General features: G+C 63.5%; 53 protein-coding genes (1 of these 53 running past the window's edge). 25 read left to right on the top strand and 28 right to left on the bottom strand.

Translation table 11 applies throughout. The annotated features are described in order from the left end of the window. Nucleotides 1-49: 49 nt before the first annotated feature. The gene (locus GQY20_RS17805) at nucleotides 50-805 is read left to right on the top strand and encodes an SDR family NAD(P)-dependent oxidoreductase (protein WP_232476129.1); all 756 of its coding nucleotides are present in this window, start codon (nucleotides 50-52) and stop codon (nucleotides 803-805) included. A gap of 4 nt (nucleotides 806-809) precedes the next feature. Here the strand turns inward: GQY20_RS17805 and GQY20_RS17800 are convergent, their stop codons facing one another. After that, nucleotides 810-1,619 carry an SDR family NAD(P)-dependent oxidoreductase gene (locus GQY20_RS17800; RefSeq protein ID WP_157218474.1) on the bottom strand — a complete coding sequence of 270 codons (810 nt, stop codon included), beginning with the start codon at nucleotides 1,617-1,619 and terminating at the stop codon, nucleotides 810-812. A 288-nt stretch (nucleotides 1,620-1,907) separates the two neighbouring features. Between GQY20_RS17800 and GQY20_RS17795 the strand changes: the two genes are divergently transcribed. Further along, the gene (locus tag GQY20_RS17795) at nucleotides 1,908-4,223 is read left to right on the top strand and encodes a TonB-dependent receptor (RefSeq protein WP_232476128.1); all 2,316 of its coding nucleotides are present in this window, start codon (nucleotides 1,908-1,910) and stop codon (nucleotides 4,221-4,223) included. A 56-nt stretch (nucleotides 4,224-4,279) separates the two neighbouring features. Beyond that, entirely contained in the window at nucleotides 4,280-5,029 is a 750-nt protein-coding gene (locus tag GQY20_RS17790; protein WP_157218472.1) for an SDR family NAD(P)-dependent oxidoreductase, read from the top strand. Between the two features lie 75 nt (nucleotides 5,030-5,104). Here GQY20_RS17790 and GQY20_RS17785 read toward each other — a convergent pair whose 3' ends face one another. The 6 genes from GQY20_RS17785 to GQY20_RS17760 all read right to left on the bottom strand — a co-directional run bounded on the left by GQY20_RS17785 (nucleotide 5,105) and on the right by GQY20_RS17760 (nucleotide 11,978). Then, entirely contained in the window at nucleotides 5,105-6,385 is a 1,281-nt protein-coding gene (locus GQY20_RS17785) for a 3-hydroxyacyl-CoA dehydrogenase (RefSeq protein ID WP_157218471.1), read from the bottom strand. A gap of 174 nt (nucleotides 6,386-6,559) precedes the next feature. Then, on the bottom strand, nucleotides 6,560-7,768 hold the full coding sequence (locus tag GQY20_RS17780; RefSeq protein ID WP_157218470.1) for a CaiB/BaiF CoA transferase family protein: 1,209 nt from the start codon (nucleotides 7,766-7,768) through the stop codon (nucleotides 6,560-6,562). Next, a complete protein-coding gene (locus GQY20_RS17775; protein ID WP_157218634.1) occupies nucleotides 7,768-9,111 on the bottom strand; it encodes a CaiB/BaiF CoA transferase family protein in 1,344 nt (447 codons plus the stop codon). The genes GQY20_RS17780 and GQY20_RS17775 overlap by 1 nt, the downstream gene beginning before the upstream one ends. Before the next feature lie 115 nt (nucleotides 9,112-9,226). Then, nucleotides 9,227-10,402 (bottom strand): acyl-CoA dehydrogenase family protein, encoded by a 1,176-nt coding sequence (locus GQY20_RS17770; protein WP_157218469.1) that lies wholly within the window; start codon nucleotides 10,400-10,402, stop codon nucleotides 9,227-9,229. 2 nt (nucleotides 10,403-10,404) lie between these two features. Further along, nucleotides 10,405-11,550 carry a thiolase family protein gene (locus tag GQY20_RS17765; RefSeq protein ID WP_157218468.1) on the bottom strand — a complete coding sequence of 382 codons (1,146 nt, stop codon included), beginning with the start codon at nucleotides 11,548-11,550 and terminating at the stop codon, nucleotides 10,405-10,407. Then, nucleotides 11,547-11,978, bottom strand: coding sequence for a Zn-ribbon domain-containing OB-fold protein (locus GQY20_RS17760; protein ID WP_157218467.1), 432 nt, complete (start codon nucleotides 11,976-11,978; stop codon nucleotides 11,547-11,549). Before GQY20_RS17760 ends, GQY20_RS17765 begins: the two co-directional genes overlap by 4 nt. A gap of 132 nt (nucleotides 11,979-12,110) precedes the next feature. On the opposite strand from GQY20_RS17760, the gene GQY20_RS17755 reads away from it, so the two are divergent. Beyond that, nucleotides 12,111-13,190: an acyl-CoA dehydrogenase family protein gene (locus GQY20_RS17755; protein ID WP_198351037.1), complete on the top strand. Its 1,080-nt coding sequence runs from the start codon at nucleotides 12,111-12,113 to the stop codon at nucleotides 13,188-13,190. Between the two features lie 142 nt (nucleotides 13,191-13,332). On the opposite strand, the gene GQY20_RS17750 is transcribed toward GQY20_RS17755, so the two are convergent. Together GQY20_RS17750 and GQY20_RS17745 are read right to left on the bottom strand one after the other, a co-directional pair. Then, nucleotides 13,333-14,091, bottom strand: a complete 759-nt coding sequence (locus GQY20_RS17750; protein ID WP_157218465.1) for an SDR family NAD(P)-dependent oxidoreductase — start codon at nucleotides 14,089-14,091, stop codon at nucleotides 13,333-13,335. A gap of 437 nt (nucleotides 14,092-14,528) precedes the next feature. Continuing rightward, the gene (locus GQY20_RS17745) at nucleotides 14,529-14,951 is read right to left on the bottom strand and encodes a Fur family transcriptional regulator (RefSeq protein WP_157218464.1); all 423 of its coding nucleotides are present in this window, start codon (nucleotides 14,949-14,951) and stop codon (nucleotides 14,529-14,531) included. 235 nt (nucleotides 14,952-15,186) lie between these two features. Between GQY20_RS17745 and GQY20_RS17740 the strand changes: the two genes are divergently transcribed. From GQY20_RS17740 to GQY20_RS17710, 7 genes are all read left to right on the top strand, one after another. Continuing rightward, a complete protein-coding gene (locus tag GQY20_RS17740; protein WP_157218463.1) occupies nucleotides 15,187-17,880 on the top strand; it encodes a LuxR C-terminal-related transcriptional regulator in 2,694 nt (897 codons plus the stop codon). 134 nt (nucleotides 17,881-18,014) lie between these two features. Continuing rightward, nucleotides 18,015-20,261 carry a TonB-dependent receptor gene (locus tag GQY20_RS17735; protein ID WP_157218462.1) on the top strand — a complete coding sequence of 749 codons (2,247 nt, stop codon included), beginning with the start codon at nucleotides 18,015-18,017 and terminating at the stop codon, nucleotides 20,259-20,261. Nucleotides 20,262-20,275: 14 nt separating this feature from the next. Next, entirely contained in the window at nucleotides 20,276-21,112 is an 837-nt protein-coding gene (locus tag GQY20_RS17730) for an aspartate/glutamate racemase family protein (RefSeq protein ID WP_157218461.1), read from the top strand. Between the two features lie 100 nt (nucleotides 21,113-21,212). Then, nucleotides 21,213-23,270 (top strand): hydantoinase/oxoprolinase family protein, encoded by a 2,058-nt coding sequence (locus GQY20_RS17725; protein WP_157218460.1) that lies wholly within the window; start codon nucleotides 21,213-21,215, stop codon nucleotides 23,268-23,270. 11 nt (nucleotides 23,271-23,281) lie between these two features. Further along, nucleotides 23,282-24,961 carry a hydantoinase B/oxoprolinase family protein gene (locus GQY20_RS17720; protein ID WP_157218459.1) on the top strand — a complete coding sequence of 560 codons (1,680 nt, stop codon included), beginning with the start codon at nucleotides 23,282-23,284 and terminating at the stop codon, nucleotides 24,959-24,961. After that, nucleotides 24,958-26,166: a M24 family metallopeptidase gene (locus tag GQY20_RS17715; RefSeq protein ID WP_157218458.1), complete on the top strand. Its 1,209-nt coding sequence runs from the start codon at nucleotides 24,958-24,960 to the stop codon at nucleotides 26,164-26,166. The genes GQY20_RS17720 and GQY20_RS17715 overlap by 4 nt, the downstream gene beginning before the upstream one ends. A 16-nt stretch (nucleotides 26,167-26,182) precedes the next feature. Next, nucleotides 26,183-26,953 carry an avidin/streptavidin family protein gene (locus GQY20_RS17710; RefSeq protein ID WP_198351036.1) on the top strand — a complete coding sequence of 257 codons (771 nt, stop codon included), beginning with the start codon at nucleotides 26,183-26,185 and terminating at the stop codon, nucleotides 26,951-26,953. 64 nt (nucleotides 26,954-27,017) lie between these two features. Here GQY20_RS17710 and GQY20_RS17705 read toward each other — a convergent pair whose 3' ends face one another. Further along, on the bottom strand, nucleotides 27,018-27,179 hold the full coding sequence (locus GQY20_RS17705; protein ID WP_157218456.1) for a hypothetical protein: 162 nt from the start codon (nucleotides 27,177-27,179) through the stop codon (nucleotides 27,018-27,020). Between the two features lie 258 nt (nucleotides 27,180-27,437). On the opposite strand from GQY20_RS17705, the gene GQY20_RS17700 reads away from it, so the two are divergent. Both GQY20_RS17700 and GQY20_RS17695 read left to right on the top strand, forming a co-directional pair. Then, nucleotides 27,438-28,274, top strand: coding sequence for a transglutaminase-like domain-containing protein (locus tag GQY20_RS17700; protein ID WP_157218455.1), 837 nt, complete (start codon nucleotides 27,438-27,440; stop codon nucleotides 28,272-28,274). A 406-nt stretch (nucleotides 28,275-28,680) separates the two neighbouring features. Beyond that, nucleotides 28,681-29,475: a hypothetical protein gene (locus GQY20_RS17695; RefSeq protein WP_157218454.1), complete on the top strand. Its 795-nt coding sequence runs from the start codon at nucleotides 28,681-28,683 to the stop codon at nucleotides 29,473-29,475. 159 nt (nucleotides 29,476-29,634) lie between these two features. Here GQY20_RS17695 and GQY20_RS17690 read toward each other — a convergent pair whose 3' ends face one another. From GQY20_RS17690 to GQY20_RS17680, 3 genes are all read right to left on the bottom strand, one after another. Further along, on the bottom strand, nucleotides 29,635-30,084 hold the full coding sequence (locus GQY20_RS17690) for a DUF4142 domain-containing protein (RefSeq protein WP_157218453.1): 450 nt from the start codon (nucleotides 30,082-30,084) through the stop codon (nucleotides 29,635-29,637). A gap of 746 nt (nucleotides 30,085-30,830) precedes the next feature. After that, nucleotides 30,831-31,034 carry a hypothetical protein gene (locus GQY20_RS17685; protein ID WP_157218452.1) on the bottom strand — a complete coding sequence of 68 codons (204 nt, stop codon included), beginning with the start codon at nucleotides 31,032-31,034 and terminating at the stop codon, nucleotides 30,831-30,833. 193 nt (nucleotides 31,035-31,227) lie between these two features. Then, nucleotides 31,228-32,139: an iron-containing redox enzyme family protein gene (locus GQY20_RS17680; RefSeq protein WP_157218451.1), complete on the bottom strand. Its 912-nt coding sequence runs from the start codon at nucleotides 32,137-32,139 to the stop codon at nucleotides 31,228-31,230. 205 nt (nucleotides 32,140-32,344) lie between these two features. Here GQY20_RS17680 and GQY20_RS17675 point away from each other — a divergent pair, with 205 nt between their 5' ends. Beyond that, nucleotides 32,345-32,983 (top strand): SDR family oxidoreductase, encoded by a 639-nt coding sequence (locus GQY20_RS17675; protein WP_157218450.1) that lies wholly within the window; start codon nucleotides 32,345-32,347, stop codon nucleotides 32,981-32,983. Between the two features lie 265 nt (nucleotides 32,984-33,248). Here GQY20_RS17675 and GQY20_RS17670 read toward each other — a convergent pair whose 3' ends face one another. After that, the gene (locus tag GQY20_RS17670) at nucleotides 33,249-33,860 is read right to left on the bottom strand and encodes a cysteine hydrolase family protein (protein WP_157218449.1); all 612 of its coding nucleotides are present in this window, start codon (nucleotides 33,858-33,860) and stop codon (nucleotides 33,249-33,251) included. A gap of 153 nt (nucleotides 33,861-34,013) precedes the next feature. Between GQY20_RS17670 and GQY20_RS17665 the strand changes: the two genes are divergently transcribed. Next, nucleotides 34,014-34,175, top strand: coding sequence for a hypothetical protein (locus GQY20_RS17665; protein ID WP_198351035.1), 162 nt, complete (start codon nucleotides 34,014-34,016; stop codon nucleotides 34,173-34,175). A gap of 434 nt (nucleotides 34,176-34,609) precedes the next feature. Then, nucleotides 34,610-35,389 (top strand): sensor histidine kinase, encoded by a 780-nt coding sequence (locus tag GQY20_RS17660; protein WP_157218447.1) that lies wholly within the window; start codon nucleotides 34,610-34,612, stop codon nucleotides 35,387-35,389. Between the two features lie 152 nt (nucleotides 35,390-35,541). Here GQY20_RS17660 and GQY20_RS17655 read toward each other — a convergent pair whose 3' ends face one another. Further along, nucleotides 35,542-36,228, bottom strand: coding sequence for a Crp/Fnr family transcriptional regulator (locus GQY20_RS17655; protein ID WP_157218446.1), 687 nt, complete (start codon nucleotides 36,226-36,228; stop codon nucleotides 35,542-35,544). A 443-nt stretch (nucleotides 36,229-36,671) separates the two neighbouring features. Next, nucleotides 36,672-37,586 (bottom strand): NAD(P)/FAD-dependent oxidoreductase, encoded by a 915-nt coding sequence (locus GQY20_RS17650; RefSeq protein ID WP_157218633.1) that lies wholly within the window; start codon nucleotides 37,584-37,586, stop codon nucleotides 36,672-36,674. A 110-nt stretch (nucleotides 37,587-37,696) separates the two neighbouring features. Here GQY20_RS17650 and GQY20_RS17645 point away from each other — a divergent pair, with 110 nt between their 5' ends. The 3 genes from GQY20_RS17645 to GQY20_RS17635 all read left to right on the top strand — a co-directional run bounded on the left by GQY20_RS17645 (nucleotide 37,697) and on the right by GQY20_RS17635 (nucleotide 42,009). Continuing rightward, nucleotides 37,697-38,302, top strand: a complete 606-nt coding sequence (locus GQY20_RS17645; RefSeq protein WP_232476127.1) for a PRC-barrel domain-containing protein — start codon at nucleotides 37,697-37,699, stop codon at nucleotides 38,300-38,302. A 158-nt stretch (nucleotides 38,303-38,460) separates the two neighbouring features. Further along, nucleotides 38,461-38,688, top strand: a complete 228-nt coding sequence (locus tag GQY20_RS17640; protein WP_157218445.1) for a DUF3072 domain-containing protein — start codon at nucleotides 38,461-38,463, stop codon at nucleotides 38,686-38,688. A gap of 198 nt (nucleotides 38,689-38,886) precedes the next feature. Then, nucleotides 38,887-42,009 carry a TRCF domain-containing protein gene (locus tag GQY20_RS17635; RefSeq protein WP_157218444.1) on the top strand — a complete coding sequence of 1,041 codons (3,123 nt, stop codon included), beginning with the start codon at nucleotides 38,887-38,889 and terminating at the stop codon, nucleotides 42,007-42,009. A gap of 258 nt (nucleotides 42,010-42,267) precedes the next feature. Here the strand turns inward: GQY20_RS17635 and GQY20_RS17630 are convergent, their stop codons facing one another. Further along, nucleotides 42,268-43,023, bottom strand: coding sequence for a Crp/Fnr family transcriptional regulator (locus GQY20_RS17630; protein ID WP_157218443.1), 756 nt, complete (start codon nucleotides 43,021-43,023; stop codon nucleotides 42,268-42,270). Between the two features lie 20 nt (nucleotides 43,024-43,043). Between GQY20_RS17630 and GQY20_RS17625 the strand changes: the two genes are divergently transcribed. The 3 genes from GQY20_RS17625 to GQY20_RS17615 all read left to right on the top strand — a co-directional run bounded on the left by GQY20_RS17625 (nucleotide 43,044) and on the right by GQY20_RS17615 (nucleotide 45,173). Further along, nucleotides 43,044-43,331: a hypothetical protein gene (locus GQY20_RS17625; RefSeq protein ID WP_198351034.1), complete on the top strand. Its 288-nt coding sequence runs from the start codon at nucleotides 43,044-43,046 to the stop codon at nucleotides 43,329-43,331. A gap of 107 nt (nucleotides 43,332-43,438) precedes the next feature. Then, on the top strand, nucleotides 43,439-43,804 hold the full coding sequence (locus GQY20_RS17620) for a hypothetical protein (RefSeq protein ID WP_157218441.1): 366 nt from the start codon (nucleotides 43,439-43,441) through the stop codon (nucleotides 43,802-43,804). Nucleotides 43,805-44,309: 505 nt separating this feature from the next. Next, nucleotides 44,310-45,173 (top strand): formate/nitrite transporter family protein, encoded by an 864-nt coding sequence (locus tag GQY20_RS17615; RefSeq protein ID WP_157218440.1) that lies wholly within the window; start codon nucleotides 44,310-44,312, stop codon nucleotides 45,171-45,173. A 623-nt stretch (nucleotides 45,174-45,796) separates the two neighbouring features. Here GQY20_RS17615 and GQY20_RS17610 read toward each other — a convergent pair. From GQY20_RS17610 to GQY20_RS17560, 11 genes are all read right to left on the bottom strand, one after another. Beyond that, nucleotides 45,797-46,024, bottom strand: coding sequence for a hypothetical protein (locus GQY20_RS17610; protein ID WP_157218439.1), 228 nt, complete (start codon nucleotides 46,022-46,024; stop codon nucleotides 45,797-45,799). Between the two features lie 53 nt (nucleotides 46,025-46,077). After that, a complete protein-coding gene (locus GQY20_RS17605) occupies nucleotides 46,078-46,752 on the bottom strand; it encodes a Crp/Fnr family transcriptional regulator (protein ID WP_157218438.1) in 675 nt (224 codons plus the stop codon). Nucleotides 46,753-47,023: 271 nt separating this feature from the next. Then, nucleotides 47,024-47,224, bottom strand: a complete 201-nt coding sequence (locus GQY20_RS17600; protein ID WP_157218437.1) for a hypothetical protein — start codon at nucleotides 47,222-47,224, stop codon at nucleotides 47,024-47,026. Between the two features lie 185 nt (nucleotides 47,225-47,409). Continuing rightward, the gene (locus GQY20_RS17595) at nucleotides 47,410-47,673 is read right to left on the bottom strand and encodes a hypothetical protein (RefSeq protein ID WP_157218631.1); all 264 of its coding nucleotides are present in this window, start codon (nucleotides 47,671-47,673) and stop codon (nucleotides 47,410-47,412) included. Nucleotides 47,674-48,015: 342 nt separating this feature from the next. Next, nucleotides 48,016-49,005, bottom strand: a complete 990-nt coding sequence (locus GQY20_RS17590; RefSeq protein WP_157218436.1) for a Gfo/Idh/MocA family protein — start codon at nucleotides 49,003-49,005, stop codon at nucleotides 48,016-48,018. Nucleotides 49,006-49,087: 82 nt separating this feature from the next. After that, a complete protein-coding gene (locus GQY20_RS17585; protein WP_157218435.1) occupies nucleotides 49,088-49,351 on the bottom strand; it encodes a DUF6894 family protein in 264 nt (87 codons plus the stop codon). 49 nt (nucleotides 49,352-49,400) lie between these two features. Continuing rightward, nucleotides 49,401-50,372 carry an MDR/zinc-dependent alcohol dehydrogenase-like family protein gene (locus GQY20_RS17580; protein WP_198351033.1) on the bottom strand — a complete coding sequence of 324 codons (972 nt, stop codon included), beginning with the start codon at nucleotides 50,370-50,372 and terminating at the stop codon, nucleotides 49,401-49,403. Further along, a complete protein-coding gene (locus GQY20_RS17575; RefSeq protein ID WP_157218434.1) occupies nucleotides 50,369-51,514 on the bottom strand; it encodes an inositol-3-phosphate synthase in 1,146 nt (381 codons plus the stop codon). The genes GQY20_RS17580 and GQY20_RS17575 overlap by 4 nt, the downstream gene beginning before the upstream one ends. A gap of 17 nt (nucleotides 51,515-51,531) precedes the next feature. Continuing rightward, nucleotides 51,532-52,455, bottom strand: a complete 924-nt coding sequence (locus tag GQY20_RS17570) for a glycoside hydrolase 5 family protein (protein WP_157218433.1) — start codon at nucleotides 52,453-52,455, stop codon at nucleotides 51,532-51,534. After that, nucleotides 52,452-53,222: a TIGR04290 family methyltransferase gene (locus GQY20_RS17565; protein WP_232476126.1), complete on the bottom strand. Its 771-nt coding sequence runs from the start codon at nucleotides 53,220-53,222 to the stop codon at nucleotides 52,452-52,454. Before GQY20_RS17565 ends, GQY20_RS17570 begins: the two co-directional genes overlap by 4 nt. A gap of 50 nt (nucleotides 53,223-53,272) precedes the next feature. Further along, nucleotides 53,273-54,052 carry a histidine phosphatase family protein gene (locus tag GQY20_RS17560; RefSeq protein ID WP_232476125.1) on the bottom strand — a complete coding sequence of 260 codons (780 nt, stop codon included), beginning with the start codon at nucleotides 54,050-54,052 and terminating at the stop codon, nucleotides 53,273-53,275. Nucleotides 54,053-54,072: 20 nt separating this feature from the next. Between GQY20_RS17560 and GQY20_RS17555 the strand changes: the two genes are divergently transcribed. The 3 genes in view from GQY20_RS17555 to GQY20_RS17545 are tightly spaced (each overlapping or abutting the next) and all read left to right on the top strand, a layout consistent with a single transcriptional unit that may run on beyond the window. Beyond that, nucleotides 54,073-55,185 (top strand): NAD-dependent epimerase/dehydratase family protein, encoded by a 1,113-nt coding sequence (locus tag GQY20_RS17555; protein ID WP_157218431.1) that lies wholly within the window; start codon nucleotides 54,073-54,075, stop codon nucleotides 55,183-55,185. Beyond that, nucleotides 55,182-56,267, top strand: a complete 1,086-nt coding sequence (locus tag GQY20_RS17550) for an SDR family NAD(P)-dependent oxidoreductase (RefSeq protein ID WP_157218430.1) — start codon at nucleotides 55,182-55,184, stop codon at nucleotides 56,265-56,267. The genes GQY20_RS17555 and GQY20_RS17550 overlap by 4 nt, the downstream gene beginning before the upstream one ends. Further along, a protein-coding gene (locus GQY20_RS17545; RefSeq protein ID WP_157218429.1) for a glycosyltransferase family 4 protein crosses the window boundary here: on the top strand, nucleotides 56,264-56,361 show its 5' portion. 1,012 nt of this gene lie beyond the right edge of the window; the window shows 98 of its 1,110 coding nt (coding positions 1-98); its start codon is at nucleotides 56,264-56,266; its stop codon lies beyond the right edge, outside the window. Before GQY20_RS17550 ends, GQY20_RS17545 begins: the two co-directional genes overlap by 4 nt.

The following is a 56,361-nucleotide window of genomic DNA, read 5'->3' as shown; positions in this document are numbered from 1 at the left end:
CCTCCGCAGAGGCGACGAAGACGTGTGACAAGGACGTGAAAGGACGGGTGTGGCAGATTATTTCGACATGACCGGCAAGGTCGTCCTGATCACGGGCGGCAGCCGAGGGCTGGGCCTTGAAATGGCCAAGGCGTTCGCGGCACAGGGCGCGCGCATCATCATCAGCAGCCGCAAGGCGGAAAGTTGCGCGGCCGCCGTCGCCGAGATCGCGGCGCTGGGCGGCGAGGCGATCGCGCTGCCCGGCCATGTCGGCGAATGGGCGGGGCTCGACGATTTCGCCGCGCGCGCCTGGGCAGCGTTCGGCCGGATCGACGTACTCGTCAACAATGCCGGCATCTCCCCCGTCGCCCCCGACTCGGCCTCCGTCTCCGAGGCGCTGTTCGACAAGATCGTCGGCGTGAACTTCAAGGGCCCGTTCCGGCTCACCGCGCTGCTCGCGCCGCGCATGATCGCGGCGGGCGGCGGATGCGTGATCAACGTCAGCAGCCTCGCCTCGCTGAAGCCGAGTCGCGATTATCCGGTCTATGCCGGCGCGAAGGGCGCGCTCAACATCATCACCCAGTCGCATGCGCTGGAATATGGGCCATCGGTGCGGGTCAACTGCATCGTCTGCGGGCCGTTCCGCACCGATATCGCAGCGAGCTGGGCCGACGCGGTAGACAGCAGCATCCTGTCCGGCGCCGGTCGGATCGGCCATCCCGAGGAGATCGCGACAACGGCGCTCTATCTGGCCAGCCCGAAATCGAGCTACACCACCGGCGCGCTGATCCGGCTCGACGGCTATGTCGACGAATATCGCGCCTGAGCTCTCACCAGGCCGCCCAGCCCCCGTCGATCAGCAGATCCGCCCCCGTCATATAGGTAGACGCCGGCGCAGCGAGGAAAACCGCCGCGCCGGCCAGTTCGTCGGCCCGCCCGGTCCGCCCGAGCGGCGATTGGGCGGACGCGCGTTCGACGAAGCCAGGATGCTGCGCAGCCACGTCATCCCACGGGAAGATGCCGGGACTCAGTGAGTTCACCCTTACGCCCTTGGGCCCGAGCTCGCAGGCGAGATAGCGGGTGAGTTGCAAGAGGCCCCCCTTGGTCGCGCCATAATGCGGCCCGCTGGTGAAGCCGCTGTCGCCATAGACGCTGAATCGGGGGCTGACCCGGCCGTAGAGCGAGGCGACGTTGATCACCGAGGCGTCACCCGCGTCTGCCACCGCGGCCTCCAACGCCGGCATCGCCGCGCGGATATTGCCATGGGCAGCTGTGACGCCGCTCGCGAAAGTCACCTCGAACAGCCGATCGGGCGAGGCGTCATCCTTGCGGGGCAAACCGCTGATCGCATTGTTGATGAGCACGTCAAGCCGATCGAGCCCGGCGAAGAAAGCATTGGCCGCAGGCCGATCCATCACGTCGAAGGCCACCACCGACGCAGAGAGGCCGGCGGCGATGAGCTCGTCGGCCAGCGCCTGCAACGTCGCTTCGGTGCGGCCGTTCAGGATCACATGGCCGCCCGCCTGGGCGAGACCGATCGCCATTGCCCGGCCGAGATGCCCCGCCGCCCCCGACAGGAAGATCGTGCGCCCATCGAGACGGAAACGGCGGTCATGATCGGGGAATGTCGCGAGCGTCATCGGCCTCTCCTTGTCCTGATCGGACCGGGAACTATCGCCCGCCGCGGCATACCGTCCACCTATTGCATCTGCCAGTCGGACGAGGAACGTAGCCGGCGTGCGACGCACCTATCAGAATAACGAGAAGACGCGTTGCGGGAACCGCCCTACCACAGCGCCAGTCCAGTGGAGCGGCCGCCAAGGCAATCGGCCTCCCCCTTGGTCAGGATCAAACCGGCGCGAGACCGGTATCGCCGGCGCGCTGCGCCGGGGCTGTCGCGTTGCGCCGAATTTGGGGAGGAGAAGATGATGAAGGGACGGATTTTCATGGTTCGAAGCACTCCGTTGCTGCTCGCGGGAACGGCACTGGCCGTTGTTGCCGGACCGGCTTTCGCCCAGGATGCGTCGCCACCCGCCGCTGCTGCCGCCGAGGCTGCGCCGGCACCGGCCAATGCCGGTGACATCGTCGTCACCGCGACCCGCCGCGCCGAGCGGCTGCAGGACGTGCCGATCGCGGTCAGCGCGCTCGGTTCCAAGCAGATCGAATCCCGCAAGATCGACAATTTCGCCGCAATCACGCGGATCGCACCGGGGCCGACCTTCGTGCCGGTGAAGGGTACGTCGGTGATCACCGTACAGATCCGCGGCCAGGCGTCGACCAACGACGCGACCGGCCTCGAGAACCCGGTCGCCGTCTACATCGACGACCTTTATTACGGCTCGCTCGCCTCGTTCGACGCCAACCTGTTCGACGTCGGGCAGATCGCGGTGCTGCGCGGCCCGCAAGGCACCACCTTCGGGCGCAATGCGGTGGGCGGCGCGCTGCAGATCACCAGCAACCCCGCGGTGATCGGTGAGACGTCCGGCAAGATCACGGTCACCGGCCTGCGCTTCGACGGCGGCCAGACCGGCATCGAGAGCGACGGCTATGTCAACCTGCCGATCAGCGACAATGCCGCCTTCCGCCTCGCCTACAGCGTCAAGAATGACGACGGCTATCAGAAGAATTTGATGACCGGCCACGATCTGGCCGACAACCGCGTTGCCAGCGTGCGCGGCTCGCTCACATGGGAGCCGACCGACCGGCTGCGCGTGCAGGCCAGCGCCAGCTATACCAACCGCTGGGGACGAGGTGACGGCCCGGTCGCCTACGGCCCGGGCGCGATTGCGGCGGCGGTGCGCGCTGCGACGGGCGGCGATCTTCACAAGACGCTGCTCGACGATGACGGCCGCACGCGGCGCAAGATATTCGCCGGGCTGGTGCGTCTGGAATATCGCACGGACATCGGCACGATCAGCTCGATCACCGGCTATCGGTCGCTGAAGGCCTCGCTGAACGAGGATGCGGATGGCGGTCCGCTGCCGTCCAACTTTCCTTCGCTCAACACCAATGACGAGAAGCAGGTCAGCCAGGAATTCCGCTTCACCTCCAACTGGGGCGGCCGCTTCAGCCTGCTCGCCGGCGTCTATGCCAGCTATGAGGATCTTGCCCACGCGATCGGCTTTGGTTTCAACGGCACGCTTTCGCAGACCTATCTCTCGGTCCTGACCAAGGGGCTTTACCTGCAGCAGACCGTCGACAGCGGCATCAAGAATCGCAGCATCGGTCCTTATATCGAGGGCAAGTACAAGATTACCGACACCCTCTCCTTCACCGCAGGCCTGCGTTACAGCTATGAGCGCAAGAGCGGCTATGTCAGTCATGTCGGCAGCTCGCCCTTCTACGGGGCACCTTATTATCAGAAGCTTCCCGGGCCCAACAGCGGAACGGACCATTGGGACGCCTTCACCCCCCGCTTCATCCTGAACTATACGCCCGAGCGCGACATGATGTTCTATGCCTCGGTCTCGAAGGGTTTCCAGGGTGGCGGCTGGGTTATGACCAAGACCAATGCCGCGGCTGCGCAGATCCCGCTCGCCGCCATGACGACCTGGAGCTATGAGATCGGTACAAAATCGAGCTTCTTCGATCATCTTCTGACAACCAACATTGCTGCTTTCCTGGCCGATACGTCCAACCTCCAGGTTCGTTCTCTGGTACAAGGCGTGCTCAACGACACCAATGCGGGTAAGCAACGGGTGAAGGGCGTGGAGGTCGAGGCCGTGCTGCGGCCCGTCCGCGGGCTCTCGCTGGGCGTGAACTACGCCTATACCGACTCCTATTACAGCAAGTTCGAAGGCTGCGCGGTTGGCGTGAGCTGCACCGGCAACAAGACGCCGTTCGTTTCGAAGAACGATTTCACCTTCCTGATCGACTATGATCATGAATTGGCGAACGGCGGAACGCTGGCCTTCCATTTCGACGACCAGTTTGCGAGCCCATATCAGCTCGCACCGAACAATCTCCAGAAGATCGCGGTGCCTCTCACCCGCCGGCGCAACGTCGCCAATGCCTCGCTCACCTATACGCCGCCGGGCGGTCGCTTCGATATCCGGCTTTGGGCGCGTAATTTGTTCGATAAGCAATATATCTCCAACGGGCTCAACTATAACTTCTATCTCGCCTCGCCAAGCGAGGTCTCCGCGGCGGGCGGCCTTTCCGGCATCGACGTGGAGCGGCTGACGGTGGCGCCACCGCGCACCATCGGCATCACCGCGACCATGCGCTTCGGCAAATCGTCCTAAAAAGCCCTCAGGGAGGGCGGCCGGTTGGTCGCCCTTCCGCTACATCCGGAGCGATCATGAACATTGCAGGCAGCAGCGCCTTCGTCACGGGCGCAGGCAGCGGTATCGGCCGGGCTCTATCCCTGCTCCTCGCCGACCGCGGCGCGCGCCACGTCGTCGTGGCGGACATCGACGAAACCGCGGCTGAAGAAACCGCCCGACTGATTGCAGACAATGGCGACCGGGCCCATGCGCTCGGCCTAGACGTGACCGACAACGAGGCGCTGGAAGCCGCGATACGAGACACGGCCGCCACCCACGGCCTCGACATCATGGCCAACAATGCCGGCATCATCGGCGGTCCGCCCGCCTTCCCGGCGATGACGATGCCGCGGATCGAGCAGATGATCGCCGTCAACCTGACCGCGATGATCGCCGGCAGCAAGTTCGCGATCGAGCAGATGCAGGCACGCGGCCATGGCGGCGCCATCCTGATCACCGCATCGCGCGCCTCTCTCGTCCCCAGCTGGGCGGATCCGGTCTATACCGCGACCAAGGCAGGGATATTGATGTTCGTCCGCTCCTGTCGCGAACTCGCGGCCGAATGCGGCATCCGGATCAACGCGATCTGCCCCGGCGTCACCGCCACCGGCATGCTCGCGCTCACCGGCGGCGATCAGGCGGCCGACTGGCTGAAGGAGAAGATGTCTCGCGAGGGAATCATGACCGCCGAGCATGTCGCCGGCATCGGCATTGGGCTGATCGAAGATGATGGCAAGGCCGGGGACTATGCGCTGATCGAGAATTCAGCGCCGATCGCAGCTTGACGCGAGCATCCCGATTAAAATCTTCCTCATCCCAGCGAGAGCTGGGATGATCCTTTAAGCAGATATCATCGCGCCCTAATAAGCGAAAGCTCGCGTGCCGACGGCCTGAACCAGCGCCTCGCAAGGCGCGAACTGAGCGCCAAGTCGCTCTTCGAGCCCGCGCAACTTCTCGACAACGGTCGCGAGCCCCATGCCATCGGCCCAAAATAGCGGCCCGCCGCGATCGAGCGGCCAGCCATAGCCCAGTATCGCCGCGAGATCGACGTCGGACGCCCGCAGGGCGACGCCTTCGGCAATGATCCTCGCGCCCTCATTGACGACCGGGAGCAGGAGGCGGTCGAGGATCGCATCGTCCCCGGCGGTCGGCCGTCGGTCGACGCCGAGATCGCGCGCGACCGCTGCGATGGTGGCATCCACGGCCTGCGACGGCACGGCACGACGCCCGTCATAGTCATAATAGCCCGCTCCGCTCTTCTGACCGAGCCGGCCCGCTGCAACGAGATCGCCCATCACCGTGCGATCGGTACGCCCGCGGGTGACGATGTCGAGTCCGGCCAGGTCCATCATCTGGAAATGGCCCATCGGGAAGCCATAATCGGTCAATACCCGATCGGTCTCGGCGATCGGCGTGCCTTCCAGCGCCATCGCATCGGCCTGCAGCGCACGCGGCCGCATCAATCGATTGGCGATGAAACCGTCACACACGCCGCTGACCACGCCCACCTTGCCGATGCGGCGCGCGAAGGCGAGCGCGGCCGCGAGCACCTCCGGCGCCGTGCGCCGTCCCCGCACGATCTCGAGCAGGCGCATGACATTCGCTGGCGAGAAGAAGTGCAGGCCCAGCACCGCCTCGGGCCGGTTGGTCGCCGCGGCGATCTCGTCTATGTCGAGGAACGATGTGTTGGATGCCAGGATCGCACCGGTCCTGGCGATGCCGTCCAGCCTGGCGAAGATCGCCTGCTTGAGCTCCATGCTCTCATAGACTGCCTCGATGACAAGATCGGCATCGCCTGCCGCAGCCATGTCCAGACTCGTATCCAGCCGGCCGAAAGCCCCTTCGGCGGCGGCCCTGGACAGACGCCCGCGTGCCACCATGCGCTCAAGCGCCGCGCGGATCGTGCCCGTGCCGCGTTCCAGCGCCGGCTGCGCAGTTTCGATCAGAGTCACCGGCAGGCCGGACTGGAGCAATGCTATTGCGATGCCGCTGCCCATCGTCCCGGCACCAACGACCGCGACCGAAGCGATCTCCCGCTCCGGACCGGCAGTAAGACCCGGAATATGCGCCGCCGCGCGTTCGGCGCGAGCAAAGGCCTCCTGGGCGGATGACGGGCTGACGGATGAAAGAATGTCTGACATGGGGCTCCGGGCCTTTAGAATGCGCGCCACCTTGCGACGCAGGACTTCGGGCTGTCACCGCGACCAAAGACTAGGTGTCACGGGATAGTTTCTCCTCTCCCGGCGCCTTCTTCCCCGGCTTTTCCGATTCCTTTGCCAAACGCCCGGAGAAGAGCGGCAACTCCTCACCAGGAATTACGCGGCGACATCCTCCAGAAATTCGGAGGTGTGCTCGCCGAGCCGTGGCGCGCGCCGCCGCGGCACGCTGCCGAAGGCGGAGAAGCGATAGCTGTCGCCGGGAAAGAGGATCTCGCCTTGCTCCGGCCCCATATCCACCTTCACGAAGAACTCGCGGGCCTGGAGATGCTCGTCGTCCAGCAGGTCCTCGGGCGTGTTCATGATCCCGATCGGAAGGCCGCGACGCTGCCCTTCGAGATAGGCGTCATGCCCGTCCTGGACGAGGAAGAAACATTCCACCAGTTCCTGGATCTGATGGAAATTATCCTGCCGAAACTTGATGTCCTGATATTCGGGATCGGTCAGCATCGCCGCCAGGCCCATCTCATCCATCCATTCGACCAGGACGTTCCAGGCGCGCGTATCGCCCAGGATCAGCGTATAATAGACATAATGGCCGTCCGCGCAGGCGAACATCGCCGACTGGGTCATCACCGGCTGGGCATGGCGGCAGGTCTGCCGCTGCACATTGACGCCGTTGTAGAACCAGAAGGGATTGCCGAGCTCCTGATTGACCGCATTGGCGCCGTGCATCGACACGTCGAGCAACTGCCCCTCGCCGGTCTGCTGGCGGTGGAGCAGCGCGACGAGCACGCCGATATGAGCAAAGGCTGTGGCGGCATGATAGGCCTGATCGCCGCCGGGATTGATCGGCGGGATCGAATGATCGTCATAGCCGCACATGTTGAGCGGCCCGCCTCCGGCCAACGCGACGAGATTGGAGCTGCGATAGTCCGCCCAGGGCCCGGTCAGCCCATAAGGCGTCATGGACGCGATGATCAGCCGCGGATAGCGCGCCGACAGCCGATCGAGATCGAGATCCAACGCCTTGAGCCGCGCGGGCTGGAGCGTGACGATGAAGATGTCCGCACCGGCAAGCAGCGGCGCGAGCGCGGCCTCCGCGCCTTTTTCCAGATCGACGACGACGCTGCGCTTGTTGCTGTTGTAAAGCCAGAAGGTCAGGCTGGTATCCGGGCTCTCGACATGCTTGGCGAAGGGCCCGAGCGCGCGCGTCGGCGATCCGGCGGGCGGCTCGGCCTTGATCACGTCGGCGCCCATCTCGGCGAGCATCCGACCGAGAAATTCGCCGCCGACATCCTCGGCCAGCTCGACGACCTTGAGACCGGCATAGGGCGCTGCGCTGCCCGCGGCATGAAAAGCTGCCATCAGATCACCCCCTCGGCCGCGTAAGTTTGATACTCATCCTCGGACAAGCCGAGCAATTCGGTGAAGACATAATGATTATCCTCGCCGAGGAGAGGCGCCGAGCGCCAATAATCCTGCGTCGTCTTGGAGAAGCGAATCGGCGTTCCCTCGAAACGCGCCCGTCCGATCACGGGATGATCCAGATCGAAGAAGACGCCGCTCTGAGCAAGCTGCGGATCATGCTCGTTGACGTCTTCCGGCGTCTGCACCACCGCCGCCGCGACGCCGCGAGCCTGCAGCCGGTGCATGAGATCGTAACGCTCGCGCGTCGCGGTCGCCTCGCCCACCAGCGCATCGAGCGCATCCTGATGCTCGAACCGCCTCGCCTGTGTCGCGAAGCGCGCCTCGCCTGCCCAGTCCGGATTGCCCAGTTCCGCGACGAGCGCCGCCCAGCCGGCTTCGTCGAACACCGATATCGCGATCCAACGATCCTCGCCGCGCACCGGATAGACGCCGTGCGGTGCGGCATTGGGATATTCGACGCGATTGCCGAGCGGATAATTGGGATCGTCCTTGGTCCGGCGGCCATTCACCGTCACGTCGAGCAGGATCGGGCCGAGCAGATTGATCCCTGCCTCGATCGCGGACACGTCGATCTCGGTGCCCTCACCGGTCTGGTTGCGATGGTAGATCGCCATCAGCAGTGCAGCGCCGTTATAGAAGGCGGCCATATTGTCCATGTAGCTGAGGCCCCAGCCCGAGGGCTCGCGCCCCGGCAGACCGCTGATGAAGGACAGGCCGCTCACCGCCTGCACCACCGGGCCATAGCTCTTGAAATCGGCATGAGGGCCCGAATGGCCGAAGCCGCTCATCCGCGCCATGATCGGATTGGGCGTCAGCGTGCGGATATAATCGTAGGTGAGGCCCCACCTCTCCATCACGCCAGGCGCAAAATTTTCCGTGACGACGCTCGACGAAGCGATCAGCCGCTCGCACAGCGCCCGCCCGCGCGGATCGCGCATGTTGATGGTGACGCCCAGCTTGTTGCGGTTGTAGTTGTTGAACAGGCCGCCGGCATTGGGGTCGGGATCCGGATCGCCCTCGCCATAGTTGCGCGCGCCGGCTCCCTTGTAGATGGGCAGGACGCGGGGCATGTCGAGCCGGTTGCGATCCTCGATGCGGATCACCTCCGCGCCGAAATCGCCAAGGATGCGGGTCGCGCAGGCGCCGACGCCCATCCAGCAGAAATCGGCGACGCGCACCCCGGCCAGCGGGCCGAAGGAGCTGCGCGGCCGGCGTGCGGGATCGGCCGCCGCCGCCGCGACGGCGACCGCACGCTCGGCGGCTTTCGGGCTCTGCCCCATCATCGACTCCTTGCTACTTATGATGCGAAATTATTGGGAGGCGCGGCGGACTGCCAACCGCAAAGTCCCGCCCTAGCCCTTTGGATAGCTCGATGCGCGTCATCACCTCCGTCCTTCACAGCCCCAGCGCTGCGCGCGCGATGATGCCGAGCTGGATCTCGCTGGTGCCGCCGAAGATCGACCAGGCTCGGCTGTTGAGATAGCGCGCGCCCGCCACCTGCGCCTCCTCGCAGCCGATCGGCTGCGGGATCGCGTCGCCGTAGAAGGGCCGTTCGGCGGGAAGCTGCAGGCCGCGATAGCCGAATGCCTCGCTCACGAACTGTTCCAGATCCTGACGGATCTCGGAAGCGAGCAGCTTGGTGGTGGCGGCGAGCGCACCGGGATCCTCGCCCTGCTGCATCGCCGCCAGGATGCGCAACTCCGTCACTTCCAGCGCCTCCGCCGCGATGCGGATGCGGGCCAGCCGATCCGGGTCATGGCGGTCCAGCTCCGCCGGCCCGGTCAGCCGGTCGATGTCGGCGATAAGGCCCGGCGCGTAGCAGCTGCCGCCGCGCTCATTCTCGAGCAGGAACTTGGCGATCGTCCAACCCTGCCCTTCCTCGCCAACAAGGTTTTCCGCAGGCACGCGGACATCGTCGAGGAAGACCTCGTTGACCTCGTGATCTCCCGACGCGCTGAGGATCGGGCGGACGGTGATGCCGGGCGTGACCATGTCGATCAGCAGGAAGCTGATGCCCTGCTGCGCCTTCACCCGCGCATCGGTCCGCACGAGGCAGAACAGCCGATTCGCATGCTGCGCTTGGGTCGTCCAGATCTTGGAGCCGGTGACGACATAATGATCGCCATCGCGCACCGCGCGTGTGCGCAAGCTCGCAAGATCGGAGCCGGAGCCGGGCTCGGAAAAGCCCTGCGCCCAGAAATCCCGCCCCTCGCGCAGCACAGGCAGATAAAGCTGCTTCTGCGCCTCGGTGCCGAAGCTATAGAGCACAGGCCCCACCAGCTTCAGACCCATGCCGGGCAGCACCGGAGCACCGGCCTCGGCGCATTCTTTCTCGAAGATGTAGCGCTGGATCGGCGACCAGCCCGGCCCGCCGGCGGATTCCGGCCAGTGATAGACCAGCCAGCCCTTTTCCTCGAGGATGCGCTGCCATTCGGCGGCGATATCCGGTTCGGCGAAGACCCCGGAGGTCAGCCGCGCGCCGCGGCGCAGCCGCTCGGACAGATGCTCGTCGAGGAAGGCGCGCACCTCCTCGCGGAACCGCTCCTCCTCCGGCGCAAAGGACAGCGCCATGCTCAGCGCTCGAGGATCGCGACGCCGGACACGCCCGGCGCGCCATAGACATGGCTATAGCCCAGCCGCGGCCCGCCCGGCACCTGGCGCGCGCCGGCGCGGCCGGCGAGCTGCAGCGCATTCTCATAGACCTGGCGCAGCCCCGACGCGCCGATCGGCTCACCGCAGGCCAGGCAGCCGCCATCGGTGTTGACCGGCAGCGCCCCGCCGATCTCCGTGCGGCCCTCGGCCAGCCACTGCTCCTGCTCGCCGTCGGCGCAGAAGCCGTTCTCGGCCATGTGCATGATCTCCGCACCGGATTCGGTATCCTGGAGCTGCGCGACGTCGATATCGCCCGGCCCCACGCCCGCCATCTCGAATGCCGCGCCCGAGGCGAGGCGGGTGGCCGATCCGCCATTGTCGATATCGACCATCGGCGCGAACACTTCGAAAGAGCCCGCCGGACGGCTGCGCACCGCGACCGAGCGGAGCCGCACCTTCATTCCGCCCAGCGCCTGTGCCCGCTTCTCGCTGGCCAGCACCAGCGCGACGCCGCCCTCGGCGGGGGAGCAGAACATATATTTGGTCAGCGGATCGCTCACCATCTGGGAATTGGCGATCGTCTCGGCATCCACCGGGCTGCGACGCCAAGCGTGATCGGCGAGCGTCCCGTTGCGGAACGCCTTTTCCGCAACGCGCACGAGGCTCCGCTCGGTGATGCCGAAGCGATCCATGTAGCGCCGGATCTTCATCGCGAAGAATTGCGTGGTCACCATCAGGCCGACATCGCCATACCAGTCCGGCAGGCTCCAATCCGCCGGCAGCGGGTTGAAGGCGCCGCGCGGATGCTTGTCGAAGCCGACCGCGATGCCGAGATCGAACTCGCCCGAGCGGATCGCATTATGGGCGCCAAACAGGGCCGATCCGCCGGTCGCACAGCCATTGGAGACGTTGACGAACGGCAAGCCGGTGAGGCCGAGATCGCCGACCATCGTGTCGGCATTGCCGGCCGCATCTGATCCGCCATAGGCGAACTGCATGTCCCCCCACGTTACCCCTGCGTCGGCCAGCGCCTGGCGCACCGCATAGGCGCCCTGCTGCAGGCCGGTGCGCGCGTCGGTCCGCCCGAAGGGATGGATGCCGACCCCGACGATGAACACGTCCCTCATTGCTCCGCTCCCTGGTCGATGGTGATGGCGTCGGCGGTGAAGGCATAGATGAGGCGCGGTTCCCCGCCATCGTCCGCGCCGAACGGCACCGCGGTCGCCACCATCGGCATGCCGATCCGTAGCGCCTCGAACGGCACGTCCACGATCCGCGTCTCGACGATCACCTCGCCCGGCAGCTCGACATAACCGAGCGCGAACGGCTCGAACGCCTCCGGCCCGCGATAGGGCGGCGTCTTCGGGCGGAAGCGCTGGACGGTGTAGGACCAGAGCGTGCCGCGTGGCGACAGCGGAACCGGCTCGAACGAGTCGTCCGGCGGGCAGGGAAAGACGATCCGGCCGCTTTCCCGGTGCTGCCCACCGATCAGGCGGACGACGGGCTCGGCGAGGAACAGCGTCTCGGCGATCGGGGCGATGGCAGTCTGTGTCATGCCGGACGCTTAGCGCGCGGTGCCCTCGCGGTGGACTAGCAACGAGGCTAGGCGGCGCGGCGCTATCCCATAGGCTAGAAGCCAGAAACTGCCGCGGCTGCCAATGTCCCTGCATAATCAGGGACCATGGTGATGGTGGATTTCAGCCTTTCCGAGGAACAGTCGATGCTGCGGGATGCGCTGCAGCGCTTCGTAGCGGATCGCTACGATGTGGAGCGGCGGCGGTCCTATCGCCAGGGCATGGCGGGCTTCGGCGCCGAGAACTGGGATATGCTTGCCGAGCTCGGCCTGTTCGCACTGCCGCTGCCGGAAGCGGACGGGGGCCTCGGCGGCGGCCCGCGCGACGTGATGACCTTGATGACCGAGATCGGGCGCGGCCTCGTCGTCGAACCGGTGCTGAGCGCAATCCTGTTCTGCGCGCCGGCGCTGGCACGCCACGGGAATGCGATGCAGCGGGCGGAATGGCTGCCAACACTGACGGCCGGCACGGCGCGCTGGTCCCTCCTCCTGCCCGACGAGGGCATCGGCATGGCCTGTACGCCACGGGCACAGCTATCGAACGGACGGCTGACGATTGAGCCCGGCTTCGCGCTCGACGGAGCGGGCTGCGACGCCTTTCTGCTCGTGGCGATGCGGGAGGGGGAACCGGTGCTCGTCGCGCTGGCTGCCGATACGCCCGGCCTCGTCCGGCGCGACGTTCGGCTGCTCGACGGTTCGATCGCCGCGTGGGTCGAGGCCGACGGCCTTGCGGTCGCGGCGGATCGGATCATGCCGCTCGGCACCACCGGCCTTTCCGAGCTGGCCGCCGATGCGCGCTTTGCCGCAGCCTGCGAGATGCTCGGCATCATGGAACGCCTGCTCGGCGACACGCTCGACCATGTCCGCACCCGTCGTCAGTTCGGCACCGAGATCGGCCGCTTCCAAACCATCCAGCATCGCATGGCGCGGCTCTACCTCGCGGTGGAGCAATCCCGCTCGCTGCTGCTGAAGGCAACGGAAGAGGGCGCCGGCCGGCACAAGGCCATCGCGGCGGCCAAGGCGTTCGTCGGCGAGGCGGCGATCATGCTGGCGCATGAATGCGTGCAGTTCCATGGCGGCATGGGCATCACCGATGAGCTGGCGATCGGCCATGGCCACAAGCGGATCACGCTGCTCTCCCGCCTGTTCGGCGACGCCCGCGCCGCGCGCAGGGACTATCTTGCGGCGGCTTGATCTCTTCCTGTCATCCTGCTGAAAGTCAGCATCCCTTTGCGCCGTTGGTGATCGACCCGCCGCCGGCCTTGCGCATCGCGGGGATGATCGCCACGCGGCCGGCCAGCGGCGGGTGCGCCTCACGCATCTCCTGCTCCCATCGTCACAGCGTGGATACGAGGTGGCCGCCGTCGACGGTGATGACGGAGCCGGTCATGTAGGCGGACAGCTCCGAAGCCAGCAGCAGCAGCGCGCCATCGAGATCCTCGAGCCGGCCGAGGCGGCGCTGGGGGATGCGCTTGACCAGCGCCTTGCCGGCATCGGACTCCCAGAAATCGGCGTTGAGTTCGGTATCGACATAGCCCGGCGCGATTGCGTTGACGCGAATGCCGTGCCGCGCCCATTCGAGCGCCTGCACCTTGGTCATCTGAATCACGCCGGCCTTGGAGATGGCATAGGAGGCGACCTGACCGGCCTGGCGCAGACCGAGGATCGAAGCGATGTTGACGATCGATCCGCCGCCCGATCCCTGCATGGCGCGCGCGACGCGCTGCGCGACGAGAAAGGCACCGCGCAAGTTGACATCGACGATCTCGTCGAAATCTTCCTCATCATAATCCAGCGCGGGCTTGGTGCGGGTGACGCCGGCATTGTTGACGAGGATGTCGATCCGCCCGAGCGCATCTTCGGCGCGCTCGATGGCGGCCGCGATCGACGCGCGATCGGCGACGTCCATCTCGATCACGGTCACCGTCCGCCCGGCATCGGCCAGACGCGCCGCCAGTGCCTCCAGCCGGTCGGTCCGGCGTGCGGCAATGGCGACATGGGCGCCGGCCTTGGCCAGCACCTCGGCGAAATGCGCGCCGAGGCCACTCGATGCGCCGGTGACGAGGGCGGCGCGGCCCGTGAGATCGATCAGCATGCCCCCCTATACCATCCGCCGCCGCCATGGGGAGAGCCGATAGCACGCCACACCCCCTATCAGAATTTATAGCCCACCGTCATGTCCACCGCGCGCGCGGGGCGGCATGGCCGTCAGTGTCGCTTCCGCGGAAACGGAGGTTCTGAAAGACCGCGAAGGCAATGTTTGCCGAGCAACAGGTCGCCGTATGCGGTCGCTGGTGATACTTGTTCCACGATCATCAAATATTGATCGATCCGGAACAATCGTGATCACGATATAGCGATGATGGTGACGACCACGAACAGCGATGAGCGCATGCCGAAATGGAATTGAATTTCACCATCATTTTTCCGGAGCGGCGATGACGATTGACTCGTCACATCCCGCTCTCAAATCATCCAAAGCCATGTCAGTCGCAGCGCGCCTGCCGACGGCGCCGGAGAAGACAGTGCCGCTCAGGACTTGCGATCGAGCCGGACTCCGTAAAGCTCCATACGGTGATCGACCAGCCGGTAGCCCAGCCGCTCTGCAATGCGCTTCTGAAGCTGTTCCAGCTCGAGATCCACGAACTCGGTCACTTCGCCGGTTTCGACATTGATCAGATGATCGTGATGAACCTCGGGCGCGGGCTCGTAGCGCGAGCGGCCGTCGCCGAACTCGTGTCGCTCCAATATGCCAGCCTCTTCGAACAGCCGCACCGTGCGATAGACGGTGGCGATCGAAATTCCCGGATCGATGGCCGAAGCGCGCGCATGCAGAGCCTCGACGTCAGGATGGTCGCCCGAATCCGACAGCACCTGTGCGATCACCCGCCTCTGCTCGGTGATACGCAGTCCCTTGGTGGCGCAGAGAGCCTCGATGTCGATCCTGGAGCTCATCACCCAGTGACATAGGCAGGATTGGCGGCGAAGGGAAGGTCAAGCCGATCCGAGGGCGCTGCGACGAACGATCATCCTGTCGGGTCGGAGGCGAGATGGTCGCGCATCGGGCATGGCAGCGCGCAAGACACGCCGCGCGCCTCGTAAGGCGGCCCTCGCGCAACGCTGTTGCATTGGCCTTCGCCCGTGGCCACGTTAGGGATCCGCAATCCCCCCTTTCAGTGGTCCGTCAGCCGTGATCGATCCCGATGCCATGCTGCAGCTCAAGCTGGAGGTGCCGCGGCAGCCCGCAACAGTCGTCGAGCGCCCGCGATTGATCAGCGCGCTCGATGCCGTGATGCATGTCCGCCTCGTCCTCGCAACGGCGCCTGCGGGCTTCGGCAAGTCCACGATGCTTGCGCAATGGCGGGCCGCCCTGATGCGCACCGGCCACTGCGTCGCCTGGCTCACTCTCGACGATACCGACACGAATCCCCGCAATCTGCTGGTCGGGCTGATCCACTCCGTCGCGGCCGCCGGCGTCGACATGTCGCGCCTTCTTGCCCAGGCCGATCAGACGCTGGGCGAGCTCACGATCGAATCGGCGATGCGCGGGCTGATCGCCGGCATCGCCGACGGTGGCGCGCCGCTTGTCATCATCCTCGACGACTATCATCGCGCCGCCACGCCCGAGATCGACGCCTTGATGACCCGGGTCATCGCGCTTCTCCCACAGGATACGCGCCTCGTTCTCGGCAGTCGGACGCGTCCCCGGATCAACGTGCCGACCTTGCTTGCCTCCGGTCTCGCCGCCGAAGTGTCGAGCGACATGATGCGCTTCACCGAGGGCGAGGCGCGTCTTTTGCTCGAGGGCGTCCCGGCGCCGCCCGAATTTGCCGAGCTGCTCGCCCAGGCGGAAGGGTGGCCGGTCGCCCTGCAGCTCGCACGGCTCCTGCTTCTCCAGCAAGGTAGCGAACCCCTGCCCCTCGCGCGGCTCACCGCGCGCGGCGGCCATCTCTCCAGCTTCCTGGCCGATCAGGTCCTGCGCACCTTGCCCGACGATGTCGTGGATTTCCTGATCGAGACGTCGATACTCGAAAAATTCAATGCGGAAATCACCGATTCCGTTCGCCAGCGATCCGATAGCTGGCGCATGATCGAGCGGCTCGATCCGCTCCAGTCGTTGCTCACGCCACTCGACGCCGACAATATCTGGTTCCGCTATCATCATTTGTTCGCAGAATATCTGCAGGGCCTGCTGCGTCAGCGGCGCCCCGGCATGGTCGCCGAACTGCACCTGCGCGCCTCGCAAGCGTTCGAACAGTCCGGCCTGCTGACCGAGGCGGTTCGCCATGCCCGCGCCGCAGGCGATTTCGAACGCTGCAGCGCCTTGGTGGAGGCAGCGGGGGGCTGGCGCCTCATCCTGTTCGGCGGCATGGCGCAGCTCAATCAGCTGCTCGAGTTCATTCCCCATGCCGAGCGTCTGGGCCGGCCGAGGCTTCTGCTGGCCGAAGCCTATCTGCATCTCAAGCTCGGCCATCTCGAACAGGCCCGTGCGACGTTCGATCTGGTCGGCGACGAACTGGCGGACGGCGCCACCGGTTGGCGCGAGCTCGATGAGTCCGGGCGGGACGCGGTCAATGTCGGAATGCTCATCCGGGTCTATGAGGATAATTCCATCGACCTGCCCTTTCTCGAATCCTTCCACCAGCTGCGCGCGACCTTCCCCGACGCAGACGGCCTGACGCGCGGCGTGCTCGACTGCGCAGGCGCGGTGGGCGCGCTCTGCGTGGGCAGGTTCGAGGAGGCGGAAAGCTTGGCGAGGCAGGCGATGGCGGCGATGCGTTCCGCCAACTCGGTGCTCGGGCTCAACTATTGCTATCTCCATGCCGGCCTCGCCAGCCTCTATCGCGGCCAAGTGCGTACCGCCTCGGCCTATCTCGCCCAGGCCCAGGCGATGGCGAGCGAAAATTTCGGGGCAGACAGCGGACTCAAGGCGATTTCCGACCTGCTGATGAGCGCCGTCCACTTCTGGTCGACCGGCACCGTATCCCTTCCCGCAGAGGAGCTGGAGCAGGCGTTCCGGCATGTTTGCGACTATGATGGCTGGTTCGACGTCTATTCCACCGGCCTCGACACCCGCTTCCAGCTGGCCCGGGCGGTCGGCGATGGCCCGGCGATGGAAGCCATCATCGCCGACGGCGAACGGCTGATCGCCATGCGCGGCTTCAGGCGGCTGGCAGCGATCGTGGACGCCCAGCGCCTTCTCTTCACCCTGTGGACCGGTGAAGGGGATGCGGGAATCGCCGCGCGCCTGGAGCAGCGATATCCACCCGGCTGCTGGCGGCACGCGCCCGAGAATTGGCGCCCCTATCAGGACGTCGGACATGCGCTGGCGCATTGGCACCTCGGCAGCGCGCCTGAGCAGGCACGCGTGATCGCGAGCGATCTGGTCGCCATTGCCGCGCAATTGGGCACGAGACCCTATGAGATACGGGCGTTGCTGCTCAGGGCCTCGATCGCCATGCGGCTCGGCGATGAGCAGGGCGCGGAAGAGGATATCCGCCGCGGACTGGGCCTTGCGGTCGACGACCGGATTGCCCAGCCTTTCCGGGCCGTGCCGGATCTCATCCCCGTCCTTGGCCGGCTGCGCCGACGCTTGTGGCAGGAAGGCCAATTCCCGCTGGAGGCCGCCTTCCTGTCGGAAATCACCGAAGCCAGCGCAACGCCCGCGCGCAGCACCGCCCAGGATGCCATGCATCTCAGCGCGCGCGAGATCGAGGTGATGGAGCAGCTGGCGCAGGGGCTGACCAACAAGGAGATCGCCCGTGCCCTCGACATGACCGAGCACACGGTGAAATTCCATCTCAAGAATATCTTCGTCAAGCTCGGCGTGGACCGGCGCGCCCGCGCAATCAGCCTGTTCAATGAGGACCGCCGCGCGCGGTAACGGGCGACCTACCCGGTCGGGTAGGGTGGCCTGCGGCGGTCACGGCCCGCGCGCCTACTCTCCAGCGGAGTTGCCGACGACGCTGCGATGACGGACTCTGTCCCCACATTCCGGCAAACGGGAAAGGGGCGTAAATGAAGCAGAAAATTCTCCGTCGGGTCCTGTCGGGCACATCCGGGCTCATCTTTGCGCTCTATGCTCCGTCCGCCCTCGCGCAGGCCGCCGACGGTGCGCAGCCGGGCGATGCCCCGGCGGCAGGCGAGATCATCGTCACCGCGCGCGGCCGCACCGAAGCCCTGCTCACGTCTCCGGTCGCGATCACCGCCTTCTCATCCAAGGCGCTCGACGACGCCCGGATCAAGAATGTCAGCGACTTCATCGGCCTCACCCCGAACATCTCGATCGTGCAGTCGCAGAGCGCCGGCAATTCCTTCGTGACGATCCGCGGCATATCGCAGGTCCGCAACGGCGAGGCACCGATCGCGGTCGTCACCGACGGTGTCCAGCAGGTCACCTCGCGTCAATTCACCAGCGATCTGTTCGACGTCCAGCAGATTGAGGTGCTGCGCGGTCCGCAGGGCGCGCTCTACGGACGCAACGCCATCGGCGGCGCGATCCTGATCACTACCAAGCAGCCAACCAACGATTTCCATGTCGACGCGCAGGTTTCGGCCGGCAATGGCCAGGATTATCGCGGCGAGGTCTCGATCAGCGGGCCGATCGTCCGCGACAAGCTCCTGTTCCGCCTGTCCGGCAGCGCGCGCAATTTCGGCGGCCTGTTACACAATATCTATCTCGGCCAGACCGTCGACAAGGTCCATGACCGCAATGTTCGCGGTCAGCTCAAGGCCTTCCTAAGCGACACGCTGACGGCCGATCTGCGGGCCAGCTACACGCACACCAGCGCGATCGGCGATCAGTTCCTCTATCAGCCGGCGAACCTCACGCCAGGCACCTGCTTCCTCGATCCCGCCAATCCGTTTGGCGGCCCGGCCCCCGATGCGAACCGCGTATCGCGCGATTTCTGCGCCAATAATCGCGGCCGCAACACCCGCTCGATCGCGGAGGCCTCGCTGAAGCTCGAGAACAAGGCGGACTGGGGCACCATCACCAACGTCTTCTCGGTGGTGCAGGTAAAGGAGTATCTGGGCGGCGACCAGTTCCCCTACACCGCCAGCCGCAACGTCTTCGGCACCGACGGCACCCAGACACAATATGAGAATCTCAAGGCGTGGCAGAATGACTTCCGTATCGCTTCGCCCGCCGGAAACCGTTTCCGCTGGATGATCGGTGCTTATTATCTGAAGACGACCCGTTTCATCTCGACAACGACGGGCCTCGACAACGGGCTCGGTATCGTCGAAATCCATCGGGAACCGGATCATGACAATCCGATCAACCCGACATTGTCGTTCCTTGCGGACAACAACCATAACCAGGCCTATGCCTTCTACGGCAACGTCGCCTACGACATCACGCCGAAGCTGGAAGCGTCCTTCGCCTATCGCTACGATCATGATCGCCGCCATCAGATGATCAGTCCGCTGAGCAGCGCCGGCCTTCCCACCGGCTGCACCCTTGCCAGCACCAGCGCCTGCGGCCGCATCGCCAACTTCCACAAGGGGCAGCCCAAAGTCACGTTGAACTACAAGGCTTCGCCCGACCTGACCCTGTTTGCGGACTATGGCATCGGCTTCCGCTCCGGCCAGTACAATCAAAGCGGCGCCGCCGCCGCGGCCAATCTGCCGGGCGTGTTCGATCTGGTCCGGCAGGAGAGCGCTTCCACGGCCGAGGGCGGCTTCAAGGCGCGCCTGCTCGGCGGCCGCCTGCGGATCAACGGCACGGGTTTCTATACGCGCGACAAGAATCCCTTCTACTTCGTATTCGTCGGTGCCGTCGGCGCGCAGATATTGGTCAATATCGACAAGGTCGATCTCTATGGTGGAGAGATCGAGGCGACCTTCACCCCGATCAAGGGTCTCGATATCTACGCAAACTATGGCTACACCCATAGCGAGATCAAGAAATTCGCGTTCAATCCCGCCGATGTCGGCAATTGGGCACCCTATATCCCGCGCGACGGCGGCGCGCTGGGCGCTCAATATCGCTTCCCGGTCACCGACAGGCTGAACCTGTTCGCCCGCGGCGAGGTGGAGCATCATGGCAAGCAATATTGGGATCCGGAGAATTCCACCGCCCGATCGAGCTTCCAGCTCGTCAACCTGCGCGGCGGCGTGGAATCGGCGAACGGCCGCTGGACGCTCACCGGCTATGTGCGCAACCTGACCGACAAGAAATATAATGCTGAGTTCGTCAGCGGCGGCTTCGTCCAGCCCGCCGAGCCGCGGACTTATGGCGTCGAACTGCGCACGAGCTTCTGAACGGAGAGGATGCCATGGGCAGCATAGAATCATCCGAGCTTCCATCGACGGCGCCGTTGAAGCTCCTCTGGGTCAATCCGATCAACCTTCCCGATTTCGATCGCCCGATCGCGGATCTGATTGCCAGGGTGAAGCTTCCGAACAGCGAGGTGCATGTCGTCTCGCTCGATCTGCCGGAACCGACGCAGCTGACCAACCTCGAATGGCGGGGTTTCGAAAGCCGGATCTGGTTCCCGGTCACGGCGATCGCGCATTATGCCGCCACCGAAGGCTTCGATGGCTATGCGATCGGCTGCTTCTACGACACCGCGCTCGACGAGGCACGTGAGCTTTCGGGCGATGCGGTGGTCTGCGGTCCCTGCCAGTCGGCGCTGCAGATCGTCTCCAACCTGTGCAACCGCTTCTCGGTCGTCATCGGCGTCGAGAAATGGAAGGTGCAGATGGAGGACCGCATCCGCCATTACGGCTATCATGATCGGCTGGCCTCGTTCCGCACCGTCGGCCTGCACGTCGACGATTTCCAGCGCGATCCGCCGCGAACCGAAGCAGCTATCCGCGAGGCGGTGCGGCTAGCTATCGAGATCGACAAGGCCGAGGCGATCATCCTCGGCTGCACGATGGAATTCGGCTTCTATGCGCAACTCCAGAAGGAGTTCGGCGTGCCGATCATCGACGCCGTCTATGCCTGCTTCAAAAGCACCGAATTCGGCGCGCTCAACAAGGTGCAGTTCGGCTGGCGGCCGAGCCGCATCCACAGCATGGCGCCCCCCGATGCGCAGCGGCTGGCGGCAAGCGGTCTCTTTGCCGGCCCACCGCCGATCGCCAACCGGGTGATCGTGCCGAGGAATTGATCATCGGACCGGGCGCGCACGCGGCGCCGTGAACGACCATGCGATTGTCCGATCACGACAAGCGCCGGCCCGCGTGACGGCCGGCAGCGGAGGATTTCCAGTGCGAGCAGCAAGCGATGTCGGTGGCACCTTCACCGACTTGGTCTATTATCCGATCGATCCCGCCACGGGACGACCGGGCGCGATCCAGGTCGCCAAGGCGGGCACCACCCCGCCCGAATTCGAACAGGGCGTGATGACCGCCATGGCCAAGGCCGAATTGTCACCGGCTTCACTGGATTTCTTCGCGCACGGATCGACCGTGGTAATCAATGCGCTCACCGAGCGCAAAGGCGTCAAGACGGCGTTGATCACCACTTCGGGCTTCCGCGACGTGCTCGAGATCGCACGGGGCAATCGGCCGGACCTGTTCAACTTCAACTTCCGCAAGCCCAGGCCCTTCGTCGATCGCTACCTGCGAGCAGAGCTCGATGAACGCACCAATTTCCGCGGCGAGCTCAACCGGATGGTCGATCTCGCGCCGCTGCCCGGCCTCATTGATTTCTTCCGGGCCGAAGGCGTCCAGGCGATCGCGATCGCCTTCCTTCACGCCTATGTGAATCCGGAGAATGAGCGGCGCACGGTGGCCGCGATTCGCGCCTTGTGGCCAGAGGTAGCGGTGCTCGCCTCGCACGAGGTGAGCCGAGAATGGCGTGAATATGAACGCACCAACACCGTCGTGCTCTCCGCCTATGTCTCGCCGATCGCGCGGACCTATATCGAATCGCTCGAAGGCCGGCTGGCCGGCGCCGGGTTCCGGGGCAGCCCCTATATGATGCAGTCAAACGGCGGCATCACCACCGTAGCGGCAGCGAAAGCCAATCCGATCGCGATGGTGGAATCCGGCCCGGCCAGCGGCATCTATGCGGCCGCCTATCTCGGACGGCAGATCGGCGAGACCAACCTGATCGTGCTGGACATCGGCGGCACCACCGCAAAGTGCACCCTCATCGAGGATGGGCAGATCCGCGTCTCGACCGATTATTATATCGAGCGCGACGCCCGCAATCCCGGTTACCCCGTGCAGACGCCGGTCTCCGAGATCGTCGAGATCGGCAATGGCGGCGGATCGATCGCCTGGATCGATGCCGGCGACAAGTTGCACGTCGGGCCGCAATCGGCGGGTGCGCGCCCCGGCCCTGCCGCCTATGGCCGCGGCGGCGCCCGGCCGACGACCACCGACGCCAATCTGGTGCTGGGCCGGATCGATCCGGCGAGCTTCGTCGGTGGCGAGGTCGAGCCGGACTGGCAGGCGGTGGACGCGGCCTTTGCGCCGCTGTGCGATCGGCTCGGCCTGTCGCAGGCCGAGCTGGCGCGGGGCGTGATCCGCATCGCCAATGCAAACATGACGACGGCACTACGTCTCGTCTCCACCAACAAAGGCCACGATCCGCGCGAATTCGCGCTCATGGCGTTCGGCGGCGGCGGCGCGATGCATGCTGTCGCGCTTGCCGAGGAGCTCAAGGTTCCGAAGGTGATCATCCCGGTCAATTCGTCGGTCTTCTCCGCCTGGGGCATGTTGCTGACCGATCTGCGCCGCGACTATATCCGAACTCGCCTCACCGCCCTGCAGCCCGACGGGTTGGGCGAGGTGAAGGCCGTGTTCGACGAGATGGCGGCGCAGGCGCGGACGGATTTCGCCGACGAGGCCGGCGATCGGGTGCCGGATTTCGAATATCGCGCCGATCTTCGCTATGTCGGGCAGGAGCATACCGTCGGAGTCCGCATCGCGATCGACGCCACGGATCCGGTGGCCGATGCGATCGCAGCCTTCCATGACGCGCATGAGAAGCGCTTCACCTATCGCCTCGACGCCCCGGTCCAGCTCGTCAATTTCCACCTCGTCGCGACCCTGCCGGTCGATAAGCCCGATCTCGCCGAACGTGCGGCCAGTGGCGCCCGCGTCGAGGACACCCGGATCGGCGTGCGCCGCGTCGATTTCGACACGCATGGCATCCATGACGCGGCGATCCACGATGGGCTGCGCATGGAGCCCGGCATGCAGCTGGATGGTCCGGCGGTGATCCAGGAGCCGTCCGTCACCCTGCCGATCCCGCCGGGCGTGCGCGTCGAAATCGATCGCTTCGGCAATTATCACGTCCATCTCGGCGCGGCTTGAAAGGAATGACCATGTCCCACGATCCGTTCACGCAGGAGATCATCAAAGACGCGCTCGTCGCGCTGGGCGACGAGATGTTCAACGCGATGATCCGCACGTCGATGAGCCCGATCATCTACGAGACGACGGATTTCGCGGTGGGCGCCACCGACGCGCATGGCAACCTGCTGGCGCAGGGCAATGGCGTCACCGGCTTCCTCGCCACGCTGGACACCGCCGTGCAGAGCACGCTGGAGCATTGGCCGCTCGATCGAATCCGGCCGGGCGACGTGTTCCTCACCAATTCGCCCTATGAGGGCGGGGGCACCCATTTGTCCGACGTGGTGATCCTGTTCCCGGTGTTCGCCGGGGACCGCCTGATCGCATGGACGGTCAACAAGGCGCACTGGACCGAGGTGGGCGGCACCTTCCCCGGCAGCGCGACGACCGCGTCAACCGACATCTTCCAGGAGGGTCTGCACTTTCGCTTCCTGAAACTGTTCGACGAGGGGCGGATCAACGAGGCGCTGGTCGGCATGATCCGTGCCAATGTCCGCCTGCCCGACAGCACGATCGGCGACATGCATGCCGGCGTCGCGGCCTGCCGCGTCGGCGGCAAACGGATCGCCGAGCTGGCCGAGAAATATGGCGTGGAGGCGCTGATCGGTGCGATGGACGGCCTGCTCGACTATGGCGAGCGGATGACCCAGGAGGAGCTGAGAAAACTTCCCAAGGGCGTGTTCGTCGCCGAGGACGTCGTCGAGGAGGATGGCCACGGCAATGGGCCATTCGCGGTCAAGGTGAAGATCACGATCACCGACGAAAAGATGATCGCCGATTTCACCGGCACCAGCCCGCAGGCCGTCGGCCCGATCAACCTCAGCTATGCCGGCCTGATCACCGGCGCGCGCTGCACCTTCAAAGCGGTGACCAACACCGAGATTCCAGCCAATGGCGGCTGTTTCCGCGCGCTGGAGATCATCTGCCCGCCCGGCACGATCCTGTCGGCGAAGAGCCCCGCGCCGGTTTCCATCTATTATGAATCGCTGCTCGCCGCGATCGAGGTGATGTGGAAGGCGCTGGCGCCGCTGATGCCGCACAAGCTGCCGGTCGGCCATCAGCGCACGGTCGGCGCCACCTTCATCTCCGGCCTGCTGCCGGATAGCGGCGAGCTGTTCGTGATGGGCGAGCCGCTGGTCGGCGGCTGGGGCGCGGGGCTCGACCGGGACGGCGACAGCGGGCAATTCTGCGCCGCCAATGGCGAGACGTTCAACATCCCTGTCGAGCTCGCCGAAAGCCGCTACGGTTTCGAGATCGATCGTTATGCCTTTCACGACGAGGATGGCGGCGCCGGGGAATATCGCGGCGGCAAGGGGGTGGTGATCGATTATCGCGTGACGATAGACGAGGCGTTCCTTACTTATTCGGCGACACGCACCGTATCGCGCCCCTGGGGCATGAACGGCGGCAGGGAAGGCTCACGCAACCGCGCCGAGATATTGCGCGGCGACGGTAGCGTTGAAACCTATTCCATGGTCACCGGCGCGCGCGCCGTGAAAGGCGAGGTCTTCCGGCTGGTGAGCGCCACCGGCGGCGGCTACGGCGATCCGATGCGGCGGGACCGGGAGAAACTGCTGGCCGATCTGCGCGACGGCTACGTTACCCCGGCGCAGGCGCGCGACCATTATGGCTATGGGGCAGCCGGGCTATGATCGGCGGATCGACCGCGGAACGCGAGCTCTCCGAAATTCGGCCCTTCGCCGGCGCGAGGCCGATCGCCGCAGCCGAACGGCTCGCCCGGATCGACAAGGCGCGCGAGGGGATGGTCCAAGCCGGGGCCGATGCGCTCATCGTCGCGGCGGGAACCAGCCTCGTCTATTTCACCGGCATCGGCTGGGGCATGATCGAACGGCTGGTGGCGATGGTGCTGACGCCGAAGGGGCACCCCTTCATCATCTGCCCCGCCTTCGAGGCGGAGTCGCTGCTGGCCGTCGTCGATCCCGGCATCGCCATCGATCTGCGCTGCTGGGACGAGCATGAAAGTCCGTCCGCGCTCATCGCCGGGATTCTGCGGGAACAAGGCTGTACGCGCGTCGCGATTGATCCCGCCTTGCCCTTCGGCATGGCCGAGCGGCTGCACCGCGCCGCGCCGTCCGCATCGATCCTCGATGCGACCGGGATCATCGACGGCTGCCGCGCGCGCAAGTCGCCGGAGGAACTGGCGCTGCTCCGGCAGGCCAAGCAGATGACGCTGGAAGTCCAGCGCCGGGCAGCCCGGATATTGGCGCCCGGGATCAGGGCCAGCACCGTGCGCGCGTTTATCGACAGCGCCCACCGGGCGATCGGCGCGAGCGGCAGCAGCTTCTGCATCGTCCAGTTCGGCCTTTCGACGACGGTGCCGCACGGCCTCCCGCAGGACGACGTCCTGGCGGAAGGCGACATGGTGCTGATCGACACGGGCTGCACCGTCGAAGGCTATAATTCCGATATCACCCGCAGCTACGTGTTCGGCACGCCCAGCGCCGCGCAGCGGCGGATATGGGAGATGGAGCGCGAGGCGCAGCAGGCCGCCTTCGATGCAGTCGCGCCCGGCGTCGCCTGCGAGGCGATCGACGCCGCCGCCCGCGCTGTGCTCGATCGCCATGGTCTCGGCCCCGGCTATTGCCTGCCGGGCATGCCACATCGCACGGGCCATGGCATCGGGCTCTGCATTCACGAGGCGCCCTATCTTGTCGGCGGCGACCGGACACCGCTCGCCCCCGGAATGTGCTTCTCCAACGAGCCGACGATCGTCGTGCCGGGCCAGTTCGGCGTGCGTCTGGAAGATCATTTCCACGTGACGGAGACGGGCGCAGCCTGGTTCACCGAGCCATCATCCTCGATAGACCGGCCTTTTGCGGCCGATCCCGATCGCTGAGGGAGACGAACGACCCATGTCATGCGCCGGCACCTGGGAAAATGAGTATCGATCCACGATGACGCTCGCGGCCGAAGGCACCATGCTGTTCGGCCTCTATCGATCGCACACCGGATCGACCGGCACCTATCTCGTCGTCGGCTGTGCGGCGGAGGCGCCGGCGGACTCCGGCACCGGCCAGCCGATTGCGCTGGCGCTGAACTGGCATTCGCTGGATCCCGGCGAAGGCGATCCGAGCTGGCACTGGTGCTCGGGCCTCAGCGGGCAGCTCCTCATCATCGACGGCGAACCCACATTGCGGCTCGCCCATGCACTGGCCGGTGCCGTCGATTTTCCCGGTGTCTGTCCGGCCGGCACCTATATCGACAAATTGACCTATCGCCGCGTCGCCGCGGCTGCCCCCGCAGAACCAGCCACGGAGAAGATGGCGGTGCCGGCCGATCCCGCCACCGGCCGCTGGATCGCGGAGGACGGATCCCTGCTCGAACTCACCATCTGGCGCCACGGCGACGCCGGGCTCGTCACGGGGAGCCTGCGGAAGGATGGCCGGCAGGCGCCGGTCAGGGGCGTGACCGACATCGCGGCGCGCGACCGCGGCCTCGAACACCAGTCCATCGCCCTCGCGACCGCCGACGACACCGCCACCGCGCTGATCGGAACGATCGACCTGGCGACCCGCCTCTGCACGCTCACCACGCTCACCAGCCACGCGACCACGGCCGCGGGCAGCTATGTCCAGACCGGAGTCTCAGCGACCACGTTCCGTTCAATCCAGGACGCGCCCTGACGACGCGGCTATGCGATGGAGCTCGGGCGGCGCTCCCTCGATCGGACCAGAACCTCATGCTGCGTCATCTTCCTGTGGGGCGTGACGGCGTAATCACGCCCGCCGGCTTGGCCGACTTGGCCAATCGCTGCGAGCTCGCCGGTGTCACCCCGAACAGGGCATTTTCGGCGATCTTGACGATGTAGCGGAGTGGCTGCGCCTCACCTGCTTCGGACAGCGCCTGCATGGCACGGCGCATCGCTGCACTGCAGCCTGAATAATCGCGCAGCCACTCGACCTGCTCGGATCGTAAAATGCAATTGCTACGATATCCCCTCGATCGCCTATTCCGCCTGCAGCAAATAAAAGTCAGTATGCAGCCTATTCGCGGTACCCGATGGCACAGCGTGTCCCGGATGCGCCGAATATCGCCCGGCGCGGGATCGAATCGTCGTCCATCTCGTTTCCAGCCGGCAACCGATCAACTCCTGTCCGGGATCAGACCATGCTCATCCGTGCCGGTTTCGACATTCGATTCGACGCAATGGCCCCCACGCCGATGCTCGCGCTGCTGAGCATCCATCCATCGCGCAACCGCGATCTGCGCTCACCCCATCGGATCGAAGCGTCTCCCACGCTGCCGCTGTATGATTTCGTCGACAGCTTCGGCAACATGTGCACGCGGCTCACCATTCCCGCTGGCGGCGTCGCACTTCGTGCGGATTTCGCCATCGCCGATTCCGGCTTGCCGGACGAGCGGGCGCCTGATGTGCCGGTCATGCCCATACCGGAGCTGCCGGAAGACGTTCTGGTCTTCCTTCTCGGCAGCCGCTATTGTGAGACACAGCATCTCATGCAGTTCGCCTGGGACAAATTCGGCGGCATCGCTTCGGCACGCGATCGGGTCGAGGCGATCGTCGACTTCGTCCACAACCATCTCCGCTTCGGCTACGAATATGCACGGGCCGACCGCACCGCCTGGCACGGCTACCAGGAGCAGGTGGGGGTGTGCCGCGATTTTGCCCATCTCGCGATTACCCTCTGCCGCTGCGTCAACATCCCTGCGCGCTATTGCACCGGCTATCTCGGGGACATCGGCATACCCCCTGTCGACGCCCCAATGGATTTCAGCGCCTGGTTCGACGTCTATGTGGGCGGCAACTGGTATACCTATGACGCCCGTCACAACCGCCCGCGCATCGGCCGCATCCTGATGGCACGCGGCCGGGATGCCACGGATACCGCGCTGACCACCTGCTTCGGCTCCGCCACGCTCGCCAAATTCGAAGTCACCACCTATGAGGAGGCGGATCTCGAGGCGCAGGAACGGCTGGCCGCGTGATGATGAGATGATCCGGTACGCCGCAGCCAAGCTTGCCTCCACCACACGGCCGAACTGGCAAAATTGTCGCGTGCTGACAGCGGTTCTCCTTGAGGCGATCGGCGATATCACGCAAAGATTGAATATCGTTCGAATTCCCGAATGGCGAGAATAATGCAGCCAATCCGGCTCGAACGCGACTGTCACACCCTCCATGACACTTCCGGACCGCGGTCGATGGTCCGTGTGCTGCGCAACGGATCAAGATCGCGCTTCATGTGTTGAATAGTCACGCCGTGAAGCCACGGCCGACGAGAACATTTATCTGCGAGAGGAGACAACGATGCCGATCCTGCTCTGGTTGCTGGGAATCCCTATCCCGATAATCATCCTGCTTTTGCTCTTCTGGCATTGAGGAGCAACGGTCATGGCTTCCTCCTTCGGCCGCGCTCCTGACGCGGTATCGAATCTGGCCGACCCGGCACGCTCAGCCGTCAATTGGGCACCCGCACTTGCGGGAGCCGCGGTCGCACTCGCGACGACGCTGATACTCGCGGCGCTGGGTTCCGGGCTCGGCTTTGCGGCGGCATCGCCTTGGCCAGGCTCAGGCGCGTCCGTCACCACCTTCGCGGTCGGCATCGGCATCTGGCTGATCGTCACGCAATGGCTGTCCTCGTTCATGGGCGGATATATAGCGGGACGCCTTCGGACGAAGTGGGTCGGCGTCCACAGCCACGAAGTGTTCTTCCGCGACACCGCCCACGGTCTCCTGGCTTGGGCCGTCGCGACCGGGGTCATGGGAGCGGTGGCCTTGAGTGCCACTGCGTCTGCGGCAGGCGCCGCTGCAGATGCGACGAGCGCGACCGTGAGCTATGCGACGGATGCGATGCTGCGCTCGGACCGCGCGGATGCGAACGCGTCGTCGGAAATGCGATCAGAGATTGGCCGGCTGTTAAGTCGTGGCGACGAATTACAAGCCGGCGATAGAAACTATATTGCAAGCCGGGTCGCGGCGCAGACCGGAATCTCAGCTCAGGAAGCCAGGCAGCGCGTCGATGCGGCGGCTCTTTCCATCCGCGTAGCGGCCGACAAGGCGCGCAAGGCGTCATCGGCGCTGGGCTTTTTCACCGCGCTTTCCATGCTTATCGGCGCCTTTATTGCGAGCGTCGCAGCCGCTTATGGCGGGCAGTTGCGTGACAAAGATGCGGACAGGGTCGACTAACGGGCGTGAGTGAAATGGCGGTGGCGCGGCGGCAAGGTAAACAAGCGCAGCGATTGGCTTTGCTGTCGGCCGATATCCTTCGAACGTTCCGCAAGATGCCCGACAGGGGGCAGCGCTAGATCATGCTACCCTACTGGGATAGCTTCGCCGATGTCTGCGTCAATGTTGAGGCAGCGCATCCAGCTCGTCCAGATGATGCTGTACCACAGCGCTGATCTTGGCGGCCGTGGCCTTCAAGCTGGGCACTTCGCCGTGCGCCGCGTAGCCTTGATGAAGCGTGAGTGCCTGCTGATGGGCGCTCCGCTGGCCGGAGAGATAACCGATGTCGAACCCAGCGGCGGGCATCGATGAGAGCTGGCGCAGCAGGCGTTGCTGATCGAGGTTCAACGCAGGCGGCACCGGAAGCAGCCTGGCTTCTTTAGCGGCAGCCTGGAGGCTCTCGCTGGTCGTGGTATGTTCGTCGATCATTCTCTGCGCAAAGGCGCGAATCCTCGGCGAAGCGGTACGCTCGACCGCAATGCGCGAGGCCGCGATCTCGAACCTGTCGCCGGCGCTGGCTCGGGAGAGATACGCGTCCGTTCGGCTCGGTACCGAGCTGGCAGTAGGCATTGCCGTCTGAGCCGGGCTCTCGGGAGAAACGGGATGACCGGCCGTATCGGTCGTCACTGCCGGGTTGTCGGATGGGCTAGGACGGCAACCGACCATAGACAAGGCAAGCAGAGCGCAAGGCAGAGCCCATCTCCCCCTCACGTTGCGCGCCAGACGGGTCTTCTGCATCAGTCCTGACGATGTCATCGGCCGCTTCCTGTTCCATGCTTGCAAGAAGCGTCAACCGGACATGTCTGCGCAAGGTTCCTATACAGCGGTAGCACCGATGATCGAGATCAGGACGAGGTTAAACAGATTAGGGCGTTGGAAGCACTCGAGTCCTCTGACACGGCTCAGTGAACGAATATCCCAGAATGTCTTGGATGGCGCGAACTCAAATCCTGGCGTCGTTGTCGGCAGAAACCTGCGGAAGCCTCACACTCATTGAACATGTCGCCCGCTGATCGCTCAGCGCGCGCCGCACTGTCCAGCCGCACGGCGAAGGCTCGAGGATATAATTGCCTTCACGAAAGAGCTTTGGATGTGCCCGTCGCAAGGAAAGCAGAAAATTGATGCGCCGCATCAAAGTTCCACGAGACGATTCGGCTGCCGAATGAAGTCGCGACCCTTATGCCGAGGATCGAAGGTTGCGATCGGGGGCTGTCACGAGAAGCAAGGAACGACTCAACCGGAAAGCAACACGCGACGGTCCACCAGAAACCCGGTCCAGCCGCACAAGACATCACACCGATCCGGTCGCCGCAAAATCAACCCCCGCCATCATCGCCGTCCCTCAGACTTCGCTGCGCAGCAGCCATTGCTGCGGCTTCGGCCAATCGGTCCGCCGTCTCCCGGGCAGCTTCGGGCGTCAGAGAAATGGCGACCCCGTCTGGGCCGTCTACCATCACCACGCCTTTCTCAGCAGAAACCCTGCTGGGATGTGCATGAACCTTGGAGATTTCGATCGTCATCAGCTGACTCCCGGTAAAGACTGCGAGCCGTGAACGGTGCATCCGGTGGAACGAGAGTGGCTATCGGCACAACATACATGCCAAGACCGGCACTTGGGCTGGCCAAGGTCGATTTCGGGCCGCGCCCTGAGACAATATCGCGGCCGCTGGCCATGTCGGGAGGATAGAGAGCGACTGACACAATGGGATCGCATCAGTAACCGCTCTTGCTGCTCCAAAGCACCGCCCGATAGCGATCGAAACAGCGCGCGCCGCAGCGCAATCGGATGAGCGCACCTTCCGCGATCAATCGGGCCCGTTTCGGTTCTTCCGCAACAGCCGGCCGGATAGCCTCTCTGTTCCAGTCCGCGCTATGTTTCAAATCGAGCGTCGCATGCAGGTCGAAATAGCGGCGTTCGCGATCGGTCAGGCCGATGCGGCGCAACCCGGCTGCGACCAACGCGGATCGACCAGGCGCCGTCAGCTCGATCACGCCCAATGCGCCGACCGACAGCCAGGCATAGCGGCGCGTCGTTGCCATCGCGGTCATGGCATTGGCAAGCGCGAGGCTCTCCCAGACCGTGTTCTCGATCTCGGGCTGCACGGCGAGCGTCTCGACCAACGCATCCAGCATCGGTCCATGCATTCCTTTGCGATTGCCTCTGCCCATTTCGTCCCAATAGTTACGCGCAAGCTCGAGTTTGGCGGCAACCGGCAGCTTGACCTGAGTCAGCGCGACGAGATCATCAAAGCCTGCCTCTCCCGCTGCCTCCTGTTCGAAGAACCAGCGCAACTCGTCGCGCGACGCCTCCTGCGCAAGCCAGGGAAAGAGGGCATCGCCCTGCCCCGGACCCACCTGCTTGAGCGCCTCGAACCAATCCAGGAAACCATCGGCATCGGTTGGAACCGCCGCCGCCTCGTCCGCTATCTCGGAGCGAAGCTCCTCGAGAAAGGCACCTTCGAGGCGGAGCATACGCAAATCATCCTGCAGTCGCTGCTGCCAGTCCGCTGTCGGCGCGGCCGGAGCCAACCGTACTCGGTTCCATCGCGCGAGACCGCGCTGAAAGGAATCGTTCAAAAATTGGGAGGCCGATGTACTCGGCCCGGCATGAAGAACGTCGCGCATGATTCGATCCAGACCCGCCAATGCTAGTGATGTTCTCTCTTCAACCCGGCAGCGCGATTAGGGTTGCAGTTTTGATCGCGAGCTAACCTGCAGCAACATGATTCCGTGGGATGGCCGGCATCCCTCCCGGATCGTTGGCGTCTCCACGGCGTTTATCTTTCCACGCTCCGACGGCACACCGGACAGCCTGCGAGGGATGAATGGCATGAACGGCAAATTGGCGTTGATCACAGGCGCAGGCACAGCCGATGGCGCGCAGCTTGCCCTACGGGCAGCCGAGGCAGGCTATGATCTGATCCTCGCCGATTGCGATGCCATGCTGTACGCGACGCTCGCCGACTGCCTTCATTATGGCGGCGAAGCCATCGCCATCGAAACCGACGTGCCTGAGCCGGAACAACTGGACGATGCGCTTTCCAGCCTCGGCGATCGCAAGCTCGACCTCGTCTGCTCGATCGCGCGGCACTCCAGCGAAATCGAATGCGATTTGTCTAGAGGAGTGGCCTGTGCCGCGATGTTCGAGAGGATCGCGAAGACGCCGAAGACGAGGTCTGGAGCCGAGCTCATGCTGATGCCGGCGGAAAGCCTCACTGAAGAAAATGCGCAGGCGGGCGAGCTCATCGATCGGGCCGCAGCGCGCCTGTCACGCGATCTGCCGCCGAACAACTATCTCGCCATTACCACGGTGCATGACGGGCGCGTCGAGCGTTTCTCCCGGGTCCACAGCGAAGGGGCCTTGACCCTCCAATGTGGCCGGCCGGACGATCGAATCGCTGTCCTCGATCTCGCGTGGAGGAGTTTGGCAGCGGGTCAGGCCCAGCGTGGCGGGCGGCCTCATCACTGATTCTGTTCAAGGGCATCGCCGAGGCGTTTCGTGGCATCCGCCGATCGTGGCCGGGCGCAGTTGGGATGGGCACAAAAGCAAACTGACTTAACATAACCGAATGCGGAGCGAGGGGAAGCGCGACATTATCATCGAGCGCGCGTTCAAAGACCTCCCGCGCGAAGTGGAGCCGGCGCATCCCCCCAGCAGCATGTGCCGGCTCCGCGTTGCCTGCGCGGCCAGTTCCGCACGAGCATCGATTCCTGCTTTGTCGATGAAGCGGATACTAAAGCGCTTCGTCCAACTGCGAAATCCACGTACGAACATCGAGACAATCGGTAGCCGCCGTTTCCGCTTTCATCTGATCGCGCAGTATTTCCAGCACGACCTCGCCGCGGCGGTCGGACTCGGCAGCGACCGCATCCTGGGGAATCCATAGGCGATAATCGCGCATATAGGCGTCCGCTGCGCTGAACAAAACGCACATATCGGTCGATACCCCCGTCATGATCAGACGCGTTACGCCGAGCTTCGGCAACAGGACCGGCAAATTGGTCGCGTAAAAGCCGGAAAATTGCGGCTTGATGATAAAATAGTCGCTTTCCTTGGGTTCCAGCGTCGGATCGACCAGCGCAGGCCGCGCACGCTCGATCAGACGCGACCGTTCGGAATGCCATTCCCCGAAATTGTCGTTTACGAAGATGACGGGCATCTCCAATTCCTCGGCTTGCACCCGCAGCGAATGGATAGCAGCAGCCGCGCGTCGGGCCTTCGGCTTGAGATGCTCGGCACCGCGAAAATCGAAACAGTTTATCATATCTATGATCAGCAAAGCCGCCCGATCACCGGGCTGGTCCCTGGCGGGCGCGGTCGCCCGCGGTCTTGTCGCCTCAGCCATCAATCAGTTCCCCGTCGGTATCGTTGCCAGGCCGCGGCCGTGATTACTTCTCGCTCCTGCCGCGCGGCCACTGCCGCGAAGATGGGTCCGCGTGCTGGACGACAGCGGATTAAAGATTGCCATGCGCTATGCCGTATCGTCCGGAAAGACATGATGCGCGAGGCGACGCTCGACGCGCTCGGACTGCAACTCCTCTTCAAGCGCGCGTTGGTCATATTGCCGCGCAAGAGCAAGGTGGACCGCCCGAACCGCAGGATCGGCAGCCCGATTGCCCGCCGTCCGCTCCTGTCGGGCCCTCCGGCGAAAATAGGATAGATCATTGCTCGACATTCCAACCTCATCGGCTCTACCCGCCAGATGAAGATAGGCATGAGCGCCGGTTCCTACATTAGCGTGCATTAATCTTCGGCCTTCGAGGGGCTTTCAAGACGTTCCATGCCGCGGCTCTCCTGAATATGGCGGAGAAGCGCTTCAATCGGGATCGGCGGGTGTCTTCTCGACCATCGAATTCGCTGGCACGGAGCGGCGATACCGCCTGCTAGGTCTGAAGCGCCTGTCAACCCATAGCCATAATCAGGATTTCGGGAGCCGATGCCCAAGGACTTTTCCGTTGGGCCATCCGACGACCTGCAATCGCGCGAGAATCGATGATAAAGCAATCGCACCATTCTCGACTTTCAGAAGGCACGAGAGCACATTTATAGTCTATCGATACTCTCAGACGAGGAAAGATCGAGCGAGTCTCGCATATGAGCCACACGAACCGAGATGGAGGAGCCGGATCATCGGAGGAAGCTTCGCCTTCGCACAACTACGAGCTCGCCCTCCTCCGGGCCGAGCTTGCGGCGACGCGACGGAAGCTCTCGGCACTGGAGAAGGAGCGGCGCGCCGATCGAGATCGGGAAAAGCAGCTCCAGATCGAATTGCAACGCCGGGTCCGCAACCTGCTCGCAACGGTTCGGGCGATCTTCTCGCGAACAGCCCACTCGGGAGCTTCATTAGAGGATGTGGCCGAGCATTTTTCGGGGCGGCTCGATGCGCTCGCGCGGATGCAGACCATGCGCGGCCGCTACCCATCGGACCATGTCGATCTCGAAACGCTCGTCCGCGATGAGTTGCTCGCCTTCGAGTTGGATTCCAGGCTCTCCATCGAGGGACCAGAAATCGGACTGGATTATGGCACCGCCCAATCATTCGCACTCGCCATCCATGAATTGAGCACCAACGCGATCAAATTCGGTCTACTCGCACGAGCCGAGATACCGGGGGCGCTGGAAATCCGCTGGTCGCTGAAGGATGAAGAACTGATTTTGGAATGGCAGGAGCGCGGCGTGCCGGTTATCGATCCTGATCCAGGTCATGTCGGCTTCGGACGCGATTTCATCTTACACGGTCTTCCTTACCAGCTTGACGCGAAAACGCGGTTCGACCTTCTTCCAGGGGGGCTTTCCTGTACGATCATCGTACCGTGGATGGCGTCAGAGAGCGGCCCGCGAGATGGGATGCCATCTGCAGAGAATGAGGACTGATCGCACCGACGGCATCGATCTCATTTCCCCCGCCGCCTGCGAGGCCACGCCAGCTCACACCGATTCGGCTCGCACGACGGTCGAACAACGGCCCGGCGAGGCCACGCTGCAACGCACACTCGCGTTCGGGACGTTTACTATCCGGCTGGCCGTCAGGCGCACACCAGCCGCAGCGGTGCGACCCCGCCGTTCGGCGTTTCGCGCAAGCCCGCTTCGAAAAGACCGAGGCGGCGAATTTCGTCTAGCTCGAAGATACGAAGCCATTTTGACTGGAGCTCGATCAGCCCACGCGACCGCATTTCACGCAGGGTTCGGTTGACATGGACGGGAGTCAGCCCGGCCACGTCGGCAAGATCGATTTGAGTGAGTGGCATGGCAAACTGATCACCATAGGTCAGACCGCAAGCGTGAAGACGCGTATGAAACTCGCAGAACAGATGACTGAGCCGCTCTATCGCGGACTTGCGACCGAGATTGATGATCCAGTCGGACTGGCGGCGCTCTTGAGCGATCATCTCCGACCAGATCGCCGAGCGGATGTCCACATGCTGCTCACATTGTTGCCGGATCGCTGCGGCTGGGATGGCGGTCGCTCTGACGTTGGTGAGAGCAACCACCGGCTGATCGGGCAAAAAGTTCTGCATCCAGGCGAGTTCACACCAGTTGCCGGGCAGGAAAAGGGCGGTAATCTGACGGCGTCCATCCGGTAGCAGACGAAAGCGGCATGCCCAGCCCTCTTTCAGAAGGAAAAGGCGATGTTGCGCCTCGCCTTCCCGGGCAAGATATTGGTGCGCCCGGAAAAAGCTCGCGGTGCCGTCGACGCGGTCATGGCTCAGCATTGCCAATTGCTCCCCGTTATAGGCCCCCGACACGCAAAAAAGGCTGGGCGCGCGCGACGATAACAGCATCAACATAAGTTATAATGGGCCGTCAACTCACCTACGCGTTGCCTCGACTGGCCACCTCAGGCGCAGAGACCGCCGTAGGTCATGGCCATGCGTTTCGCCTGCTACTCCAACGTGTGGCCGACAAACCGGGTGCCTCCGACAGGCTCCAGTCCGATAACATAGGCTATTGCGATGACCGTTTCGGGTTACCGGGTCTGCACGCTGCCGTTCGCACTCTGCGCTCGCAAACGACCGGGAGCGGTGCCTGTACGCGCACTTCCAAGACCAATGCGTGAGATGCTGGGCCGGCGCCTTGGCCGAGCAGCGTGCCTGCTGACATGCTCGTCGCGCTAGAACCCATAGATGGAAATCAAATGCGACCCCTGAGAGACGATTCAACGCAACAGGGCGCGCCGTTCAGCAAGATCATTGCGCAAGGCCGTCGCAGCGACTCCGGCCTCACCCATCGCATGGCTGATCTGATCGAGCCCCCGCACGACGTCACCCGCCGCGTAAAGACCGGCTATGCTGGTACGCTGATGCGCATCGACGATGATGCAACCGTCCTCGCTCGTCGCCGCGCCGAGCGCGGACGCCAGGCCCGAACATATCTTCGATCCAAGCGCAGGGTAGACACTGTCGAAGGCAAGCTCGCCCGCCGCCGTGGGCACGATCAGATGAGTTCCATCGATACGAAGCTGCCCGCGCGGGCCATCGACCTGACGAATGCCAAGCTTACCAAGCGTTTCCCGCTCACCCGCTTCGAGACCTGACCCGCACTCCGGCACGATCAGAGTGACGTCCCTGCTGTACATGCGCAAGAAATACGCTTCCTTAAAGCCGTGGCTACCAGCACCTATGACGCCTATCCGCTTGTCCGTGACTTCATATCCGTCACAAATCGGACAATAGCGCAACAATCCTTGGGCGAGAGCTCTGTCGTGCGACGAAGCCTCGATGTCAGGGCGATGGTTGACCACGCCTGTCGCCAGCAGGACCGACCGGAAGCGGGTCTCCCCCGTTTCGGTGACCACAATGAAATCCTCGCCCGCCCGATCAAGCCGGATTACGCGCTGCCGCTCGATATGAGCGCCATAGCGCATCGCCTGACGGTGCATCCGGGCGATCAAATCGGCACCGCTGATTCCTTCGGGAAAGCCCGCATGGTTGAGCGTGCGCGGGATGGATGCGGCGCGGCTGTCGCCGCCGTCAAAAACCGTGGTTTCGAGATGGAAGCGCGCCACATAAATGGCGGCGGTCAGTCCGGCCGCTCCCGCCCCAATGATAGCGCAGTCCCGAATGCGTGGCATCGTGCAAAAATTGCCAATACGCCCTTTCGTTCCAAATCTCGAAAGCCACATATGGAGGTCAACCCGAACCGCAGTCATGCGTTCTCTCCGCCACTCAACGGAGGGATATGATGGTTCAGACCATGGCAGAGTGGATCGCTCCTGCCGCGACAATGATTGCGGCGATGATGACAGCCGCAAATCTCGGCGCGCGTTTCACGGGATGGGGCTTCGTCGTCTTTTTGATCGGCTCGCTATGCTGGTCGCTCGTGGGTTTTACCACCGGCCAGGCCAATCTGTTGACAACCAATATATTTCTCACGCTTGTCAACGCAATCGGAATCTGGCGCTGGCTCGGACGCCAGAGAGTCTATGAAGATGGCGGCAAATCTGCGGTCGTCGCGAGCTCGCGGTCCGCCGCGCCCACGCTGTTTTCCGCGACCTCGGTGTGCGGCTTCCAAATCGTCGACGAGCAGGGCGAGAAAATCGGCAAGGCGGTCGAAGCACTTCTGGAATGTGCCACCGGGCAGATCAGCTATATTGTCATAGCCTCTTCCGAGGGACCGGCAATTGCTGAAGCTCTGCGCGCCGTCCCGCGCGCAAGCGTAGCCTTCGGGTGCGAACAGTGGACGTTGCGGATCACAAAGGAGGAATTCGAAGCCCTGCCTCCTCTCGAGGACGGGGAGTGGCCGGCACATGCGCCGGCAAACGTTCGGAACGACGATCCAAGGCGATGACTTTGGCTACGCGGACTGAGCAGAGATGGCTATGCGACAATAGTTCAGCCTCATCTCAATCGCCTAATCCGCAAGCCAGAGCATCAAGATTGAAAGGAACTCGGAAGCTTCCTTTCCGTTCTGCAATGGAACATCCCATGAACATGAGATAGGCGGATATGGCCGATCAATTTGACAATCCGAAGCTCGACGACCACCCAGGATCGAACACCGTAAAAGACCCAAGCAATTGGGTGTCGGGTGACGATCCGATGACAGGTGCGCAGGCCTCTTATCTGGCCACTTTATGCGAGCAGCTGGGCGCGGAGCTGCCGCCGGGAAATCTTAGCAAGGCTGAAGCATCGCAGCGGATAGATGAGCTCAAGACGCAGCTGGCAGACCGATGAGCTTCCCGAGCGGGTTCGCAGCGGCCGCAAGAGCCCCAACCAACGCGATTCATTGGTCGATAGCCACGCAGTCGCGGGCAGCAGGAAGCTTTGGCCCTCACTGGAAGAGACAAAATCTTCCCTGATTACCCATAGCCGTCAGCGCTCGATGCATTGCCGACGTCGAGCGTGCCTCGCGCGGCCATTCCGGAAAAACGCATGGCCAATATCAGCCTGATCGCCGTCCGCCTCGCCGAAACGCTGATGCGAGGCGATCTCGTCTATATCGCAGACGAAGAATCGCAGGCAGAACAGCTTTCTGAGATGCTCACGGCGCTTGTCGGCGACGGGGCGATCATCTTCCTGCCGTCGAGCGATGCCTTGCCTGGCGACGACGCTCCGCCTTCTCCTGCCAATACCGGCCGACGCATGGCGGCTCTGCATCGCCTGAGAATGCTGCAGCAGGCGCCGCATCGCCCCCCGCTGGCTTGCCTGATGAGCGTGGAGGCGACGGTCCAGCACTATCCGCCGCCCGAACATTTCGACCGTGCTCCGCCAACCTTGCATCCCGGCGACACGCTCGAGGCCGGCATGTTCGAAACGCTGGTGGCTCGATTAGGCTATATCCAGGACGACCGGGTAGATGAACCGGGCGAGGTAGCCATTCGTGGCAATGTCATCGATATCTTTCCTGCCGATGCCGGCATGCCGGTGCGGATCGAGACAGGCGAAGGAAGGGTAACCGCGCTGCGATCCTATGAGCCAGGATCACAGCGCACCATCGCAATGCGCGACGCGCTGGAGATAGGCCGCGCCACCGAGCCCGCAGTGGATCCCACCATCCTGATCCTGCGCCACCTGAAACCGGGAAACATCGCCTTCGCTGCAAAGGTCGCCGCCCGGCGCAAGCGCCTGCTCGAACTGGCCGCCGACGCTCGGGGCGACGATGAGGGTGCCGGGATCGCGATCGAGGAGAAGCGATGGTCGGATGCGCTGGCAGATTGGTCCATCTTCTCGATTGATGAGACGGACATCGACCGGGTGCCATATTTTGCAGAGAGCCGATCACCAATCCTGGCTTTCACGCGGTTCGCACGGTCGATGATCGAACGCGGACGACGCTTGGTCGTCTCCGGCTCAGCGCGGGACCTCCGTTTTTTGCGCAGCCGCGTCTCCGACCGACTCGGTATCGAGATGGAAGAGGCTGGCTGTTGGAGCGACATCATGCAAATGTCGCCGGGCCGACATGCATTTCTCGAGATGGCGGGAGGCCGAGGCTTCACCGCGCCTGACCTCGTCCTGGTGACCGCGACCGACCTGCTTGGCAGTCGCGCGAGCGGTGCGCAGGAAGCGCTCAGATCTACAGCTGCAGGTCAAATCGCGACGGACATGCGCTGCGGCGACATGGTCATCCATGAAGATCACGGAATAGCGATAGTGGAGGGGTTGGAGGCAATGCCGGTGGAAGCCGGCGGCGGCGAAGCAATCGCCCTGCGCTATGCTGCCCAAGCGCGCCGACTGCTTCCGATCGATCAGGCAGCGCGATTGTGGCGATATGGCGCGCAGGCGGATGCCGTCGCGCTGGACAAGCTCGACGGTTCATCCTGGAAGCGCCGGCAACGCCAAATCCAGGCCGCTCTCCGGGAGAGTGCAACTGCTCTTGCGACACGCGCCCAGCAGCGTTCGGCGTGTCGCGCCCCGAAGATGGAGGCCGATCCCGCTGCTTATGAACGATTTGCAAGTGGGTTCGCCTTTACCGAAACCGAGGATCAAAGCCGGGCCATCGGAGCCGTCAGGGCGGATATGGCGAGCGGTTCGGCCATGGACCGGCTGCTCGTGGGCGACGTCGGCTACGGCAAGACGGAGATCGCCCTGCGCGCTGCCGCAATCTGCGTCCTGGCAGGCTATCAAGTCATGGTCATCGCCCCGACGACGGTGCTGATCGGTCAACATCTCGAGACGTTCAAGCGACGTTTCGAGGTGATCGGCGGAAACGTCTGCGGCTATTCGCGACTGACGGGCAACAGCGAGAAAAAGGAGGTGGAGGCTGCCCTTTCCGGCGGGTCCGCCTCGGTCGTGATCGGATCGACCGCGCTTCTTTCGAAATCAATTCGCCCAGCCAAGCTCGGCCTGATCATTGTCGATGAAGAGCAGCGCTTTGGGGCGGCCGATAAAGCGCAGCTCCGAAAGGCAGCCGATGTCCACATGCTCACCCTGAGCGCGACGCCGATTCCCCGGACGCTCCAGGCTGCGCTCGTTGGCCTTCAGCAGATTTCGATCATCGCGACACCGCCCGCCCGACGGCAGCCGGTCCGCACCAGCCTGGCCGGCAGAGACATGCAACCGGTCCGGACAGCCCTCCTCAGGGAGAAGAGCCGTGGCGGCCAGAGCTTTGTCGTCGTCGCCCGCATCGCCGACATGGCAGCGGTTCGCCAGCAACTCGAAGAGGCGGTTCCCGAGTTGCACATCGTCGAAGCGCACGGCAAAATGCCCGTGTCGGACGTAGATCGCATCATGGTCGCCTTCGCTGGCGGCAAAGGCGATGTACTGCTCGCCACCAACATTATCGAGGCGGGGCTCGACGTACCACGCGCCAACACGATGATCGTCTGGCACGCTGATCGCTTCGGTCTTGCTCAGCTGCATCAGCTGCGCGGACGGGTCGGCCGGGGTAATCGTCGCGGCCAGTTGATCCTGCTTGGCGCCCGTGACGGCTGCCTGAGCGACCAAACCGTCAAGCGGCTGCGGACACTCGCAACCTATGATCAGCTGGGAGCCGGCTTCGAGATCAGTGCCCGCGATCTCGATCTGCGGGGGGCTGGCGATCTCGTCGGGGAAACCCAGGCCGGACATATCAGGCTCGTTGGCATCGATCTCTATCAGGCCATGCTTCGGAAGGCGCTGCGCCAGGCGCGAGGCGAGCGCGTCGACGATTGGTCACCCGAGCTCAGGCTCGGCGCAACCGGCTTTCTCCCCGAGGATTGGCTGCCGGAGACTGATATCCGGCTGAACCTCTATGTCCGGCTTGCCCGTCTCGAAGGGATTGCCGAGCTTCAGGCGTTCGAGGAAGAGGTAATCGATCGCTTTGGTTCGCTGCCCGCCCCGGCGATGCAATTACTCTGTGCTGCACGGATTAGATTGCTCGCGCGCGGCCTCGGTATTGCGCGCATCGACGCGGGATCAACGACGATAGCTCTCACACTGCGCAAGGATCATTGCTGTACAATTTCTGTCGCCGACGCCGTAAAAAAACGCGATCGGCTCATTTTTACGGTGTCCGCGGATGAGCAATCACGGCTCACGACTGTCGAACATCTCCTCGAGTCGTTCATACCGACCTGATCGGCGGACGCCCTGCGCTGGATATCATTTCGTGCCCCTCTGCTCGGGAAAGCATGCCTTCCCGGCCAATACAATCGACGGCGCTCGCACATCCCCTTTTCAAGGGCCTCTTTTTCCCCGGAACAATCCAGCGCGCATGCTTGCTCACCCGATCGGCTTGGTCTCAGCCGGCTGACGGACATCCGATCGCTGATTATGGGCAACCCACCGTCACCGGCAAAAGCTTCGTCCTTACGCTTCCCGGCCACCGAACGATCGCTATTCGCGCTGCTGCCTTGCGCTCTCGGCTCCGGCAGCGGATGTTGGCGGCGTCGCTTTGAGGTATAGATAGGTAGGATCAAATTGTCCGATTCGATAAAGACGATGTCGATCCAGTATCTCCAGCCTTGATGCACGCAATAGACAGATATTCTCCTCGCGCAGGGTCCGCAGAACGCGATTGACGTGAATGCTGGTCAGCCCGGTGATCTCGGCCAGATCTCCTTGCGTGATCGGCAGGGCGCAAGTTCGGCCGTCGCTTAGCCCGATCGCCTGAAGGCGAGCATCGGTCTCAGCGAGAAAATGTGCGATACGGCCGACCGCCTCCAATCGGCCCAGCCGGAACAACCATTCCCGGTGCATCGCAGCGTCGAGCAGCGTGGCGGCCCAAAGTTTGCGGGCGAGCGTCGGATCGCTGTCCATGATCTGGCTCAGCTGGCTATGGGGAACGACGGCAATCAGCGCATCGGTGATCGTCGCGATCGAGTGGTCCAGAACGCGGAGGGGATAACCATGCAGATCAACGAAATCGCCAGGCACATGGAACGACACGATCTGACGATGCCCTTCGACATCGTCGATGTAGCGAATCATGAAACCCTCTACGAGCAACGTGCTTTGCCTCAGCTCCTCCCCGCGTTCCACGAGTGTCGTTCGCGCAGAGAGCCGTCGATGACGCGAAATGAGGCCTTCGAGACGATCCCGCTCGGCCTCGTCCAGCCGCTCGATGGAGCGCCCGCGGAGAAAATGATCCATGCTCCTCATATTAGGACAACTTGCGGACGCCAAAAGCGATCCGGCCGCTAACCTATGGAGCCGGCCGCCGCCGACTCATCGGCGTCGACTTGGTGAAGGAACGGCGCTTGCTCTCGATCAATCGACTGCGACATGGGTCGAGCGGCCTGCATGTTCGCTCGCTGATGCCCGCCGCGTCACTTCTGCTCGCCGCCGAAATTCTGTTTCTCGCGCATCCGCTTGCTCTGCACGGCAGCCTGGCTAGCCCGATGCCGTTGAGCAAGAAGAGGCAATCAAGCGACGAATATCGAGCCAACAGTGAAATCTAAGCGGATCGCTCAGAATCCTGCGGGAAAAGCGGTCTTTAGACGCGGTCCGTTCGCACTCCGAGCCGGATCAGTATGACGTTGATCGACTCATGTCAGGGCACAACGACATGGATCAGCCTCCCAAATCTTTGATGATTTTTCGCGGAACGTGCGGGACCGACGGACATTGCATCACAGTTTCCGAACGGACGGCGATCAAGGACCATGATCGTCAATGGTCGACGTTCAACATTTTGACGGAATTCACGATCCGAAAGGAGATAGCAGCAATGGCCAAGCCTCCCGCCAGCCCACCCTCGTCCGACATCGACGGCGTCGACCGCGACGGTCGTCCTGGACTGGTATCCCGAGATACGCGGCCCGATCCGGGGCGAGCGTTGAAGACGGCGCAGGAGCTTTCAGCCGGCCGGCCGAAACAATCGCCGCCGCTCGGGGAATCGGCAGAAGAGACAGCGCGAAAGCGCAGGCGTTGATCGGCTCGCGACAGAACCCAAGCGCGCTACACACCCAAAGAAGCGAAAGATAGGCGACCCTGCCCGACATCGCCGCCTTGCCGTCGCTCCCAGCGCGTGGAGCGATCCCCAGAAAGCTCGCGGTCGCGAATTGCACACAGAAGGCGATTTGGGGGGTGAAGCATAGCGTGGGGAACGGCTCGACGCCGGTCGACGCCTTGCAATTGCCTCCGACCGCTGAGGCTCCGCTATTTTGAGCTGATCTGCGTTCACGCGCCAAGCGGTCGCACGTTCATATCGCCATCGTCAGTGCAGACGTCCGGTCCCTCATCTTGCCAAGGCGAATGCAACCGGCGCTGACGCCCGCAACCTTTGCAGCTTCGACCGGTTGAGAGGCTGTCCCATCGAAGACACCGAGGCTGGTATGAAGATCGAAAAGCGAACCGCGCGAACAGAGAAGAAGCCGTCTGTTCCACGCCCGGGGAACGACCGATGGCGAGATGCTACCATAGCGGCGGCATGAAGCATGGAGAAGGATGCGTCATCGACCGAGGAGACCGGCGAGCACAGGCCTGATGCGGCGCTTACACGCCACGAACGACACGATGTCGACGAACGCAGAGCACGCTCGCCCAAAGTCCTTCACGAAGTGGTGCGCCTTCAGGGCGAGGAAGAGCTCGCACGTCCGTTATCGGCCCTGCTGCTTTCAGGATTGGCCGCGGGCTTCGCCATGACGCTCTCCCTGCTCAGCGAGCTCTTTCTGCGGATGCGCTTGCCGGATACGAACTGGGCTCCTCTCATCTACATGCTCGGTTATCCGGTCGGATATCTGATCGTCATTATGGGACGGTTGCAGCTCTTCACCGAGACGACCGTCACCGCGGTCCTACCCGTCGCCCGAGCTCCGACCGCAGCCAATCTCGGCCGATTGATGCGATTATGGTGCAGCGTGCTGTCCGCCAATCTCGTTGGGGTTTCGTTGATCAGCGCCCTGATGGCCGCAGAGGTGATAGTTTCCCACGAGCAGCGGATCGCGGCCATCGACATTCTCCAGAAGCTCGAGGTGCAAGATGGCCTGCACACGCTCACCCTTGGTATACCCGCCGGCTTCCTGATGGCATCAATCGCTTGGCTTCTGCCAAATGCCCGTGGCAGCGAATTCTGGGTGATCGGCCTCTTGACCTATGTCATCGCGATTGGCGGTTTCAGTCATGTCGTCACCGGAACATCGCAGGCGAGCTTTCTCTGGCTGAGCGGCCGGATGAGCTTAAGCGAAGCTCTGATCGAGTTCACCTTGCCTGCGCTCGCGGGCAATATCATCGGGGGAACGGGTCTTTTCGCTGTGCTTGCCCATGGTCAGATCCGCGGAGACATCGCATCGTCGAAATGATCAAGGCCCGCGTCTCTCGCTCATCCCTCGGGACCAGTCCAACGTAGAGCGGAATCACGGTGAAAAATGGGCGCCATGGTCCTCACGTCCGTCTACACAATGGGCTGCAAGCCAGCCAGCATGACATGCGCGAAACAGGGTGGGCAACTCGGCGCGCCGCAGCCATGGAAGACCATCCAGCCGGAGCCGCTTCGCGACGGAAGCGCACTATATCAAAGCCGATCCGGACCGCGGCCGCGTTTCAGGTCCTAGATCAAGCTGCGTGATATGTGGGTCGCACTGCTTGCTCTAAGCCTTTGTGCTCGCATCGTTTGCGCGGAAATCCGGTTCCCACTCTTCCGCGCGATGCTCTAGCCGTCGGTTGAAGCGATCAACGCGATATATCGGGCTACGTCATGGGAATCATATCCGCAGGAAAGGATCATTTCCTCGAGTTCCGCCTTAGTCAGCTGACCTTCCCTATAGGCGGAAATCCAGCGCCGGATCTTCAGAAGATCCTCATCTCCTATCTCGGACATGCGAACGAACGGCATGACAAACCCTTCTTTGTCCCGGTCATCGTTTACCGACCATGTCCTTGGTCGCAGCGACAAGGGTTCGGATTTCGAGCCGGCGCGCCGTATTCAGCGGGCGCCATCTGGCGGCAACTTTGACCGAGCTTGCTCGTCGATCGCGGCCGTAGCGCTGTCGAGCTTGATCTCATCTTTCTCACGCTTCTGCGCTTCGGCGGCGCGGCCGGCGTCCCCATGCAACACATCCATGCTGTCGGCTTCCCGATCCAGCGTATCGCTGGGATTTTTGGCGGCGCCTTTCGGCTGATGTCGTGTCGAGATGTTCTCTTGTTCTGCCATGTGCATGTCCTTCGTATCGTGAAAGCCTATGATGCATCGCGCAAAGATCTCGACTATTCGCAACCGCGGGTGCGAGGCATCGAGCATCTTCTGGGCGACAACTCAAATAGCGCCGTTTGGCGCAACTCGGCCAAATTGTGGATACGCAGCCACTTCGACTGGAGCTCGACCAGGCCCCGCAAGCGCATTTCGCGCAGGGTTCGATTGACATGGACCGTGGTCAGGCCCGTAATGTCGGCGATGTCTATCTGGGTCAGCGGCATAGCGAACTGCTCGCCGAAAGCGAGACCACTCGCGCCCAAGCGCAGATGGAGTTCGCAAAACAAATGGCTGAGCCGCTCGATTGCCGAACGGCATCCGAGCGTGACGATCCAATCGGTTTGCCGGCGAATTTGCGCGACCATCTTTGACCAGAATGCCGAACACACCTCTCGCTGACGCTCGCACTTGCGCAAGATCAACCAGCAGGGCACGGCGGTGGCCCGAACGTTGGTCAGCGCAATGACCGGCTGATCTGCCGGCTCTCCCTGCATCCAGCCGAGTTCGCACCAGTCTCCGGGTACGAAGAGGGCCGTAATCTGCCGCCGACCGTCAGAAAGCAGGTGGAAGCGATAGGCCCAGCCTTCCGTGAGCAGCAGGATCCGCTCTTGCTCCTCGCCCTGACGTGCGAGATATTGTTGCGGCCTGAAGACACTTGTCACGCCATCAAAACTGGCCTGGTTGAGCATGCCGATGCTCCTGCTGGTTCCTCAGATCGAAGCCATGCCCCGATTTGTCCGCGATTGACGTAAGCCGCGCGGTGGACGGCGCCCCTTCGCCTCGCGCCCGAGTAGGGCGAACACCAGACGACCTTATCGCCTACGAGCCTCGTCCCCTGAATCTGAGTCTGGAATGCCCGGAATCGTTGCGATAGTGGCTAACATAAGCTGAGGCATGGTCCGTTGATGCGCCGGCAGGCCCGCCGTGCCTATGAATGAGGCTGGCCACGAGAGCCTTTTATCACGCACCGCCGCTTTCCTCATCCATGCCAAGTTCGTTCTCCTCGTCCCTGTCGAGTTGACGGCTGATCTCCTCGCTGATGAGGTCGAGTTGTTCGAAGCTGGCAATGACTTCCAGGCGCTCGCCGTCATCACTTGTCAATGTCAGCAAATACCCCTCCGACTCACGGGCGATTTGAAAGGCAGAGAGCGTGTTGGGCATGACGATGTCTCCATGATTGGGCCGCTTGCTTCCAAGTGGAGAGGGCAAGGGCGGTTGGGCGCTCGGCTGATTATCTAATCGCTCGTGCGATCGCAGCCATATGATCCGATCGTATGCCATCCAGCCCGCTTCCCTTACCGGCATCGAAGCTGCAGCGAGCGCGGGCATGAAGCTGCATGAGGCAGCTACCGGTCAATGAATTTGGAAAAGCGGCTCTCTTGTCCATCCGACGTCTTCTCCTGGTAGAGAAAGGCAATTTTCGAACGATCGAAGATACGGAAAAACTCCTCCCATGCGATCTCCACCAGATTGTCTTCCGGCGAGCCATAGTCGATACGCAGCACGCCACCATCGCCACCCTTCGTGCGGATCACGGCAGGCCTGCCACCCCGCGCCTCCACCCACTTGCGGATCGTTGCATGGTCCGTCGTCTGCTTGGCTTCCGACATCGCTCTCTCCACCTGGCGGCCTTCGGTTGCAGGCACAATGGTCGAGAGCGCGAAGGGAAGCAGAAGAATGGCGCCGCTCGACAACATAGGCTAGGATGACATCGCTTTGCACTTGTGCCGCGATCCATATGGCTCAACGCACCATCGCAAGATGGCAGCAAGCCTTGGTACGACATTACCTCCGGTGGCCAATATACGTTGTGGCTCAGTGACATTCGGTTTGGAGTTTCGGAATCCTTGTCCATGGCAGTCGCCCGGATCGATAGAATATCGCTTCACCGTCGATCGCAGGATCCGCGACCATATTGCGCTATATCCGATACTGATGGGCGGATCATTCCGCTATGATGCGACAATATCTCGCCCGTAGATGCGATCCAGCACCTGCGCCGAGCATAGATAATGTTCGGCATCGCGGTCGAAGGCCGGGGAGGATGCCAGCGCGAGCGCCCATGATAGCACGGCACGTCCACCCCAGGCGTCCGGCGGCATCGCCAGGGGCTGCGATGTCGTGCCCGACAGGCGCTCGGCGGAGAAGTCGTAGAAGGATCCATTGACGTTGCGCAGCCGCGCTCCGCCTGCGTCACCGAAGAATTCCGCCTCGATTACCGCTTCGCAGCCGGCGTTCAACCGCCACGAACAGGCGAGCCGCACTTCCACGCCGCCTGCGTTGAACTGCGCCACGGCATAATCTTCGACTTGGCCTGCAACCAGTGGCCGCCCGCCGGCCATGAGTCGTGCATCCACCGCATCGACTGGCGGAAATCCCAGGATCCAGAGAGCGAGATCGACCAAGTGGACACCAAGATCGATGACACATCCCCCGCCGGATAATGCGGGATCATAGAACCAGTCCTTGTCGGGGCCATAAGCGTTGTGAAATGTCAGATCGATTGCGAACAGTCGGCCCAGCGCGCCTTTGCGGACAAGCGCCGCGATCTGCCGCACCGCCTCGGCGTGGCGATAGGAGAGATCGAGTCCGAGCAGGCGATCCGCCGTGCGCGCCGCGTCCACGACCGCCCCGACTTCCGCAGCGCTGCGGCCGAGCGGCTTCTGGCAGAATGTGGCAACTCCCGCTTCCAGCGACCGGATCGCCTGTTCGGCGTGCAATGCGCTCGGCGTTGCGATCACGACGGCATCGAGCTTGAGGGAGAGCATCTCGTCCAGCGAACCGACCTGCGCCGCTCCAGGGGCCAGCCGGGCGGCGTGCGCCAAGCATTCGGCCGAGGTATCGCACACCGCGACGGCTTCTGCCGCACCACTGGCAAGCAACGTCTCCATGCGATGGCGGCCGATCCAACCGACTCCCAGGAAACCGATCCGCGGTATCACCTCATCATTCTCCTAACACGCGGAAAGATCCGACACCGGAGGAACTGCAAGCCACCGTCGCTCAAGACGTGATGAATGCCGTTCAGTCCGTGGCTGCCCTGTGCTTGGTCGTGGTGACCCGCAGCTCGGCTTTGATCGCGTCGATGCAGCGACTTTCCGTATCCTCGACAAGGATCGTCACCGTCGCATGGCTGCGGCCGGACAGCAGCTCGTCGGTCAGCAGCGGACAGGCAAGCGTGCGCGCATGATCCAGTCCATCCTGCTTGTCACGAACCATCATACCGTGCGTATCCAGTTCGGAGCCGCTGCCATTCACGACGTGAAAATAATAGCGCTGCATGTTCATGGTCTCACGCCTGTCGATCCTTCGGCGGATTAGCGCCGGCCCGTACCATTCAGGACAGACGGATCAGTGCCTTGACGAACCCCTCGGGATGATCGCGCGTCATATCGAGCGCCTCCCCCAGCCGGTCCAACGGGAAATCATGGGTATAGAGCGGCGAGGGGTCGAACCGACCGGCGACGACGGCGTCAACCGCCCGGGCGGTCCCGTCCGCATAGCTTGTGGGATCGCGTTCATGCGCATTCACCACGTCGAGGCCGCGCCAGTTCCACAGCTGCATGTTGACCTGCCGCGGCCCATCCTGGTGATAACCCGCGAGGATGAGCCTCCCCCTTTCGGCAGTAAGTTCTCCAGCGAGGTCGAGCGGCCATTGTTTGCCGACTGCCTCGATAACCCGCTCGCAAAGATGCCCGCCGGTAAGTGCGTTCACAGTATCAATAATGTGAAAATGCTCATCCATGCGGATCGTCTCCGTGGCGCCGAAGCGACGTGCCAGCGCCAGCGAAGAATCCCGGCGCGAGATCGCGATCACGCGCGCACCCGCCTCGCTTGCCAGTCGGGTCAACAGCGCTCCCAGGAAGCCTATGCCGATGATGCACACCGTCTGGCCAGGCAGTATCTCGCTGCGCAGGAAGATGTTCATGGCGCATCCGAGCGGCTCGCCGGGAAACGGGGCTCGCGCCAGTGCATCGGGCAATGGTACGACGGCGCTTTGCTCGGCCACGTCGAATTCGGCGTAGCTGTTGTGCGACAAGGTCGCGACGCGTTGGCCGATGCGGATCGCGTCCACGCCTTCTCCCACCTCGTCGACGATGCCCCAGCCTTCATGGCCGAGCGCACCCGGCGCCGTCGGGAAGCGCATCCAGTCCGGCCCTGCCCACGGCGCCAGGTTGGAAGCGCATACGCCGCACCCTTCCAGCCTCACCCGAACCTGGCCGACACCGGTGGACGGCACGGGAATATGAACCAGTTCGACGCGACCCGGGGCGGTGACGACCGCCGCGCGCATGACCGGGCTCGTCATCCTGCGGACTCCTGACGAACCGCGGCAAGTCTCGCAGGCTGCTCAGCGATGAACGCGGCCAGCGCGGCATGAGCGGCATCGTCCGTCATCTGGACCGGCGGGTGCTTGCAGAACCAGGCGGATGCGGGAAGAATCGCACCGCCGAGCCCCCGATCGAGCGCCAGCTTTGCGCAACGGATCATGTCGATCGCGACACCAGCCGAATTGGGACTGTCCTCGACGGAGAGCCGCAATTCCAGGTTCATTGGAACGCCGCCGAACAATCGGCCCTCCATGCGCAGGAAGCAGACCTTGTTGTCTTTCTGCCACGCGACATAATCGGATGGTCCGACATGGATGTCGTCATCGTCGATCCGAACTTCGGCGACCGCCTGCACCGCCTCGGTCTTGGAGATTTTCTTGGACGACAAGCGCGACCGGTTGGTCATGTTGAGAAAGTCTGTATTGCCGCCCGTATTGAGCTGATAGGTGCGCTCGAGCTTGACGCCGCGCTTGGCGAACAAGTCGGTCAATATCCGGTGGACGATAGTGGCACCGAGCTGGGCTTTGATGTCGTCACCAATCACCGGCACGCCTGCCGCGGCGAATCGTTCGGCCCAACCTTCGTCGCTCGCGATGAACACCGGAATATTGTTCACCAGCGCCACACCGGCTTCCAATGCGCATTCCGCGTAGAATTCCGTCGCTCGCTGGGATCCCACCGGAAGATAGTTGAGCAATATGTCGACCTTACGTTCGCGTAGCGTGCGGATGACGGATGCGCGGGTTGCTTCCGGCAGATCGGCGGGGCGGAAGCTACGCTCCTCCGGATGTTCGGCCATATGATCGGCAATCCCATCCAGGATCCGGCCCATCTCGACGATCGTGCCGGTCGGATCGACCCGTTCACAGAATCGCGCCGTGCAGTTGGGCGATGCGAATATGGCATCCGTGACATCGCGCCCCACCTTGCGATAATCGACATCCCAGGCTGCGGCCACGCGGATATCGCCAGGCTGATAGCCTCCGAGATCGACATGCGTGAGACCGATCATGTCGTTTGCGCCGTCGCGATAATGGGACAGGCCCTGAACCAGCGAGCTGGCACAATTGCCGACGCCAACGATGGCTATCCTGATCGCTCGAGGCGCGGTTGCAGGCATGTGATCTTCCTTCTTCTTCAGGCGCTGAACGCGGCGGGCCGGGAGACACTTGCCGGTGCGTATCGATCGATCATCCAGGCGCAAAAATCGGCAAAGCCCTGTGCTTCGCGTGGCGGGCTCGTATGGTGGGGAGCGAGGCCGAGATGCTCGGGCGTGAAGCAGAAGGTGACGGTCAGCTCGAAATCGGCCAACGCCTCCATCTGCCGATCGAACCAATCGAGCGCGCCCGGCCGGAAACTGTCAGCCCAGCTGAGCCCGGTGCGCAGGTGACGCACGCCCAGCCGCTTCATCCAGGTCACCGCATCGTCCAGGCGCGGATCCTCGAAATGGAACCATTGCATGAGGCCCATCCGGCTTGCGACCTTCGCGTAAGCCTGCAGCGCCGGCTTGGGACTTCCGTCCTCGCGAAGGAGCCCCATGTAGAAATGACGGTAGTAGCTCGATCCCTCGGCCTCGCGGTGGCGGGTGGTCGCGCCCCAGCTTTGCGGGAGATCATAGAGCGAGTACCAGAAGATCCGCGGTACGCGGCCGATCAGCAGCTCCGCCGTCCGGTTGAAACCGAATAGCTGCACCTCGTCAGCGCCAAAGGAACCGACACCGACCTCCGTCACCCAGACCGGCTTGTCGGGAACCACCGCCTCGATCTCCGCCACCTTGGCCGGCCAGGCGTGGATGGGCCACAGATTCCAGTCGAGAGGAAAGCCGTGGACGGCAACCACATCCACGGCGTCGAGCGCGCCCAGGTCGCGCATCCGCGATGTCCACGCCGGGTCGATCGGGGACATGCCGCCAAGCACCCTTGTCATCGCCGGATTAACGTCGGCGATCGCGGCTCCGGCGCGGATCACCAGGTCAGCGTAGAGCGCCCATTCCGGGTCGAGCTCCGGATCCCAATGGGACTTGTTGTTGGGCTCATTCCAGATCATCGCCGCTTCGATCATCGCGCTTCCTCCTGACCTCTGGCCGGGTAGACCGCGCCAGCGCCCGCCCCGCGTCCAGCGAACGGAATTTCGGCGACGCGGCACAAATAGACTTCCTCCTCGGGCCTCGCCTCGATCGCAAAGCCGGCAGAGCGGAGCATGGCTTCGCTGCAGGCCCGGTTCGGCGCCCACCAGTTCGTCCAATCATGGGCATATTCGCGCTCGATGAAATGCATGCGGGGATAGCCCGGATCGTCGAAAAAGGCCGGTGGCTGCGTCGTCCCGGGAACATGGAAAGGATGATCCTCGGGGATGTTCGCGATCGTATCGCCGCCCCGCTGCATCGTCTGGAAGAGCAGTTTTTCGCCTGCGACGTGCTCGCGAATGAGATCGAGCGCGAGCAACGGGTGCCGCAAATGGTAAAGCACACCCATGAAGATCACGAGATCGAAGCGTCTGCCCAATTGGGCGACGTCATAAACGGACAGCTGCTCGAAGCGGATATCGGCATAACCGAGCGCTGCGGCGGCGAAGCGGCCCTGCCGCAGATAATGCTCGTCGGAATCGATGGCCACCACCTCACCGGCCCCGCGTCGCTTCATCTCCATGGCATAGAAGCCTGCGTTGCAGCCGATATCGAGGACCGAGCAGCCGCCGAGGTCCTGAGGCAGGGCGTCGGCGAAACGGGCGAACTTCACCGCGGGATAATCGCCGAGAAAATGATCGGGTGCGGTCCAAACCCCGTCGATCTCGATATTGTGGAACCAGGGACCGAGCGCTTCGATCATCGCTCTGGTGTCCTGTCGCGAGGATGACGCGGCGGATGTACTGCCCGGCGTCATGCCGGCACCCGGTTCAGCGTGACCACGCGGCCACCCCAATTGCCGATATCGACCATGCTGAACGATGCCGGTTCGATGTCGAACCGCAGCATATGATCGAGATCCAGGCCGAGATAATGTGCAATCAACCCCCGGATCACATCGCAGTGGCTCACGCACAGCAGCCCGGCGACCTCGTCCATCCGCGCCTCGATATGGCTCCGCGCGCGCTCAACCACCGCCTGCATCCTTTCGCCGCCTGGCGGTGCCGTGCATGATCGCCGCTCGTTCCACGCGATCCAGTCTGGCTCGCGGGCAAGATCGGCGAAGCGCTTTCCGGTCCAGTCCCCGAAATCGATCTCGTCCAGCGCATCCACGATTTGCACCTCCAGCTTGAGTTGATCGGCGATGATGCCGGCGGTTTCGCGGGTTCGCCGCTGCGGGCTACAGTGGACCGCATGGATCGGAGCGCCGCGAAGCGCCCGGGCGAGCCGCCGAGCCTGACCGCGGCCGCCGGCACTGAGGCCGGCACCGCCAGAGCGGCCGGTGAGCACGTCTCCGATGAGGTCATGAGGAGCGTGGCGCGCCAGATAGAGCCTCATTTCCGGCGCCGCACATTTAAAAGCATCAACATAGATGCTTGCCCAACACTGATCAAACGCCGGCAGTTCCGATTGAGCTTTTTCTTTCGTCGGATGAAGCAACCCAGGATGGTTTTGAATAACCTGGATCATGATTGAGATAGTTAAACAGGAACAAGATGAAGAAGATGCTGTTCCTGGGAGCTCGATCTCCAAACATTTGTAAGGACGCGGTAATGGAGCGTGTACTGGTCACCGGCGGCGCAGGATTTATTGGCCGGTCGGTCTGCTCCGAACTGCTCCGACGAGGCTATGCCGTACGGGTTCTCGACAGCCTCGTCGAGCAGGTTCACGGCGATTGTGCGCGGCCGGCCGATCTTCCTCTCGAGGTCGAGCTGATCAACGCGGACGTACGCAACGGTCATGCCGTCGGAAAAGCGCTGGCGGGTATCGACAGCGTCATCCATCTCGCAGCCGAGGTCGGCGTCGGCCAGTCGATGTACGAGCTCGAGCGCTACACATCAGTGAACGATCTGGGCACTGCCGTGCTGTTCGAACGGCTGATCGACCGACCGGTGCGGCGCGTCGTCACCGCATCCTCGATGAGCATCTATGGCGAGGGTCTCTATCGCGATCAGGACGGGGCGCTCGTCGAGGATGCCGAGCGGCAGTCAGCCGGCGACGACGGTCGCGGCTGGGATCCTCTCGATGCTCATGGCCGCCCCCTCATTCCGCTGGCCACACCCGAATGGAAACGGCCGAGCCTTGCGTCCATCTATGCGCTTAACAAATATGTTCAGGAACGAACGACCCATATCATGACGGCGCCCTACGGCATGGAAGGCGTCTGCCTGCGCCTGTTCAATGTCTATGGTCCTGGCCAAGCTCTTTCCAATCCCTACACAGGCGTGCTCGCGATCTTCGCCTCCCGCCTGCTCAATGGCCAGCGACCGATGATTTTCGAGGATGGCGCACAGCGACGCGACTTCGTCCATGTCGCGGACGTCGCCCGCGCCTTCGCCGACGCGCTGGCCCTGCCGGGATTGGCGGGCGGCAGCTTCAACATCGGATCCGGCCAAGATCGCTCGGTGACCGAGGTCGCGCTCGAGCTGGCTAAAGCGATGGGCAAGGACGCAGTCGAACCCGATATCGTGGGCAAGGGCAGAGTCGGCGACATACGGCATTGCTTCTGCGACACCAGCAAGGCGGAGCATCACCTCGGCTTTCGCGCGCAACAGGATTTCGGGGTGGGCCTGGCAGAGCTCGCCGAGTGGGTCGCCCGCCAGACTGCGGAAGACCGGGTTGGCGAAGCCCGTGCCCAGCTCGAGGCAAGAGGACTCGTGGCATGAGCGATGACGCGAAAGACACGCGGCCGATCCTCGTCACCGGCGGCGCCGGCTTCATCGGCTCCAACATAGCGGACCGGCTGGCCGGCGAGGGTCACGACGTGATCGTCTACGACGCGCTGTCGCGCGAAGGGGTGAAAACCAATCTCGACTGGCTTCGCGCACGGCATGGGGCGAAGATCATCGAGGTGGTTGCCGATGTCAGGGATGCGGGTGAGATCGGTCGCGCCGCACGCGAGGCAAAGGCAGTGTTCCACCTCGCGGCGCAGGTCGCCGTAACGACGAGCCTTGACGATCCGCTCGAAGATTTCAGCATCAATGTCGAAGGCACGCTGAACGTGCTCGAGGCCTTGCGCAGCCTCCCTTCCCCTACCCCAGTCCTTTTTGCCTCGACCAACAAAGTCTATGGCGATCTTGCCGATGTGGCGCTGGAGCGGGGCGAACATGGCTATAGTCCGGTGGATCCGGATCTGGCCCGGTCCGGCGTCGGCGAGAACAGGCCGCTCGAATTTCACACCCCTTATGGCTGCTCGAAGGGGGCGGCGGATCAATATGTGCTGGATTATGCCCGCAGCTTCGGCCTGCGCAGCGCGGTGCTGCGTATGAGCTGCATCTATGGGCAGCGCCAGATGGGCACGGAGGATCAGGGCTGGGTCGCCCACTTTCTGCTGCGCGCGCTCGCCGGCCAGCCGATCACCCTCTTTGGAGACGGTCATCAAGTGCGGGACATCCTGGAGGTTGCGGACGCGGTCTCGGCCTATGTTGCTGCGTGGAAGAGGATCGACCACATCGCCGGACGCGCCTTCAATCTCGGTGGCGGTCCCACCAATGCGGTCAGCCTCCGAACCCTCGTCGAACATATCGAGGCGCTCGTCGGCCAGGACGTCGAGCTCCGGTTCGCGGATTGGCGCGCCGGCGACCAGCGCTACTTCGTCGCAAATACGCAGGCAGCCGATGCGGCGCTCGAACTGGGTCCGAAACGCCCTTGGCGAGACGGTGTCGCGCGGCTTGCTGAGTGGTTCCGCGACGATCGCGCGCTGCGGGCCGCGTCGCCTTCCCGCCCATTGGCCGCCGCCGCGCGATGATCCGCCATCTCCTGATGACAGCCGACGCGGTGGGAGGTGTCTGGCAGTATGCCGCCGAACTGGCGCGCGCGCTCGTACCCCATGGCTGGCGGAC

The sequence above is a fragment of the Flavisphingomonas formosensis genome, assembly GCF_009755815.1.
Taxonomy (GTDB): domain Bacteria; phylum Pseudomonadota; class Alphaproteobacteria; order Sphingomonadales; family Sphingomonadaceae; genus Flavisphingomonas; species Flavisphingomonas formosensis.
This window is presented reverse-complemented; position numbering and strand designations above follow the sequence as displayed.

Bases quoted from the DNA above. Each gene is read 5' to 3' on its own strand.
- GQY20_RS17550 (WP_157218430.1), top strand. From the start codon at position 55,182: ATGAGCGATGACGCGAAAGACACGCGGCCGATCCTCGTCACCGGCGGC.
- GQY20_RS17580 (WP_198351033.1), bottom strand. From the start codon at position 50,372: ATGACGAGCCCGGTCATGCGCGCGGCGGTCGTCACCGCCCCGGGTCGC.
- GQY20_RS17780 (WP_157218470.1), bottom strand. From the start codon at position 7,768: ATGGCAGCTTTTCATGCCGCGGGCAGCGCAGCGCCCTATGCCGGTCTC.
- GQY20_RS17630 (WP_157218443.1), bottom strand. From the start codon at position 43,023: ATGGATCATTTTCTCCGCGGGCGCTCCATCGAGCGGCTGGACGAGGCC.
- GQY20_RS17635 (WP_157218444.1), top strand. From the start codon at position 38,887: ATGGCCAATATCAGCCTGATCGCCGTCCGCCTCGCCGAAACGCTGATG.
- GQY20_RS17790 (WP_157218472.1), top strand. From the start codon at position 4,280: ATGAACATTGCAGGCAGCAGCGCCTTCGTCACGGGCGCAGGCAGCGGT.
- GQY20_RS17670 (WP_157218449.1), bottom strand. From the start codon at position 33,860: ATGGCTGAGGCGACAAGACCGCGGGCGACCGCGCCCGCCAGGGACCAG.
- GQY20_RS17755 (WP_198351037.1), top strand. From the start codon at position 12,111: ATGGTGGATTTCAGCCTTTCCGAGGAACAGTCGATGCTGCGGGATGCG.
- GQY20_RS17655 (WP_157218446.1), bottom strand. From the start codon at position 36,228: ATGCTGAGCCATGACCGCGTCGACGGCACCGCGAGCTTTTTCCGGGCG.
- GQY20_RS17765 (WP_157218468.1), bottom strand. From the start codon at position 11,550: ATGAGGGACGTGTTCATCGTCGGGGTCGGCATCCATCCCTTCGGGCGG.
- GQY20_RS17720 (WP_157218459.1), top strand. From the start codon at position 23,282: ATGTCCCACGATCCGTTCACGCAGGAGATCATCAAAGACGCGCTCGTC.
- GQY20_RS17715 (WP_157218458.1), top strand. From the start codon at position 24,958: ATGATCGGCGGATCGACCGCGGAACGCGAGCTCTCCGAAATTCGGCCC.
- GQY20_RS17795 (WP_232476128.1), top strand. From the start codon at position 1,908: ATGAAGGGACGGATTTTCATGGTTCGAAGCACTCCGTTGCTGCTCGCG.
- GQY20_RS17645 (WP_232476127.1), top strand. From the start codon at position 37,697: ATGGTTCAGACCATGGCAGAGTGGATCGCTCCTGCCGCGACAATGATT.
- GQY20_RS17750 (WP_157218465.1), bottom strand. From the start codon at position 14,091: ATGCTGATCGATCTCACGGGCCGCGCCGCCCTCGTCACCGGCGCATCG.
- GQY20_RS17650 (WP_157218633.1), bottom strand. From the start codon at position 37,586: ATGCCACGCATTCGGGACTGCGCTATCATTGGGGCGGGAGCGGCCGGA.
- GQY20_RS17745 (WP_157218464.1), bottom strand. From the start codon at position 14,951: ATGAGCTCCAGGATCGACATCGAGGCTCTCTGCGCCACCAAGGGACTG.
- GQY20_RS17615 (WP_157218440.1), top strand. From the start codon at position 44,310: ATGGAGAAGGATGCGTCATCGACCGAGGAGACCGGCGAGCACAGGCCT.
- GQY20_RS17675 (WP_157218450.1), top strand. From the start codon at position 32,345: ATGAACGGCAAATTGGCGTTGATCACAGGCGCAGGCACAGCCGATGGC.
- GQY20_RS17730 (WP_157218461.1), top strand. From the start codon at position 20,276: ATGGGCAGCATAGAATCATCCGAGCTTCCATCGACGGCGCCGTTGAAG.
- GQY20_RS17620 (WP_157218441.1), top strand. From the start codon at position 43,439: ATGGATCAGCCTCCCAAATCTTTGATGATTTTTCGCGGAACGTGCGGG.
- GQY20_RS17610 (WP_157218439.1), bottom strand. From the start codon at position 46,024: ATGGCAGAACAAGAGAACATCTCGACACGACATCAGCCGAAAGGCGCC.
- GQY20_RS17695 (WP_157218454.1), top strand. From the start codon at position 28,681: ATGGCTTCCTCCTTCGGCCGCGCTCCTGACGCGGTATCGAATCTGGCC.
- GQY20_RS17785 (WP_157218471.1), bottom strand. From the start codon at position 6,385: ATGTCAGACATTCTTTCATCCGTCAGCCCGTCATCCGCCCAGGAGGCC.
- GQY20_RS17665 (WP_198351035.1), top strand. From the start codon at position 34,014: ATGCGCGAGGCGACGCTCGACGCGCTCGGACTGCAACTCCTCTTCAAG.
- GQY20_RS17700 (WP_157218455.1), top strand. From the start codon at position 27,438: ATGCTCATCCGTGCCGGTTTCGACATTCGATTCGACGCAATGGCCCCC.
- GQY20_RS17685 (WP_157218452.1), bottom strand. From the start codon at position 31,034: ATGACGATCGAAATCTCCAAGGTTCATGCACATCCCAGCAGGGTTTCT.
- GQY20_RS17800 (WP_157218474.1), bottom strand. From the start codon at position 1,619: ATGACGCTCGCGACATTCCCCGATCATGACCGCCGTTTCCGTCTCGAT.
- GQY20_RS17595 (WP_157218631.1), bottom strand. From the start codon at position 47,673: ATGTCGGAAGCCAAGCAGACGACGGACCATGCAACGATCCGCAAGTGG.
- GQY20_RS17565 (WP_232476126.1), bottom strand. From the start codon at position 53,222: ATGATCGAAGCGCTCGGTCCCTGGTTCCACAATATCGAGATCGACGGG.
- GQY20_RS17770 (WP_157218469.1), bottom strand. From the start codon at position 10,402: ATGGCGCTGTCCTTTGCGCCGGAGGAGGAGCGGTTCCGCGAGGAGGTG.
- GQY20_RS17710 (WP_198351036.1), top strand. From the start codon at position 26,183: ATGTCATGCGCCGGCACCTGGGAAAATGAGTATCGATCCACGATGACG.
- GQY20_RS17660 (WP_157218447.1), top strand. From the start codon at position 34,610: ATGAGCCACACGAACCGAGATGGAGGAGCCGGATCATCGGAGGAAGCT.
- GQY20_RS17570 (WP_157218433.1), bottom strand. From the start codon at position 52,455: ATGATCGAAGCGGCGATGATCTGGAATGAGCCCAACAACAAGTCCCAT.
- GQY20_RS17605 (WP_157218438.1), bottom strand. From the start codon at position 46,752: ATGCTCAACCAGGCCAGTTTTGATGGCGTGACAAGTGTCTTCAGGCCG.
- GQY20_RS17680 (WP_157218451.1), bottom strand. From the start codon at position 32,139: ATGCGCGACGTTCTTCATGCCGGGCCGAGTACATCGGCCTCCCAATTT.
- GQY20_RS17600 (WP_157218437.1), bottom strand. From the start codon at position 47,224: ATGCCCAACACGCTCTCTGCCTTTCAAATCGCCCGTGAGTCGGAGGGG.
- GQY20_RS17640 (WP_157218445.1), top strand. From the start codon at position 38,461: ATGGCCGATCAATTTGACAATCCGAAGCTCGACGACCACCCAGGATCG.
- GQY20_RS17735 (WP_157218462.1), top strand. From the start codon at position 18,015: ATGAAGCAGAAAATTCTCCGTCGGGTCCTGTCGGGCACATCCGGGCTC.
- GQY20_RS17775 (WP_157218634.1), bottom strand. From the start codon at position 9,111: ATGGGGCAGAGCCCGAAAGCCGCCGAGCGTGCGGTCGCCGTCGCGGCG.
- GQY20_RS17705 (WP_157218456.1), bottom strand. From the start codon at position 27,179: ATGCAGGCGCTGTCCGAAGCAGGTGAGGCGCAGCCACTCCGCTACATC.
- GQY20_RS17575 (WP_157218434.1), bottom strand. From the start codon at position 51,514: ATGCCTGCAACCGCGCCTCGAGCGATCAGGATAGCCATCGTTGGCGTC.
- GQY20_RS17690 (WP_157218453.1), bottom strand. From the start codon at position 30,084: ATGCCTACTGCCAGCTCGGTACCGAGCCGAACGGACGCGTATCTCTCC.
- GQY20_RS17585 (WP_157218435.1), bottom strand. From the start codon at position 49,351: ATGAACATGCAGCGCTATTATTTTCACGTCGTGAATGGCAGCGGCTCC.
- GQY20_RS17760 (WP_157218467.1), bottom strand. From the start codon at position 11,978: ATGACACAGACTGCCATCGCCCCGATCGCCGAGACGCTGTTCCTCGCC.
- GQY20_RS17555 (WP_157218431.1), top strand. From the start codon at position 54,073: ATGGAGCGTGTACTGGTCACCGGCGGCGCAGGATTTATTGGCCGGTCG.